Raw genomic sequence first — 55936 nt, 5'->3', positions numbered from 1 at the left:
GCGGACGGGGAAATTGACCGAATTGGCAATGAAGCATTTTTCGTGCGCGTCGCCATGCAGTTCCAGCGCCAGTTCCGGAAAAGTGCCGCGCTTGATGGTGACGCGCGGCTTCAGCAAGACATCGACAAACCGTCCCGTTCCGTTCGCATCCATTTCCATCACGCCCTCGGCCTGATCCTCATAGGCCGTAACGATGACGCCGGAGACGGCGCAGAAATGCAGGTACCAGAGCTTGTGGCAGGCGGAGAGCGAGGCAAGGAAGAGATCCTCCGGGTTCCACCGGGCCGGATCGCCACGAAAGGCCGGGTCGGCGGAAGCAAGGATGTCCGGCTTGCCTTCGGCCGAAATCAGGTGGTCGCGACCATAGTCGCGGTAGCCGGAAGTGCCTGTGCCGGCATTGCCCTGCCAGGTGATCGTCACCCGGTATTCATGCCGCTTTTCGCCCATGCTTCGTCCTCCCCAGCGATTCCTGACGCATCATAGGCGCCGGCCCCTGTCATATCCAAGCATGGAGAGCGCCGGAATTTTTGTGAGAGCTCTTGCAAAGACCACTCTACGATATATCTTAGATGCAATTACAATGGAGAAAATCATTATGAGACACTGCCATCCGGGCCGCGGCGAACGCGGCAATCCCTTCTTCGCCTTTCGCGAAGCCATGCATGCCATGCGTCACGGAGGTCCTTTCAGCGGCCCGATGGGCGGAGGCCCGCGCGGACGCGGCGGAGAGCGACGACGCATGTTCGAGGGTGGCGAGCTGCGCCTCGTCCTGTTGAAGCTGGTCGAGGACCAGCCCCGCCACGGCTATGACCTGATCCGCGAAATCGAAAGCCTGTCGGGCGGTGCCTATGCCCCCTCGCCTGGCGTCGTCTATCCGACCATGACGCTGCTCCTCGACATGGGGCTCGCGGCAGAACTGGAAAGCGATGGCCCGCGCAAGCTGATGACCATCACCGAGGCCGGCCGCCAGCATCTTTCGGAGCGGGCCGACGAGGTCGCGACCGCGATCGGACGTCTGACGGCCCTTGCAAAAGTCAGCGAAAGAACCGATGCAGCCCCGGTGCGCCGTGCCATGCACAACCTGAAGCAGGCCCTGCACGACTGTCTGTCCCGCGAGACAACCACGCGCGAGACGCAACTCGAAGTCGCCCGCATCCTCGACGAAGCGGTCGGCAAGATCGAAAGGCTCTGACCATGGCAAGATCCACCACCACAGTCGCGACAGAAAACGGCTGGAAATATCTGCAACAGCTCTGCAAGCACTGGGCGCACAAGCTCGAGGTTGAGCTCGACGAGGAAAACCACAAGGCGACCGTCAAATTTCCGGAAGCCACGGCATCGATGCAGTCCGATGCAGCGACGCTCACAGTGCTGATCGAGACCGATGATGCTGGGAAGCTCGAAACCTATCAGGGCGTGGTGGCCAGCCACCTCGACCGGTTCGCTTTCCGCGAGGCACCGCTGCCCTTCGACTGGAAGGCGGCATGAAGCGATCCGCCTGACGACGAGAGCGGCCTTGCCAAATCACATCGGGGCCGCTCTAACTTGTCCGACAACAGGAGGACAAGCCCATGACCGCACTCACCATTCCCGATCTATCTGGCAGGGCCGTGCTGATCACCGGCGCATCGAGCGGAATCGGCGAGGCCCTGGCACGCGGATTTGCCGCACAAGGCGCCCTGGTCGGCCTGCACTACAATTCCAATGCGGAAGCGGCCCATGCCATCGCCCGCGACATCGAAGCCGCCGGTGGCAGCGTCGTTCTGGTGAAAGCCGATGCGGCCTCTTCCGAGGCCATGGCAGAGGCGGTCGCGCATGTCGCCAAGACCTTCGGCCGGCTTGATGGCGTCATCAACAATGCCGGCAGCATGATCGCCCGCGTGCTCTATGAAGAGATGACGGACGCCCATTACGACAAGGTGATGGATGTGAATGCCCGCTCGGTGATCGCCACGACACAGGCTGCCGTGACGCATCTGAAGCGTGAGGGCGGCTTCGTCATCAATACGACCTCGGTCGCGGCCCGCACGGGCGGCACCGCAGGCTCCGGCGTCTACGGCTCATCGAAGGCCTTTGTCGGCGCCGTCACCAAGGGCATGGCGCTGGAATTCGGCAAATACAATATCCGCGTCAACGCGGTCGCACCCGGCGTCATCACCACAGCCTTCCAGGACAAGTACGCCCTGCCCGGCCAGCTCGACCAGGTTGCCGGCAGTGTGCCCTTGAAGCGAACCGGCACACCGGATGATTGCGTCGGCGCCTATCTCTTCCTGGCGTCCCCCATGCTCTCGGGCTACATCACCGGCCAGACAATCGACATCAATGGCGGGCAGTTCATGCCGTGAGAGCGATGAACTGGCGGCACATCAGACTTCGTAAGGCACGATGATCTCGGGATGCTGACGCGGAAAGCCTTTGGTGTCGCGCGTCAGCAGGCTCAGACCATGTACCTTTGCGGTGGCCCAGATCACGGCATCCGGCAATTTGAGCCTGTGTAGCTGCCTTAAGATTACGGCTTGCTCGGCAACGTTTTCGTCGAGGCCAATCAGTTGGAAGCCTCGCAGAAAATCTCGGGTGGCGTCGGTGAGCGCGCCTGGCGTGCCGACCATCACTTCCATCCAGGTGATGATACTGACTGCCCGCTGCGGATAACTGCTCAACACGTCACTTGCAGGCGGAACGCCCTTCAGCACGTCGATCACGATGTTCGTGTCGAAGAGGACCTTCACCATTCGGCGCGAAGTTTACGCTGGTGAGCGAGGCCGTCTTCCGTGTCCGACCCTGCCCAAAGCCCAAAGCCGCTGAGGACCACATCGTCCTTGTGTCGATCCAGAAGACCCTCCACGGCTTCCCTGATCAATGAAGCACGAGAGACCTGCCTCTCCGCAGCGATCCTGTCCAGAGCTTCTATGTCAGCGTCAGGAATGTCCACCAATGTGCGCATGCCATCCTCCGAGTGATATCGCATATACATATCATCGGATCATGAGGGCCGCCAGAGATGGACTACACGTTCACCCCTCGCCTCTGTTGTCCTTCAGCCAGTCCAGACCATTGCGCAGCGTGTCGACCGCCTGGTCGATCTGAGACCGCTCGATGATCAGCGGCGGGGAGAAGAGCATGCGGTCGCCGGTGGCACGCAGCACGACGCCGGCATTCACACACTGGTTGCGGACTGCAGTCCCCGTATCGTCAGGCTTCTTGAAGCGGCGGCGGGTGGCCTTGTCGGCGGCGATCTGGACGGCACCCATCAGGCCGACGCAGACGGCTTCGCCGACGAGTTCGTGGTCGGTGAGCGAGGCGAGTGCTGCGGCGAGATAGGGGCCGGTATCGTCGCGGACACGCTCGACCAAGCCTTCTTCCTCGATGATGCGGATGTTTTCAAGCGCTGCGGCAGCAGCCACCGGGTGACCGGAATAGGTGTAGCCGTGGTAGAAATCGCCGAGTTCGTTGACCATGACCTCGGCCACGCGGTCAGACACCAGCACGCCGCCGATCGGCAGGTAGCCGGAGGAGAGGCCCTTGGCGATCGGGGCGAGGTCCGGCTCGAAGTCATAATGCTGATGGCCGAACCAAGAGCCCAGGCGGCCGAAGCCGGAGATCACTTCGTCGGCGACGAGCAGGATCTGGTATTTGGCGCAGATCCGCTTGATTTCCGGCCAGTAGGTCGACGGCGGCACGATGACGCCGCCGGCACCCTGGATCGGCTCCGCGACGAAGGCCGCGACATTCTCCTCGCCGAGTTCGATGATCTTCTCTTCAAGCTCGCGGGCGACCTTCAGCCCGAAATCCTCAGGCGTCAGATCCCCGCCCTCGGCATACCAGTAGGGCTGACTGATGTGGTGGATGCCCTCGATTGGCAGGTTGCCCTGCTCGTGCATCCACTTCATGCCGCCGAGCGAAGCGCCCGCAACGGTAGAGCCATGATATGCGTTCTTGCGGGCGATGACCTGGGTCTTCGTCTCGTGGCCGAGCGCCTTCCAGTAGACGCGCGCCATGCGGAACCAGGTGTCGGAGGCTTCAGAGCCGGAATTGGAGAAGAAGACGCGGTTGATCTTCGGGCCGGTCTTTTCTGCGATCTTCTGCGCGAGCAGCGTGGTCGGCGGCGTCGTCGTGCCGAAGAAGGTGTTGTAATAGGGTAGTTCCAGCATCTGGGCATGGACGACATCGGCAATCGACTTGCGTCCATAACCGACATTGACGCACCAGAGCCCGGCAAAGGCGTCGAGATACTGCTTGCCGGTCGAATCCCAGATATGCACACCTTCCGCCCGGGTGATGATCTTTGTGCCTGATGCATTCAGCTTCTTCATGTCCGAGAAGGGATGAAGATGATGCGCGGCATCAATGGCACCGAGATTGGAGACGGCGGTTACTGGCTTGTTCATGGGTCGGATCCTCGGCCGGGGCGGAAGCTCTTGCTTTCACGGCCAAACATGGTCCGTGCGGCTGCCTTGCCTCGCATTGAAAGGCGGAACATTATCGGCTACGAACATGACCGTCCAAAACGCGTTTGGCAAGGCACCGATTGCCGCGTCCCTCCGGCCAAATCCGCTCAGAAAGCCAGCGAGAGTTTCCCCATGACAGCACCGACCGAGGCCGCCGATCAGACCGCAGCCGACCCTTCCGCGCGCATCGAGGTGCTGCTCGTTGGCATGAATGGCGACCTGCGCGGCAAGATGATCCCGTTGAAGGCAGAGGACAAGGTCTGGAAGAACACGGTACGGCTGCCGGCCTCGACCCAATCGCTCGACATCTGGGGCGACGACAATGACGACATCACCAAGATCTCGCTGACGCTGGGCGACCCTGATGGCATCTGTACGCCGGACAAGAACTCACTGACGACGCTACCCTGGGGGCCCGCAGGCTCCAAGCAGGTGCTTGCCACCATGCATACGCTCTCCGGTGAGCCGCATTACGTCTGCCCACGCGCCATCCTTGCCAATGTGCTGAAGCGCTTCGAGGAAAAGGGCCTGACGCCGGTGGTGGCAACCGAACTCGAATTCTACGTGATGGAGCCTGACTTCCGCGACACCGGCGTGCCGATGCCGCCGAAGGCGCTCGTCATGAACGGCGAGGTCGAGGGCTACCAGCTCTATGACATGCGGGCGACCGCCGCGATGGAAGACTTCCTCGATACGGTGCGCGCATATTGCGACGACATGGGCCTGCCGGCCGACGCGACGACCGCCGAATTCGGCCCCGGCCAGTTCGAGGTCAACCTGTTGCACAAGCCGGATGCCATGGCCGCAGCAGACGACTGCATTTACCTCAAGCGGGTCGTCGATTTCGCCGCCCGCCGCCATGGTTTCAAGGCCACCTGCATGGCCAAGCCTTACGGCGACCATGCCGGCTCAGGCCTGCACGTGCATGCCTCGATCATCGACAGGCAAGGCAAGAACATCCTCGACGCCAAGGGCGGCGATCCGGTGAAGCTGAAGTCGATCACGGCGGGCATGCTGAAGTCGATGCAGGATGCGCAGCTGATCTTCGCGCCCTTTGCCAATTCCTATCGCCGCTTTCAGCCTGGCTCCTTTGCGCCCGACAAGATCGACTGGGGTTTCGGCAATCGCGGCACCGCGATCCGCATTCCGGACAAGGACGGCCCCGCCGCCCGCATCGAGCACCGTGTTGCGGGAGCGGACGCCAATCCGCATCTTCTGCTCGCCGCCATCCTCGGCGGCATCCTACTTGGCCTCGACGAGGATCTCGACCCCGGTCCGGTCACGACGCCGGACAGCGCGCCCGAGACCCCAGACATGCTGACCTATGATTTCCTGACCGCCGTCGAACGCTTCCGCGCGTCTGCCTTCATCGCCGACATCTTCGGCACCGAATATCAGCGCATCTACGGCGACACCAAACGCAAGGAAGCCATGGCATTTCTGCGCACCGTCTCGAGCTTCGACTACCAGACCTATCTGCCGCGGATCTGACCCCTTCCCCAGCCACCGGAAACCTCGCAGACGCGGCCTCTCGGCCGCGTTGTCGCATTTCGGGCAGGATTTGGCGCCATAATTTTATTTCGTCATAAAACGGTCACACGAAATCTTCGTGCCAAGTCACAGGCTACCCCTCCAATTTCCTCCCTAAAATTAGGGTGGCCACAAAAAATGCGGCTTGCCACCTCCGCACGAATATTCTTCTGTCCGTTTCCGTTAACGTGAACTGGGAGTTCAAAAACGATGTCTATCCAGACGCGCCGGTTGCTCGGCACCTCACTTCTCCTCACCTCCTTGATGTTTGGCGCAAGCCAGGCGCTGGCCGAAGTCGTGCTTCATCGCGGCAATTCCGGCGAGCCGCAAACGCTCGACCAAGCCAATACGTCGATCGACATCGAAGCCTTCATCCTGAAGGATCTCTATGAGGGCCTGACGATCTACGACGCCAAGGGCGAAATCGTGCCCGGCGCTGCCGAAAGCTGGACCATCTCCGACGATGGCACCGTCTACACCTTCAAGATCCGCGAAAACGCCAAGTGGTCGGATGGCTCGCCGGTAACGGCTGAAGACTTCGTCTACTCGATCCAGCGCGTCCAGAACCCGGAAACCGCCGCGAAATACGCCAACATCCTCTACCCGATCAAGAATGCCGAAAAGGCCAACAAGGGTGAAGCGAAGCTGGAAGAAATCGGCGTCAAGGCCGTCGACGAGAAGACCCTCGAAGTCACTCTCGAGCGCGCAACCCCGTTCTTCCTCGAACTTCTGGCCCACCAGACCGCCCTGCCCGTCTCCAAGGCCAGCGTCGAAAAGAACGGCAAGGATTTCGTCAAGCCGGGCGTCATGGTGTCCAACGGTGCCTACAAGCTCGAAAGCCACGTGCCGAACGACAACCTCGTCGTCGTGAAGAACGAAAGCCACTGGGATGCCGCCAATACCCAGATCGACAAGGTCGTCTTCTACCCGATCGATGACCAGGCCGCTTCGGTCCGCCGTTTCGAAGCCAAGGAAATGGACCTCGTCTACAACTTCTCGGCCGACCAGATTAACCGTCTGAAGGATAGCTATGGCGAGCAGGTCCGCGTCTCGCCGTCGGCCTCGACCTACTACTATGTCTTCGACACCCGCCAGGAGCCCTTTAGCGACGTTCGCGTCCGTCAGGCGCTTTCCATGGCCGTCGACCGCGACTTCCTTGCTAACGAAATCTATTCGGGCGCCCAGCTGCCGACCTACTCGCTGGTTCCGGACGGTCTCGGCGGTTACGAGGCAGCTAAGGCCGATTTCGCCGAAATGTCGCAGCTCGACCGCGAAGACAAGGCGATCGAACTGATGAAGGAAGCCGGTTACGGTGAAGGCGGCAAGCCGCTCGCCATCGAGATCCGCTACAACACCAACCCGAACCACGAGCGCGTCGCAACCGCTGTCGCCGACATGTGGAAGAACACGTTTGGTGCAACGGTGACGATGACCAACCTCGACGTGGCCTCGCACTACGCCTATCTGCAGGAAGGCGGCGCCTTCAACGTCGCCCGTGCAGGCTGGGTCGCCGACTATGCGGATGCAGAAAACTTCCTCGGCCTCAACGTCTCGACCAACACCTCGTTCAACTACGGCAAGTACAACAATCCGGAGTTCGACGCGCTGATGGCAAAGTCCTACACCGAAGGTGATGCCGACGCCCGCAAGAAGATCCTGCATGATGCCGAAGTCATGCTCATGCGTGATCAGCCGATCGCTCCGCTGATGAGCACTGCGAACCTGTGGCTGGTCTCCGACCGCGTCACCGGCTGGCAGGACAATGCTGCCAACGAGCATCTCAGCCGCTTCCTTCGCGTCGCTGAATAATCTCGTCACGTGACCGGACGACGCACGGTTCAAGCCGCGCGTCGTCCATTCAGGAGCAGGACATGACATCCTTCGTGCTGCGGCGGCTGATGAGTGCCGTCCCGACGATCTTCATCGTCGTCACCATCTCATTCTTTCTGATGCGCTTTGCGCCGGGCGGCCCATTCAACCTTGAGCGCCCGCTTCCGCCTCAGACGATGGCCAATATAATGGCCACCTACAAACTCGACCAGCCGCTGATCAACCAGTATCTGAGCTATATCGGCAATGCCGTCACCGGCGATCTCGGCCCGAGCTTCATCTACAAGGACAACACCGTCTCTGAACTGATCGGCAAGGCGCTGCCCTATTCGATCCAGCTCGGCGGCATCGCAATCCTGGTCGCCTTGATCGGCGGTGTGCTGCTCGGCACGCTTGCCGCGCTCCGGCAAAACAGCACGCTTGATTTCGCCGTCATGTCGTTTGCGACGGTGGGCGTCACCATCCCCAATTTCGTGGTGGGTCCGGTGCTGACGCTGTTGTTTGCCGTCATCCTCAACTGGCTGCCGGCCGGTAGCTGGGGCGATGGCTCGCTGCGTTACCTGATCCTGCCGGTGACCGCACTTGCCTTGCCGCAGCTTGCCGTTTTCGCCCGCCTCACCCGTGGTGCGATGATCGAGGCGCTTCATACTGACCATATCCGCACGGCCAAGGCTTACGGCCTGCCCTCGCGCGTGGTCGTGGTGACCCATGCGATGCGTGGCGCGATGCTGCCGATCGTTTCCTATCTCGCGCCTTGTGCCGCCGCACTTCTGACCGGCTCCGCCGTGGTGGAGACGATCTTCACCATTCCCGGTGTCGGCCGCTACTTCGTGCTCGGCGCGCTCAACCGCGACTATCCCCTCGTCATGGGCACCGTCATCCTCGTCGCCGTGTTCGTGATCGTCTTCAACCTGTTGGTCGACATCGCTTATGGCCTGCTCGATCCGAGGGTTCGCAATGACTGATATCACCGTTACCCCTCAGGCGGAGATCACCGGGCGCAGCCTCGCCCAGCTCGCCATGATGCGTTTTCGGCGCAACAAGGCGGCAATTACGGGCTGCGTGCTTCTGGTGTTCGTCACCCTGTTCTCTTTCGCCGGCCCCCTGTTCGTGCCGCATAGCTACGACCAGGTCTTTTCCTCCTACGTCAACGTGCCGCCGAGCCTGACCCCGCGGCCCGATCCTGAAACGCTGCAGCAAGTGGCCGAAAGCGTGGCCCAGCGGGCAAGAGTGACACTCGACAGCTTTACGGTCGAGGATGGTCGTTTCACTGCCGTGGTCAGCTCGAGCTCGGAAATCGATTCCCGCACGATCCGCTACTTCGACCGCAACAACGAATTCAAGAATTCCGAAGTCGTGGACCAGGCAGCAGACGGTCGAAGCCTCACCGTGTCAGGCAATGTGGACCAGATCACCTTCCCCTTCGGCACGGATTCCAACGGCCGAGACCTGCTCGTCCGCGTCATGCTGGGCGGTCAGATCTCGCTCGCCGTGGGCCTTGCGGCCAGCCTCGTCTCGCTCGGCATCGGCGTCGTCTATGGCGCGACCTCCGGCTATCTCGGTGGCCGCGTCGACAATGTGATGATGCGCCTCGTCGAAATCCTCTATTCGCTGCCCTTCGTCTTCCTGGTCGTGGTGCTCGTCGTCTTCTTCGGGAGATCGGTCGTGCTGATCTTCCTTGTCATCGGGGCGGTGGAGTGGCTGGAAATGGCCCGCATCGTGCGCGGCCAGACGCTGTCGCTCAAACGCCGCGAATTCGTCGGGGCGGCGGAGGCGCTGGGGCTGACCGATTGGCAGATCATCCGCCGGCACATCATCCCGAACACGATCGGCCCGGTCATCGTTTTCGTCACGGTCATCGTGCCGAAGGTCATCCTGCTCGAGAGCTTCCTGTCCTTCCTCGGACTCGGCGTCCAGGCGCCGCTTGCCAGCTGGGGCACGCTGATCTCGGAAGGGGCTGCCAGCATGCAGAATGCGCCCTGGCTTTTGATCTTCCCGGCGATCTTCTTCGTGGTGACACTGTTTTCGCTGAATTTCGTGGGCGACGGCCTGCGGGATGCGCTGGATCCGAAGGACCGATGAGCATGGACGACAAGACCAACAACGAAACCGTGCTCGCCGTTTCCGACCTGAAGGTGACATTCGCGACACCCGACGGCACCGTGGAAGCGGTGAAGGGCATCAGCTTCTCGGTGAAGAAGGGCGAAACGCTCGCCATCGTCGGCGAAAGCGGCTCGGGTAAGAGCCAGACCATGATGGGCATCATGGGTCTGCTCGCCAAGAACGGCGATGTCACCGGCGAGGCCGTCTATGGCGGACGCAACATCGTCGGCCTGCCGTTCGGCGAGCTGAACAAGGTGCGCGGTGCGAAGATCACCATGATCTTCCAGGAGCCGATGACCTCGCTCGATCCCCTCTACCGGATCGGCAAGCAGATATCAGAACCGCTGATCCATCACCGCGGCATGAACAAGGCCCAGGCCCGCGCCCGCGTGCTGGAACTCCTGAAACTGGTCGGGATCCCCGATCCCGAACGGCGCATCGACAGCTATCCGCACGAAATGTCCGGTGGCCAGCGCCAGCGCGTGATGATCGCGATGGCGCTCGCCAACGAGCCGGACGTGCTGATCGCCGACGAACCGACGACCGCGCTCGATGTCACCATCCAGGCGCAGATCCTCACCCTGCTTGCGGATCTGCAGAAGCGCTTCGGCATGGCGATCGTCCTGATCACCCACGATCTCGGCGTGGTCAAACACGTCGCCGACCGCGTGGCCGTCATGCGCAAGGGCGAGATCGTCGAGCAGGGCAGCCGAGACGACATCTTCGGCAATGCCCAGCACGACTACACGAAGATGTTGCTGGCTGCAGAACCGAGCGGCACCAAGCCGCCACCGGCTGACGATGCCCCGGTCGTTCTGGAAGGGCGCAATGTCACCGTCGATTTCGACATCGGCAGCGGTGGCTTCCTGCGTCCGAACCGTACATTCCGCGCGGTCGACCAGGTCAGCGTCCGGCTCCGCCAGGGCCAGACCATCGGCATCGTCGGGGAATCGGGATCTGGCAAGTCGACGCTCGGCCGCGCTTTGCTGAAGCTGCTCGCAGCCGATGGCGCTTTCCGCTTCGAGACGGCCGATATCTCCAACCTCGACCGTGCCGGCATGCGCCCTTTCCGCCGACAGCTGCAGCTGGTCTTCCAGGACCCCTACGGCTCGCTCTCGCCGCGCCAGACGGTTGGCGAGATCATCACCGAAGGTCTTTACGTGCATGAGCCGCAGCTCAGCCGGGCCGAGCGTGATGCCCGGGCGATCGCGGCACTCAAGGAGGTCGGTCTCGATCCGGCGGCCCGCAACCGCTATCCGCACGAGTTCTCGGGCGGCCAGCGTCAGCGTATCGCGATCGCCCGCTCGATGATCCTGAAGCCCAAGGTCGTCATCTTGGATGAGCCGACGTCTGCGCTCGATCGCTCGGTGCAGCGTCAGGTGATCGAACTCTTGCGTGACCTGCAGGACAAGCACGGCCTGTCTTACGTCTTCATCAGCCACGACCTCTCGGTCATCCGCGCGATGTCGGACCATGTGATCGTGATGAAGAACGGCAAGATCGTCGAGCAGGGTGAAACCGAGGCGATCTTCGATCATCCGCAGGAAGACTATACCCGCGATCTGATTGCAGCGGCCTTCAGCCACTGACTGGATAGCCATCGTGAACCATCAAACGGCGCCCCAATCGGGCGCCGTTTTCGTTCAGCTTTTCGTCTGGATCTGTGGCTGTGCGACAAGAACCTTCAGCTGTCCGGCATGGATCTTGATCTCGACATCGGCCGGCATGCGCAGGAGCTCGCCATCGAGCACGCAGGCTGCACCCTTGCGATGTTTGGGGAAATGCAGGCGCACCCTTTCCGCGGTCGAGGCGGTGACTGCCTCGTTGTCCTTGAACTTTCCCCTGATGATATCGAAAGCGAGCTTTCCAACGCCTGTCGGTTCCAATGGCTCTGCCAGGTAGACGCCGAGCTTGCCGGTATCGACGCGGTCAGCGAAGAACAGCGAATTGTTGCCGAGCGGATTGTTGGAGACGGAGATCGCCGAGACCGGACGTTCGTCGCTGCTGCCGTCACCGTCGATATCGAAGATAACCTCGAAACGCGGCGGATCAAGCATGACGCCGAAGGCAGCGCTGGTGCTCGCCCGGATCTTGCCGAGGCGCGACGCAAAATTCATCTGATTACGCATCCGGACCATGCGGGCGTGCAGGCCGGCCGAAAACTGGTGCACGAAGGGTCGACCGTTTGCCGTTGCGATATCGACGTCGACAACGGTCGCGTCTGCCAGGAGGTCCAGTACCTTCCAGATGTCGAGCGGCAGTTGCAGCGAGCGTGCAAAAAGGTTCATCGTGCCGGCGGGTATGATGCCGAGCGGCACGCCGGCTTCCCAGGCGATGCCTGCAGCGGTCGATATCGTGCCATCCCCCCCGCCGGCCAGAAGCGCGTCGAGATCGCTCTCCTTGCTCGCCTTTTCCAGTGCCTGGACAACCTCGTCACCGGCCACGACATCGCAGTCCAGATCATGCCCCTTCGCCGCAAAGGCGCGGGTTGCCGTCTCGCAATAGGTCTGCATGTCGGTGGTCTTGAAGGTGCCACCGTCGCGATTGAGTACCGCCTTGATTTTCATGGAAATCCTTTGAGGATATAGTGCGTCCTAGCGGGCAACGCCGGACCTGCGCGATTTGTTGCATCGCCAAAGATCGAAAGCGAAGGCGCGGATTTCAAGGCACAGCTGCGATATGATCACCCGGACGGGCCTGACGGTTCCTCCACGATGCGGGCTCCGGCCCAGCTGCGTCAGGGCATGATCGACCGCGGCGGCACGACAGGCTAGAAAAGTTGATCGTCATCTCGGCGCGTGGCCGGGACATTGGACAGCATCCTGTCTGATACCAAGGCTCACAATCGCGCCTACAAACAGAAAATGTGCATTCTTGCAGAACACTAATCCATGTTCTTAATGGGCAGCGTTCAAACGCCAGACAGGAGTTTTACATGCGTGCCATCGGTTTTTACACGCCTCAGCCCATCACCTCGGAGACGGCACTGGTTGACCTCGACCTGCCGATGCCGCAAGCGTCCGGCCACGACCTTCTGGTCCAGATCAAGGCCATCTCGGTCAATCCCGTCGACACGAAGGTCCGCAAAAACCAGACGCCGCCAGCGGGCGAAGCCCGTGTTCTCGGTTATGATGCGGCGGGTGTGGTCACGGCCGTCGGCCCGGAGGTGACGCTTTTCAAACCGGGTGACGAGGTCTACTACGCCGGCGCGATCAATCGTCCGGGTACCAATGCCGAATACCACCTCGTGGACGAACGCATCGTCGGCCTTAAGCCGAAGACGCTCTCCTTTGCACAAGCCGCGGCCCTGCCGCTGACCGCCATCACCGCCTATGAAGCGCTGTTCGACAGGCTGAAAGTGAGTGATCCGGTCCTCGGTGCCGGACGGTCGATCATGATCACAGGCGGTGCCGGTGGCGTCGGCTCGATTGCCATCCAGCTTGCCAAGGAGCTGACAGACCTTGCCGTCATCGCCACGGCCTCCCGGCCCGAAACCGCGGACTGGGCGAAGTCGCTCGGCGCCGATCACGTTATCGACCACAGCAAGCCACTTGCCCAGGAATATGCCGCACTTGGCATCGACCCGCCGGGTTTCATCTTCTCGGTGACCCATAGCGGCCAGCATCGACTGGCGATGGCTGAGATCATCGCACCGATGGGCCGCATCTGCCTGATCGACGACTTCCCCGAAGGCTTCGACATCCTGGCCTTCAAGCAGAAGGTCGTGTCGCTGCACTGGGAGTTCATGTTCTCCCGGCCGGTCTTCCAGACGCCTGACATGATCGAGCAGCATAAGCTCTTGACGCAAGTTGCCGAACTCATCGACGCGGGCAAGATCCGCACGACGCTCGATACCGTGCTCGGGCCGATCACGGCAGAAAACCTGCGCGAGGCGCACAGGCTGATCGAGAGCAACCGCACGCGCGGCAAGATCGTGCTGGAGGGTTTTCCGGCCTGAGCGAGTCCTTAGCGGCCGCCGTATCTGCGGCGGCCGGATCCTACGCGATCAGGTGCGAACCGGGAGCTTCAGCGGCCCGCCGGTCTTGACGCTCCTGATGGCAAAATTCGACCGGATGTCGGTCACGTTGGGCAAGACGAGCAACTTCTCCGTCAGCAAGGTCTCGTAAGCCGAGAGATTTTCGACGACGACTTCCGCCAGGAAATCGGACTCGCCCGAAATCATGTAACAGGCAACGACTTCGGGAATGTCGAGCAAGGCCTCGTGCAGCGCATCGGCATTCTCGCGCGTGTGGCGCGCCACCTTGAAGGCGACGAAGACCGTGAGTTCGAGCCCGAGCATCCGACGGTCAAGATCGGCACGGTAGCCGCGAATGATGCCGCTTTCCTCCATCAGCCTGATCCGTCTCAAGCAAGGCGATTGCGAAAGGCCCACCCTCTCGGCAATCTCGACATTGGCGGTGCGCGCATCGGCCTGAAGCAGATCGAGGATTGCATGGTCGAACTTGTCGAGCTTTGGCATGAATTTCACTCATGAGCGCGCTTTGGAGCAGAATCTGCCAATTAGCTAGCCCGTCGAGATGCATTACGCAAGGACACACCGTATCGGCATCGCTAGAATGGATGCAATCCAAGCAATCCGGAGCAAAGAGATGTCTGCCGTCGGCACCACTCCCCTTCCCGGCTCCGGCCGCTCAGCGCTGGGTGCATTGTCGGCGCTGTCCGTCGTGCTCATCTGGGCCTCATGGCTCGTCTCCACGCGCCATAGCGTCGGCGCCGGGCTTGGCCCCCTCGACCTCAGTCTTCTGCGTTATGGCATTCCGGCGCTCGTGCTGGCGCCGGTCTGGTGGCGTACCGGGTTGTTTCCCAAGGGGGCCATGGGGCCACTCTGCCTGATGATTCTCGGCTCCGGCGCGCCCTTCTTTCAGATCGTTGCCTTTGGCATGCGCCATACACCCGCCTCCGCGGCCGGCGTGCTGCTGCCGGGGCTGATGCCGCTTGCGGTCGCCGTCATCGGGATGGCTTTCCTCGGCGAACGACCCGACAGATGGCGCAAGGCAGGCATGGTTGCGATCCTTGCGGGCGGCGGCATCCTGCTTGCGGGCAATCTGGGCGCCGACGGGCTCGGCTGGATCAGCTTTACCATCCTGCCCATCGGCGCGACGCTTTGGGCCGTTTATACCCATGCCTTCCGTCGCAGCGGTCTCGACGCCTTCGAGGGCGCCGCGCTGATCTGCGTCTGGTCGACCATCCTCAATCTTGCCGCACTGCCCTTTGTCGGCACGCAGTTCCTGACGGCACCTTTGGGGGAAATCGCGCTGCAATCCGTCACGCAGGGCCTGCTGTCCGGACTCGTCGCGACATTACTTTACGGGACGGCGGTTCGTTCGCTTGGCGGAACCCAGGCTGCCGCCTATACGGCGATCACACCCGTTGCGGCGGCGATTGGCGGTGCCGTGCTGCTTGCGGAGCCGCTCGGCATTTCGATCCTGGTTGCGGCCGTCGTCACCGGGCTCGGCGTGCTGCTATCGACCGGCCTCTTGTCCCGACGCCTGCCCGCAGGCTGACGGCCGGGATCAGGCAGCGGAGCGCATGATGGCGGCACTGCCGGTCGGGCTCTCACTCGGCTTCAGCGCCGCATCCTCGACCGCCACGAGGTTCTCCTGGCCCCAGCGGCCGATCGCCTGAAGCACCGGCTCAAGGCTGCGCCCGAGCGGGGTCAGGGAATAATCCACACGCGGCGGCACGACCGGATAGACGGTGCGGGCGACGAGACCGGCGACCTCCATGTCGCGCAACTGCTTGGACAACATGCGATGGGTAATCGATGGCAGGCGCTTCACCAGTTCGTTGAAGCGCAACACTTCGTCTTTGAGGAGATGGTGGAGGATCACGCCCTTCCATTTGCCGTCGAGCAGCTGCAGGGTCGCCTCGATCTGGCAACCACCGAGGTCCGACGAGCCGGCGTTCGTATCGCGAGCCATTCAAAATCCCTTCTCAAATCGTCGACGCAGCGGTACCCGGCGCGTCTGTTCCCACTTAGTCCTGATCGGTCGGCGAAAAAAGCCTCCGGCCGACCGGAAGTGGTCGACACAGCGTCAACAGGACATTCGACGCATAGGCGCGCCGAAAAGTTTCACTGCGGGGAGATTGGGGCGAAGGCTTGGAGCCTCAAGTGCGATGGCAGACTCGTGACTGCGTGTGACAAGACAGGGCCAATCGATCACAGCAAAGTGGCGCCGGTCCAGGAACCAGCGCCACAATAAAGACAGGAAAGTCGAAGCGCCGGTCAGGCCTGAATCACCACGACCTTGCTGCCGACATCGACGCGCGCATAGAGATCGATCACGTCGTGGTTCATCATGCGCACACACCCCGAGGACATGGCTTGGCCGATCGACCATGGCTGGTTGGTGCCATGAATGCGGAACATGGTGTCGTTGCCGCCCCGATAGAGATACATGGCGCGCGCGCCGAGGGGATTGTTCGGGCCGCCGGGCACGCCGCCTGCATATTTCAGGTTCCGCTCGGGATCACGGCGGATCATATTGGGGGTCGGCGTCCAGCTCGGCCATTCAGCCTTGCGGCCGATATAGGCGTTGCCGGAAAGGGCAAGGCCCGCACGCCCGACGCCGATGCCGTAGCGCATGGCCCGACCGTTGCCCATCACATGGTAGAGCCTGCGCTCGGGCGTATTGACGACGATTGTTCCTGGAGCGTGCGGCGTCTCGTATGCCACTTCCTGACGTCGGAGCTCGGGCTTGATCTTCTCGATCGGCACCTTTTTCAGCGGAAACGGCTCGTCCGGCACGTCGCCATACAGGGCCTGCTGATTGGGAACGGACTGGCAGCCGGCGATGAAGAGCGGCAGGCCAAACAGGAGACCGCGGCGGGAAATGGTCATGTTTCAGGCGTCCTCGGGATTACGATTCGTTGCCGAGGAGCCTAGGAATTTATGGTTAATGACGGGTTAAATGTGAAGGTGCCTGTTAAGATCGATGGCGAAGATGGGGCGGAGGCTGGTGGCGACACAGCCCCGCAAAGCAAAAAAGGGCGGCCTCTCGACCGCCCTTTCAATCCTCACATGTTCGGATAGACCGGCCCTTCGCCGCCAATTTGCCAGCGGCGGTCCGTGCGGGCCTGCCTCCCGAACATTTACATGTTCGGATAGACCGGCCCTTCGCCGCCTTGTGGCGGCACCCAGTTGATATTCTGGTTCGGGTCCTTGATGTCGCAGGTCTTGCAGTGGACGCAGTTCTGGGCGTTGATGACGAAGGTTTCCTCGCCGTCCTTTTCCACCCATTCATAGACGCCCGCCGGACAGTAACGGGTCGACGGACCGGCATAGACGCCGAGTTCGGAGCGCTTCTGCAGGTCCATATCCCTAACCTTGAGATGGACCGGCTGGTCTTCCTCGTGATTGGTGTTGGAGAGGAACACGGAAGAGAGGCGGTCGAAGGTCAACACACCATCCGGCTTCGGATAGGTGATCGGCTTGTGGTCTGCCGCCGGCTCCAGGGACTCCGCATCGGTCTTGCCGTGCTTCAGCGTGCCGAAGAAGGAGAAGCCGAGGAGCTGGTTCATCCACATGTCGATGCCGCCAAGGCCAACGCCGAGTGCCGTGCCGAGCTTCGACCAGAGCGGCTTGACGTTGCGTACGCGCTTCAGGTCCTTGCCGATATCGGTCGAGCGCCATTCGTTCTCGATCTCGATCGGCTCGTCATTGGCGCGACCCGCGGCAATTGCGTCCGCGATCTTCTCGGCCGCCAGCATGCCGGAGAGCACGGCGTTATGGCTGCCCTTGATGCGGGGAACGTTGACGAGACCGGCGGAACAGCCGATCAGCGCGCCGCCGGGGAAGGAGAGCTTCGGCACCGACTGGTAACCGCCTTCGGTAATGGCGCGGGCGCCATAGGACAGACGCTTGCCGCCTTCGAAGGTCTTGGCGATCGCCGGATGCGTCTTGAAGCGCTGGAACTCCTCGAAGGGGTAGAGATAGGGGTTCTTGTAGTTCAGGTGCACGACGAAGCCGACGGCGACCATGTTGTCTTCGAGGTGATAGAGGAACGAGCCGCCACCGGTCTTCATGCCGAGCGGCCAACCGAAGGAGTGCTGCACGAGACCCGGCTTGTGGTGCTCGGGCTTGACCTGCCAGAGCTCTTTCAGACCAATGCCGAACTTCTGCACGTCGCTTTCGCGCGAGAGATCATACTTGGCGATCAGCTGCTTGGCGAGCGAACCGCGCACGCCTTCGGAGATCAGCACATATTTGCCGAGCAGTTCCATGCCGCGGGTATAGGCCGGGCCTGGCTCGCCGTTCTTCTCGATACCCATGTCGCCGGTCGCAACGCCGATGACGGCGCCCTCGTCGTTGTAAAGCACTTCGGCTGCGGCAAAGCCCGGATAGATCTCGACGCCGAGCGCTTCTGCATGAGCGCCCAGCCAACGACAGACATTGCCGAGCGAGACGATGTAATTACCGTGATTGTTCATCAGCGGCGGCATCAGCATATTGGGAAGGCGTATTGAGCCGGCCGGTCCGAGGAAGAGGAACTGGTCGTCGGTGACTTCCGTCTTGAATGGGTGATCGGCTTCCTCACGCCAGCCGGGGATCAGCCGGTCAATGCCTACAGGATCGACCACGGCACCGGAGAGAATGTGCGCGCCGACTTCCGCACCCTTTTCGAGCACGACAACGGTCAGATCCGGATTGACCTGTTTCAGACGGATCGCTGCCGATAAACCTGCAGGGCCTGCGCCCACGATCACGACGTCGAATTCCATGCTTTCGCGTTCAGGCAGTTCCATCTCGGTGCTCATCTGTCATTCCTCGCCAGGCGGTGCGTTCCGCCCTCCTCCTTGACAAAACCCAACCAGATTGTCGAGCCGAAGCGCGACGCGCCGAGGCGCAAATTCCGGCAGGGCGGTGTGAAGCAGAAGAATATCTTACGTGAACGTAAGGGTCAATGCGACGGTATCGCCGCGGTCACGCTGCTCATCGTTGGCGGCACCTCGCTTGTCACCAACGAAAAGTGCCGCAGTGTGTTCCGCCTGCGTCAAATCTCGTCGCAGGCCAAAATCTGCCTTTGAACGCTTCCGCGCTTTGTCGCAGTCTCACGACACACGTCAGCGGGGGACAAGACGACATGGCACTCACATATGGTTTCATCGGGCTCGGGCATCTTGGCCGTCATCTCGCCGGTAGCCTGGTTCGGGCAGGCTTTGCCGTCGTGGTCAACGATCTCGATCCCGACAATGCCAAGGAGTTGGTGGCCGCCGGCGCCCGGTTTGCAGCCGATCCTCAAAGTGTGGCCGAAATCGCGGATGCCGTCATCACCTGCCTGCCCTCGCCCAAGGTCAGCGAACGGGTGCTGACCGGCGAGCGCGGCATTCTGAAAGGTCTGAAGCCCGGCGCCACCTGGATCGAAATGAGCACGCTCGACGAACAGGAGGTCCTGCGTCTCGGCAAGATCGCAGCCGATGCCGGCGTGCGCATGCTCGAAGCGCCCGTCACCGGCGGCGTGCATCTGGCAGCCTCCGGAGAGATCACCGTCATCATTGGCGGCGACGAAGACCTTTACGATCAGCACCTGCCGGCCTTCCAGGCGATGGGCAAGCGGATCTTCCGCGCCGGTCCGCTCGGCAAGGCGGCCGTGATCAAGGTGATCACCAACATGCTCGCCTTCATCCACCTGATCGCGACCGGCGAGGCGCTGATGCTGGCGAAGAAGGGGGGCATCGACCTGACGGATGCCTTCAACATCATCAAGGCCTCCTCCGGCAACAGCTTCGTGCACGAGACGGAAGGCCAGGTCATCCTGAACGGCAGCTACAATATCAATTTCACCATGGACCTCGCGGTGAAGGATCTCGGCTTCGCGCTCGGCTTCGGTCGCGAATTCGGCGTGCCGCTCGATCTTGCCTCCCATGCGATGCAGACCTTTATTCGCGCCCGCTCGGCCTATGGCGGCGACGCCTGGTCGTCGCAGGTCGTGAAACTTCTCGAAGACGCCACCGGCACCGATCTGCGGGCACCCGGCTTCCCGGCCGAGCTCTGAGAGGGACCCCACAGATCAGGAATGTCGACAGGGTGACTTGCGACGACCGGCGTTTCCGGCGAAGAAGCCGCGAACAGTTCAGGTTTGCTTCATGTCTTCGCATCCGACCCTCTCGCCGCTCGATCTCACCTCGGCACTTGACGGCCTGCATCCGGACCTCCGGATCCTCGGTCCCGAGGCACTGATCGGTCGCCATCCCGGAGAAGATCCGGCGAACCTCGATGCCGGCGTGATGGTGCAGCCCGCATCGACGGAGGCGGTCGCGGCACTCGTATCCTGGTGCAGGGCAAACCGCGTTGCCATCGTGCCGCAGGGTGGGGTCAGCGGGCTTGTCGGCGGCAGCGTTTCCCATGCGGGTGAAATCATCCTGTCCAGCGCCCGGCTCAACCGGGTGCTCGCCATTCATCCGGACGAGGAAACGGTCGAAGTGGAGGCAGGCGTCACGCTTGAAGCCCTGCAAGCGGCACTGGAACCGCATGGGCTGACCACGGGCATCGATCTCGGCTCGCGTGGTTCGGCAACGATCGGGGGAATGGCTGCGACCAATGCCGGCGGCATCCTCGCCTTCCGCAATGGCGTGATGCGCCATCAGATTCTCGGCCTCGAAGCCGTCCTGCCCTCGGGCGAGATCTTCTCGGACCTGACCAGGGTGGTGAAGGTCTCGGCGGGGCCGGATCTGAAGCAGCTGCTGATCGGCAGCGAAGGCGCCTTCGGTTTCGTCACGCGGCTCGTGCTGAAGGTCGAGCCGATCCGCCCGCATCGTGCCGTGGCGCTCCTCGGCGTACCCGATGCGAGCCGCGGGTTGCGGGTTGCCGCGCGGCTGCGGCGCCATGGGGCACTCCAGTTGGAAGCCGCCGAGATGATGTGGCCACGGTATGTGCGCGATCACGCAGCGCTGAAGCGCTTCGACCTGTCCTGGCTGGAAAACGATGCGCCGGTGCTGCTGCTGGAAGTCTCAGGCGAGACGGCAGAGGCTGCAACAACGCTTCTCGAGGCAGAACTCGCCGAGATCTGGGAGGAGGCCGAACTTCAGGGCGGGATCGTCGCCCAGTCCTCCGATCAGGCGCGCCGCTTCTGGGATATGCGCGAGGATTCGGGCTTCTACTTCGCCGCATTTCCGAATGCGCCATCCTTCGACGTTTCGATGCCACCCTCTGCCCTGGACGACTATGTTGCCGGACTGACTGATCGTCTCAACGCGATCGGCGATGGCCTCGAAGCCTATGTCTACGGGCATATTGCCGACGGCAACCTGCATATCGCGATCGCCGCTGCCGGACCCCTGCCCTTCGACCGGAAGACGGCCGTCGAGGCAGCGGTCTATGATGGCATCCGCACCTCGGGCGGCAGCTTCTCCGCCGAACACGGTGTTGGCCTCGAAAAGCATGCCGCCTATCTCACCCATGTCGATCCGGTGAAACAGGCGCTTGCGCGTCAGATCAAGGCCATGCTCGACCCCGACACCCTGTTCAATCCGGGCAAGGTGCCGTTCTGAATCCGGTTGATCCGCAGATCGTCGGGGTTTCGATCGCGATCAGGCACCGATAGACTGTCAACAAACACATCGCATCCATGGGAGGATACACAATGGATCTCGGTATTTCCGGCAAACGCGCCCTCGTGCTCGCCGCCTCGCGCGGTCTTGGCCTCGGCATCGCCAAGGCGCTCGCAGCGGAAGGATGCCATGTCCTCATCTGCGGTCGCACAGAAGAAAAACTGAAAGCCAATGTCGAGGCGATCAGGGCTGCTGGCGGCAAGGCGGATTATGTGGTCGCCGACCTCGCCGATGCGCATTTCGTCGACCAGATGCTGCATGCGGTTCACCACACGCTCGGCGGCATCGACATCCTCGTCAACAATACCGGTGGGCCGACGCCCGGCACCGTCGAGGACATGGATGCCGAGAAGCTCTACAACTTCTTCCAGTCCATGGTGGTTCGCGTCATCACGCTCACCAATGCACTGGCCCCCCTCATGAAGACGCAAGGCTTCGGACGCATCCTCACCGTCGCCTCGTCGGGCGTCTTCGAGCCGATCCCGAACCTCGCCCTTTCCAACACGCTGCGCGGCGCGCTTGTCGGTTGGAACAAAACGCTGTCGGCAGAGCTTGCCTCCTATGGCGTCACCGCCAACATGATCCTGCCAGGCCGCATCCATACCGACCGCATCGACGAACTCGATGGCGCCAATGCCAAGAAGCAGGGCAAGTCGCTGGACGAAGTGCGCGCGGCATCGGTCAAGTCGATCCCGGCCCAAAGGCTCGGCCGCGTCGAAGAGTTCGCCGCCGCCGCTGCCTTCCTCTGCTCTAGCCCTGCGAGCTACATCACCGGCACCATGCTGCGCGTCGATGGCGGGGCGGCGAAATCGATCTGAGCACACCGATGACCGGCATCAAATTCGCATTCGCTAAAATGAGAGCGATCGACTGAACGGGTTGGAAATCTCTTGGGTTTACTCAAACGAGAGAAACCTGGGAGATGAGAGTTCCCGTGATGACAGATGCCGGACATGAAGACCGGATGCTGCTGGCGCTTGATCCCGCAGCTTTCGTGACCGAACCCGAACCGATCGTCGAAGAGCGCGCGCGCGTGCCGCGCTCTCGCAATGCCAGTTACGGCCGGATCATCGACCACTTCCTGACAAAGCTCGAAGGCTTCAACGATGAGCTCGATCTGGAGGCCGCGCCGATGGCAGCGCGCCTCTATCAGGACGTCTGACATCCCCCTGAATATCCGGGGTATTTGACACAAACTGCATAAACGAAAGCGACGGTCGGTCAAGAGACTGCTTGTATTAGGGGTGCCGACGATACACTCCAACCCCATGGACCATCATGCTCGCCCCCATACTTTTCGGTTCCGGCTCGTCCGGAACCACGACCCGTCCGTCGTCTGGCACGACATCGGGCTCGACCTCTTCACCGCCACCCTCCGAAACCACTCAGCCATCCTATCAGGAGCCGGAAGCGGCAGCGCCCGGTGATATCGACGACGGCACCTATCAACCGGCTCCGTCCGAAGAAACGGGCGAACCATCACCTGCGGTCGATGAGGGCAGCGGCGCTCCTGAAGAGGTGACCGCCGAGACGCCACCAGCCCAGACGGAAGCCGACGCGGAACCTACACCGGTTGGCGAGGAGCCGGCCTCTTCCGAGACCGAACTGCAGGCTGCGCCTGAAGACACTTCCGTTTCCAACGACACGGCCGTCGCCGATGAGGCAGTCGCAGAAGAAGCAGCGACTGGCCCCGAAGAAACGGACGCGGACGCTTTTGATCCGGCACCGCCGGCCAACGAGGCCGATACAGGCGCCGAAGTAAGCCCCACCGCGACCACGCCTTCACCCATTGCGAGCGACCGCCCGGTCACGTCGGCCCCGGCGAGCGAGCGTATGTCGGCAGAAGACGCGATCGAGGCCGCAGCACTGGCGGAGTATCGCGGGAAGCGGGTCAGCCCTGAAGGCGCGGTAAGCGACTTCGCTCAACAGGTGACCACCCTGATCGACCAGAGCCTGAACAGGGCGCGCGAGCGGGCATTGGAAGTCTCGCAGGCCCGCATCATCGCCGGGCTGCTTTCGGGTGCAGAGACCTCGGAACCACCTGCGACCTCTGCTCTTGCTGCAGGTGCCGAGCGCCAGCCTGTCGACGTCGCCGAAGCGATCCGGGCCTATCGACAGGCCTGAATGCGGCCATCGGACGATCTAAAGGGCCCACCCGCCGGTGGGCCCTCACCGTTTCTGGATGGTTTCAGCGACGGCGCAACATCACCAGACCGGCGACGCCCGCAAGAGCGAGAATGGCGCCGTACATGATCCAGGGGCTCTGATCGATCATGAAACTCGACGCCGGATAGGGAAAGTGACCCGAGCCCTGCCCGATCCACACGAAGCCCATCAGGATGGCGAGAGCGGCGAAGCAATGCAGGGCGATGCGCATGGGTGACATCTGTCGATCTCCAGGGTGAGGCCGACCATAGACCCAGGCGCCAACAACCGCTAGAGGGGCCCACTTCGCACGGACCATCGATGCGATAGATCGTGTTAGCGCACCCACTTGGGCGGCCACTTGCGCTCCGATCACGGACGTCACAAAAAGGTCGCTTGCCCTTACCCGCCCCATGTGGCATCAGGCGCCCTCTTTCATGCCTCGACATAGCCGACCACAGTCGGCCCGCCGGCTCTCACAGACATCCGACACACGAAACAAGGGAGCGATCGCCATGGCTGAAGCGCTTGGGCTCGATTTCGGCACGACCAATACCGTGATCGCCGTTGCGGAAAGCAGCGAGGCGACGCATTCGGTCGCCTACACCTCGCTGGCGGGAACCTCCGACAGCATGCGCACCGCACTCTCCTTCCTCAAGGATCGACAGCTCGGAGCGGGCGCGCTGAAGGTCGAGGCCGGCCAGGCTGCGATCCGTGCCTTCATCGACAATCCTGGCGACTGTCGCTTCCTGCAGTCGATCAAGACCTTTGCGGCTTCCGCCCTCTTCCAGGGCACGCTGGTGCATGCGAGGCGCTTCCAGTTCGAAGACCTGATGGAGGTTTTCCTGAAGCGCCTGCAGGCCTATGCGGGCGATGGCTGGCCGGGCGAGGCCAAGCGTCTCGTCGCCGGACGTCCAGTCCATTTCGCCGGCGCCAGCCCCGATCCGGCGCTCGCCGTCACCCGCTACAACGAGGCGCTGACAAGGCTCGGCTTTCCCGAGATCCACTATGTCTATGAACCAGTTGCGGCCGCCTTCTACTTTGCCCGCATGCTCAAGCGTGACGCGACGGTTCTCGTCGCCGACTTCGGCGGCGGTACGACCGACTTCTCACTGATCCGCTTCTCGACCGAAGCCGGCAAGCTCAGCGCCACGCCGATCGGCCAGTCCGGTGTCGGCATTGCCGGCGACCAGTTCGATGCCCGCATCATCGACCAGCTCGTGGCGCCCGAAATCGGCAAAGGCAGCCAGTTCAAAAGCTTCGGCAAGCTGCTCGACGTGCCCAGCAACTACTATCTCGCCTTTTCGCGCTGGAACCAGCTCTCGGTCTTCAAGACCCTGAAGGAATTCACCGACCTCAAGTCGCTGGTGCGCCAGGCGGAAGAGCCGGAAAAGCTCGAACTCTTCATCGACCTGATCGATCACGACGAAGGCTACCCGCTCTATCAGGCGGTCTCGGCCACCAAGATGGCCCTGTCTTCGGCGGAGGAAGCCGATTTCCGCTTCGCACCGCTCGGCAAGGCCGGCGAGAAACGCGTGACCCGCCGCGAGTTCGAAAGCTGGATCGCCGACGACCTCACCCGTATGGAAGAGGCTCTCGACGAGGTGCTGGTCAAGAGCAACACCGAGGCCGGCACGATCGACAAGGTCTTCCTCACCGGTGGCACATCCTTCGTGCCGGCCGTCCGCGACATCTTCCACCGCCGCTTCGACGCCTCCCGCATCGAAACCGGTGGCGAGCTGGTGTCGATCGCCCATGGTCTGGCCTTGATCGGCGAGCGGGACGATATCGAACAGTGGGTGGCTTGAACCGGTCTAGCTAGCCCCCTGCGGTCGCAAGCTGGATCCCCCCTCATCCTGAGGCGCCTGCAGAGCAGGCCTCGAAGGATCGAGGCCTCCCAGAAAATCAACCGCCCTCGTCCTTCGAGGGTCGCATACGTTCCCGCCTCAGGATGAGGGCTGGTCGCTAAGTTTTGTCGCACGCTTTCCATTTGCCTTCCGCCGGCCAAACGCACTAGAACAGCCTCATGATCCAGGCCCGCGACATGTCCTCCGCAGAGCTCGCCGCGCTTCTCGCATTTCATGCAGAGGCGGGTGTCGAGTGGCTGGGGGAAGACGATCCGATCGACCGCATCGCGGCTTTTGCAGCCGAAAAGGCGGCGCGGCAGGTGGCACGCCCGGCAGCGGACACACCAGCCACCAATGCCCCGGCGCGCAGCCTGCCGGGACGCGGCGCACCCCCGCCCTCGGAACGCCAGCCGGCGCGGGCGCAACCCGCCCAAGGGTCGGCGCTGCCGGCGATCCCGGACGAGAATGCGATTGCCGAGGCGCGCTTTGCGGCCGAAAGCGCACGCTCGCTCGCCGAATTGAAGACCGCCATCGAAGCCTTCACCAGCTGCAACCTGAAAACCTCGGCGCGCTCGACCATCACGGCCGAGGGCGCTGGCACAGCCGGCATCATGGTGATCGGTCCCATGCCGAATGCCGATGACGATCGCGAGGGCCAGGCCTTTTCGGGACGCGCGGGCCTGCTGCTCGACCGCATGCTTTCGGCGATCGGCCAGAGCCGCGAAAGCGCCACCATCACCACCGTCATCCCCTGGAGACCGCCGGGCGACCGTATGCCCTCCGGCCCGGAAACCGCCATCTGCCGTCCCTTCATCGAACGGCAGATCGCCCTTGCCGAACCCCGCCTGGTCCTTGTGCTCGGCAATTTTGCCGCCCGCTTCTTCTTCGGCGAAACCGGAACGATCCACGCCCTGCGCGGCAAGTGGCGCGAAATTGGCGCTGGCGGCCATACCGTCCAGGCCATGGCCACGCTGCATCCGCAGGAGCTGCTTGCCGCGCCCGCCAGCAAGGCGCTTGCCTGGATGGACCTGCTCGCCTTCTCCGAGCGCGTGAATCCTGGCCAAAACGGCTAAATTATCATCAGCATGAACAAATTATGAAGACAGCCATGCGTTTTACGCAAGGCAGGATCGCGGCCATGTCCGTTGCCGAATCTATGCTGCACTGCGATATATGAGTCTGAAAGTGGGAGGGACGCTTTTAAAGGAAGACCATCGTGAGCCTTCGCACCCGCCCCATTCACTGCAAGTTCGAGACGCTCCGCCTCGCCGGCGAACACGGCCGTAGCGCAAGCCCCTACAACCGCAGCAGCAACGCGGTTTCTGCTGAACAGCTGAGCGCGCGCTTTACCGGTCATGCCGGTCGCATCGCGCGCCCCGCCAGCGTCTTTTCCGAGTTCCGCACCTGAAACCTTGACAATCGCGCCGGTCAAAAACCGGCGGCTTGCAGGGAAAGCATATCAGGGCTTCCGCATTGTGCATTGCGGCATCGGTTCATCCATGAACAGATATACCCGCAAACATCGATATGCATGTAGAGCAGAGGATAAGACCATGAACATCTCGTTCCACCCCGTCCGCAGCCTGCGCCAGGCCATGCACAGTATCGGCCACGCGGTCAGCGCTTCGGAAGAATTCTCGACTGCGGCCCGCAAGCGCCAGCAGGCGCAGGATCGTGGCGTCGAGCGCGCCTTGCAGCCGCTCGGCTTCTGATTCCTTCCTGACGACAAGCCGTTCTTTGGGCCCGCTTTTCGCGGGCCTTTTTGCGTTTAGAGGCTAGAAGAGTATCTAGAAGCCACCGACAGCCCCGAGGCGGGGATCAGACTTTCCCAGGCGAACAGGTCCGCAGATCCGCTCGTAGGCAAAGTCGACGATCGCAAACTTGATCGCCTGCCAGCCGCAATACTCCTCGAGAAAATCGCGCTTGAGGATGCAGTGGCTGCGATCGCCATTGGGCCAATAAAGGCAGCCCGTTTCCACCGCGCGGCGGAAAAGCCGTTGGAGGTGGGTGCGGGAGATCATGAAGTGCTCGGCCATGACCCGAGCATCGATGCGACCGATATTGTATCCGTCGCCATCGGGGGCATGCTCCATCGCCCGGCGCACCAGCTCATCCATGACGAGACCACCCGCCTCGGTCCACAGGAACAGCGCCACGCGCGACGGCGGCTCTAGCCAACTCGGATTGAGACAGGCATGGCGGGCAATCTGGGGTTGGATCAGGCGGAAGAGATCCGGCTGGGCCGCAAGTGTTTCGGCCCGGTTTCCACCATCGAGGTGGTCGAGGAGCTCGAGATTGGTCACCAGCCATTGATACATCGCGCGGGTCGGCAGTTCCGTCGCCTCATAGCGCTTCGGCCGGCGGTTCGGATCGCCGACGATGCGAACGAACTTGTAGCTCAACAGTTGGTCGAGGAAATTCAAAACCGTGTTGCGGCTCGCCGCATTGTTCGAGGTGATGATTTCGCGGAGATTTGTCGTCGTCAGCCCGCTTCCCGGCTGGGTCGGATCATATTCGAGTTGCAGCGCAAAGGCCGCCTGGCTGAGCAGCCAGCGCTGATGCGAGGCCAGCATGCGCGAAAGCCGAGGGCTCTGATCGAACTGGCCGCGCAACTTTCCGGCATAGGCCCCCAATGCAGCGGCGAATTGAGGATGACTGGCGATATCGCTGGGGGAGAGCGTCATGACCGTCTCCCCAATCCGCGCTGTCCGGCAACGGAGGAAATCGACGCAGTCAGACACCGCATTGCGTGCCGGTCCATCCCTCTGTTCGCCGCCGTCGTCTCCATTCGATCCCTTTGGCGGACGTGGACACTGGGCCCGACGTCTCTCTGTCTCTGATAATATGAAGGTAAACGAATTCCTGACGACGTTTCAATCCCTTATTGCCAAAGCGTGAGGGAAGAATGATATGGCGTCCGCGAATGCGCCGCCTTGCGTCGTATTCGACATTTCACATGCCCGGCGATGCTGGCACTATTCCCGTTCCGAATGCGCCCCACGGAGGCCCAATGCTGTCCAGTCTCGCGTCCATCGCCACTCTGATGCTGTCGACGCTGCTGATGATGGCGGGCTTCGGATTGATGGGCTACATGCTGCCGATCCGCTCGCTGAACGAGGGATGGTCGACCTTCATCATCTCCGTCATCGCCACCGGCTACACCTTCGGCTTCACCGTATCCTGCATTGTCACGCCGATCTTCGTGCGCCGCGTCGGGCATGTGCGGGTCTTCGGCGCGCTGATCACGCTTCTGACCGTCTCCATCCTGCTTTGCGCGCTCGTCGTCGAATGGTGGGCCTGGATGATTTTCCGGGGCCTTTCCGGCTTTGCGATTGCCGGTGCCTATCTCCTGATCGAAAGTTGGCTCAACGAGCGGGTGACCAACGACAATCGCGGCGCGCTCTTCTCCGTCTACATGGTGACCTGCCTCGTCGGCTCGATCGGCGGCCAGTACATCGTGCCGCTCGGCGACGTGAATGGGCCGAACCTCTTCATCATCTGCGCGCTGATCTTCTCGCTGGCACTCTTTCCCGTCGCCCTGTCGACGGCCAAATCGCCAAGCCCGATTGCCGAGGCGCGCTTCGATCTGAAGCGGCTCTATCGCCGGTCACCGATTGCCTTCTTCGGCTCGCTGCTCTCGGGCGCGCTGTCCGGCACCTGGGGTAGTCTCGGCGGCGTCTATTCCCAGACGATCGGCATGACCACGGCGCAAGGGGCGACGCTTCTGGCCGCCTTCCTGGCCGGTGGCGCCATTTCGCAGGTGCCGATCGGCCGCATATCGGACCGCATGGATCGCCGCTTCGTGATGATTGCCTCCGGATTGTTCGGCGTCGGCGCCTGCGGGATGATGATCGCTTTCGGCGCGGATGATCCAGCCGCAATCTATGTCGCCGGCTTCTTCGTCGGCACAGTGCTCTATCCGGTCTATTCGCTCAACGTCGCCCATGCCAATGACCTCGCCGAGCCGCATGAATATGTGACGCTCTCGAGCGCCATCATGATCCTCTACGGCATGGGTACGGTCACCGGTCCGATCATGGCAGGCACGCTTATGCAATGGTTGGGGCCGACCGCGCTCATCGTCTTCCTCGGGATGGCCTTTGCGCTTTATGCCGGCTATGCGGCCTACCGCATCACCCGGCGCCCTGATGACGTGACGCCGGAAGAGAAGACCGATTTCCAGGCGACGATCCTGCAGATGCAGGGCGCAGACAACGCCTCTCCGCTGCCTGAGCCTGAATTGGAGGAGCAGCTGGAGCTCGGGATCGAGCCCGGGCGCTAAGCTCAACCCTGTGGAGTCGATGCCTTGCGGGCCGCCCGCCGTTCAAGACCAAGCTGGTGTTCGCGGTAGATGATGAAGATGCCGGCGGCCACCACGATCGCCGCGCCGGTCAGGGTCGTCATCGTGGGCACTTCGGAAAACAGCAGATAGGCGGCGATCGAGCCGAGGATGATCGAACAATATTCGAAGGGCGCGATCGTCGAGACATCGGCAAAACGATAGCTTTCTGTCAGGAAGATCTGACCCAGCCCGCCGAAGAAGCCGGCAAGGGCAAGGAGCCCGAGCCCCTGCCAGGAGAGATCGGCCCAGCCGAAGAACCAGGTGAGCGCTGAAAGAAGCGCTGCGGTCAGCGAAAAGAAGAGCACGATGGTCGAGGTCTTTTCCTCGCGCACCAGCTGGCGAACCTGCAGCATGGCCCCTGCCCCGAGGATGGCCGAAACCAGCACGGCCATCGCGCCGACGGCGGCTTCGCTTCCAAAGCCTTCTTCACCGAACAGCGAAAGCTTCGGAAGCGAAATGATCAGGACGCCGACAAGCCCGATCACGACCGCCGTCCAGCGATAGAGCCTAACCGTCTCCTTGAGGAAGACCGCCGCAAACACGACGGCAATCAGCGGCATCGCATAGCCGATCGCGATGGCATCCGGCAGCGGCAGATGGACAAGCCCATAGAAGCCTGCCCCCATGGCACAAACGCCGAGCAAACCACGCTTCACATGGCCGACAGGGTTGTCGGTCTGGAACGCCTGCCGCAATTCGCCGCGCCAGGCGAGATAGACGAGGATCGGCACGATAGCGAAAGCCGAGCGGTGAAAGCTGATCTGGCCCGGCGGAATGCCACTGCCTGCAAGCTTGATGCAGGTCTGCATGGCGACGAAGACAGTCACCGAGCAGACTTTCAGCACGATGCCGCGGAGAGGATTGGGATCGGCAAAGGCCATGGTGATCAGATTCTTGCGGGCAGGCTATGCGCAATCGCAAAGGGATTTTGAGCCGGCAGCGATGCCGCCGTGGACTCGGGCTGCGGCCTAGCATGCATGCCCGCCGGTCCCGCGCAAGTGCCGAACCGGTGTCGATGCCGCGAGAATTCCCCTAGAAATGGCCGAGAACACCGGATTTCTGGCCATCTTCCGTTAACCACCCGTTCAAACGAGGAAATTATCTTTCCTGTCAATAAGTCATATTAATGCGGCCTTGCGCCGTCTTTGTTGCTCGCTCTTTTCAAACCGGGGTTTGGTGCCATGCCGCAGACCGAATACCAGACCAATTCCATTTCAGAGATCCGCGCCACACCCCGGTCCATGCGGCTCGTCACCGAGAGTATCGGCACCGATCTCGAGCAGTTCAGCGCCGACAATGCCCATATCGTGCGCCAGATCCGGCTTCTTGCAATCAATGCCCTGATCGAGGCGGCGCGTGCCGGTGAGGCCGGAAAGGGTTTCGCCGTCGTTGCCAACGAGGTCCAGCGTCTGGCTCAGGGTGCGGGAGAAACCGCAGAGCGGTTTCAGGAGAACGTACTTGGACGCATCCGGCAGAGCCGGACCATGGCGGATGATCTCGTCGATCAGATGGAAGGCGTGAGACTGATCGACCTTGCCCAGACGCTCGTGCAGTTCATCGTCCGCAATCTCTTCGAGCGCACGGCAGACGTGCGTTGGTGGGCAACCGACAGCGCGCTTTGGGAGGCGCTCGAACAGCCCTCGCCCGAACGAGCCCAGCACGCATCCGCACGGCTCGGCGTCATCAACCGCTTCTACACGGTCTATCTCGATCTCGTCATGACCGACGCCGCCGGCAAGGTCGTCGCCTCGGCCAATCCCCGATATCATCGGAGCCTCAAGGACCGAGATCTGTCCAGCGAAGCCTGGTTCCGAGCCGCCCGTACCTGCCAGAGCGGTGACGACTATATCGTCGACACCGTCAAGCGCAGCCTCGTGCACGACAATCGGGATGTGCTGGTTTACGCCACCGGCATCCGGGAGGGCGGCCGCAGTGACGGCGCACTTCTCGGCACGCTCGGCGTCTATTTCGACTGGAAGGCCCAGGGGCAGGCCATCGTCGAGAAGGAGGCGAACCTGCCGCCGCAGGTCGCCGAGAAGACGGAAGTCCTGTTGCTCGACGGCAGCAATATGGTGATCGCCTCCTCCCGTCCGGAGCGGATCTACACCCACTTCGCACTCAACAATCCCGCTCAGCTCGCCAAGGGCAGCTATTATGACCAGAGCGGCGCAATCGTCGCCTTTGCGAAGACCCTCGGCTACGAGGACTATGATGGCCTCGGCTGGTCCGGGGTGATCATCCAGACGATGGACAGCGACGAAACGCTGCGCCAGCAACTCCGGTTGCGATGATACCGCCCGCATTTTGACCGGTATTCTCAAAGATATTCTGGTGACTATTCTTGGATTTGAAGCGCGATCTCGGCCGTGAAACCCAAGAAAATCGGCTCCAGGATCAAGAGCATCGTAAAAATAACTCGTGTTTTAACAATCGTTCAGAAATTGCTGCAATCATCGCGACAACTTGACCCCAGGCGGTCGCGAGTCCCAGCGCTCGTGCCGTGCCGTGGTGGCCAACCCCGCAGCGACCAGGACACACAATGCGCACAGACACGGGCCGGATCGTTCATCTGGCAGACTACCGCCCCACCGACTTCGTTCTGGAACGGGTTGATCTGACCTTCGAACTGGACCCGACGGAAACCAAGGTGGAAGCCCGGTTGATCTTCCATCGGCGCGAAGGCGTCGATGCGGCAGCCCCCCTGGTGCTCGACGGTGACGACCTCACCATGACGAGCCTGCTCTTCGATCAGATCGAGCTGGATCCCGCGCGCTACACCGCGACGCCGGAGAGCCTCACGATCCGCGACCTGCCGGAATCCACTCCCTTCGAGATCACCGTGGTCACGATGATCAATCCGGAGGCGAACACCCAGCTGATGGGCCTCTATCGCTCGAACGGCATCTATTGCACGCAGTGCGAGGCCGAGGGCTTCCGCCGCATCACCTATTTCCCCGATCGGCCGGATGTGCTCGCCGTCTATACGATCAACATCATCGCCGACAAGGCCGCCAATCCGCTCTTGCTTTCGAACGGCAATTTCCTCGGTGGTGCTGGCTTCGGCCCGGACAAGCATTTCGCCGCCTGGTTCGACCCGCATCCGAAGCCTTCCTACCTGTTCGCGCTGGTTGCCGGTGACCTCGGCATTGTCGAAGACACGTTCACCACCATGTCCGGCCGCGAAGTGGCCCTGAAGATCTATGTCGAACACGGCAAGGAGCCGCGCGCCGCCTATGCCATGGATGCGCTGAAGCGCTCGATGAAGTGGGACGAAGAGGTCTTCGGCCGCGAATACGATCTGGATATCTTCATGATCGTTGCCGTCTCCGACTTCAACATGGGTGCCATGGAGAACAAGGGCCTCAACATCTTCAACGACAAATATGTGCTCGCCGACCCCGAGACCGCGACCGACCAGGATTACGCGAATATCGAGGCGATCATCGCGCATGAATACTTCCACAACTGGACCGGCAACCGCATCACCTGCCGCGACTGGTTCCAGCTGTGCCTGAAGGAAGGCCTGACCGTCTACCGCGACCACGAATTCTCCGCCGACATGCGCTCGCGTTCGGTCAAGCGTATCGCGGAAGTCCGCCACCTGCGGTCCGAGCAGTTCCCGGAGGATGCGGGCCCGCTCGCCCATCCTGTGCGCCCGACCAAGTATCGCGAAATCAACAACTTCTACACGACGACCGTCTACGAGAAGGGCTCGGAAGTCACCCGCATGATCGCGACCATCCTCGGCCGCGACGATTTCAAGAAGGGCATGGACCTCTACTTCGAACGTCATGACGGCGATGCCGCGACGGTCGAGGATTTCGTCAAGTGCTTCGAGGATGCGAGCGGCCGCGATCTCACGCAGTTCTCGCTCTGGTATCACCAGGCTGGCACGCCGCAGATCACCGTCTCCTCTGCCTATGACGCGTCTGCCAAGACCCTGACGCTGTCGCTCGAGCAGATGATCCCGGCAACGCCCGGCCAGAGCAACAAGGAGCCGATGCACATCCCGCTTCGCTTCGCGCTGATCTCGGAAAACGGCTCGGAAGCCACAGCCTCGTCCATCGCCGGCGGCGATGTCACGGGCGATGTGCTGCACCTCACCCAGCGCGCCCAGAGCTTCACCTTCTCGGGCATCGGTAGCCGCCCGGTCGTCTCGCTCAACCGTGGCTTCTCCGCCCCGGTCACCCTGCATTTCTCGCAGAGTGCCGAGGATCTCGGCCATATCGCCCGCCACGACAGCGACCTTTTCGCCCGCTGGCAGGCAATCACCGACCTCGCGCTGCCGGCTCTGACGGACGCCGCAAAGACGGTTCGTGACGGTGGTTCGGTCACGATCAGCGACGCTTTCGTCGGCGTACTGCTTGCCATTGCTGCGGACGAAACGCTGGAGCCAGCCTTCCGCGCCCAGGCCCTCACGCTGCCGAGCGAAGCCGACATTGCGCGCGAAATCGGCGGCAACAATGATCCCGATGCCATCCATGCCGGCCGCCAGGCTGTGCTGATGGCGATCGCGACCGCTGGTACGGACGTCTTCCGCACGCTCTACGCCGCCCACTCCGCATCCGGCCCCTTCTCGCCCGACGCCGCAGGTGCAGGCAAACGGGCGCTGAAGAACATCGCCCTCTCCTTCCTGTCGCTCGCAGAGAATTCCCCGGCGCTTGCGGCGGAGGCTTTCGGCCGCGCCGACAACATGACGGACATGTCCCAGGCCCTCACCATCCTCGCGCACCGCTTCCCGGATGCGGAAGAGACGAAACAGGCGCTCATTGCTTTCGAAACCCGCTTTGCCGCGAATGCGCTCGTGCTCGACAAGTGGTTCACCATCCAGGCGACGATCCCGGGTGCAGCCAGCCTCGACCGGGTCAAGGCGTTGATGACAAGCCCGCATTTCCAGCCGACCAATCCGAACCGCGTGCGCTCGCTCGTCGGCACCTTCGCCTTCGGCAATGCGACCGGCTTCAACCGTGCCGACGGTGCGGCCTATGCCTTCTTTGCCGAGCAGATCCTCGCGATCGACCCGCGCAATCCGCAGCTTGCGGCTCGCCTTCTGACCGCCATGCGTTCCTGGCGTCTGCTCGAACCCGGCCGTGCCGACAAGGCGCGCGCGGCGCTGACGACCATCGAGGCCTCGACCACGCTCTCGACCGACGTGCGTGACATCGTCGACCGCATCCTCAAGGGCTGATCGACAGATCCGATCCGATGAAAAAGGCGCCGCGAAAACCGGCGCCTTTTCTCGTCGTTGGGCGTTTTCCGGCCTCTGAGTACCAGCTATTTTTCCATCAGATTCAGCCTCTTGCACTTACGCCGATAAAAAAGCGGAGTCGGAGCAATGGGTTAATATTTTCTTTACGCACCGGCTCTGGACAAGCCGAATCGGCCATGATTCCTTGGCGTCAGATTCGGGCAAGCGGCGCTCGAATCACACGAGGGACAGAGGCAGGGACGATGTTGGACGCGCGGCGGGTCACCGCAGCCGATGAGCGGCTGCGCATCAAATTTTCGGACATGATTGAATTCTTTGCGCGGCTCGGACGGCCGTCATTCGGCTCGTCCTCGCCGGTTGCGGGTCAGGCCGAGGTCTCCGTCCGCTCGAGGCGGATCGAGACGATCCTGCGCCGGGCAATCCCGATCCTCATTCTTGCCTTTCTGGCCGTGGTCGCGCTCGCCCGCACCATCGGCATCGTCAACGAACACCAGCGCATGAGCGCGGCCGCCCGGCAATCGACGGCGCTGATCGCAGCCACGGTCAATGCCGCGCTCGGAGAGCAGTCGGCACTCTTCGAAACCCGCAATCGTACCGAGGCCGAGAAGCGCCTCGCCACCTACCTCGACCGCGAGCATTTTGCCATCGGCGCCTTCGTGCTGCTCGTCGATCCCGCCGGCCGCATCTTCGGCTCGTCGCCGGAAGCTGCCGGCCAGGTCGGCTCGACGCTGGTCAGCCTGCTGCCGGAGGTGATGACCATCCGCAAGTCCGGAGGCCGCGCCGGCGCGATCGAAACGGATATCAACGGCGTGCCGCATCACGCCATCTTCACGCCTGTCGGCACCGATGGCGCCATGATCGTTGCTGCCCATTCGCTGCAGGCCGTCGAAGACTTCTGGCGTCGTGAGCTGTCGCTGAACGTCACGCTGTTCACCTGCATCTCCGTCATCCTCTTCGTCATCCTCTATGCCTATTTCTACCAGGTGAAGCGGGCCCGGGAGGCGGACGATACCTTCCTCGAATCCAACCTTCGGGTGGAAACGGCGCTTGCCCGCGGTCGCTGCGGCCTCTGGGACTTCGATCTGGAAAGCCGCAAGCTGGTCTGGTCGCGCTCGATGTACGACATGCTTGGCCTGACGCCCTCGACCCAGCCGCTGGCATTTGCCGATGCCGCCCGCCTGATGCATCCCGATGACGGCAATCTCTATGCCCTCGCCCGCTCGGTCGGTCGCGGCAGCTCGCGCCACATCGACCAGATCTTCCGCATGCGCCACGCCCAGGGCCACTATGTCTGGATGCGTGCCCGCGCCCAGATCATCTCGTCCAACACCGGCGACCTGCATGTCATCGGCATTGCGATGGACGTAACCGAGCAGCATCGCCTCGCCCAGCGTTATGCCGAAGCCGACCAGCGCCTCGCCGACGCCATCGAATGCACCTCGGAAGCCTTCGTGCTCTGGGACAAGAATGACAAGCTGGTCGCCTGGAACGGCCATTTCCAGAAGGTCTATGGCCTGCCTGACGACGTGCTGGTGCCCGGCAAGGAGCGCTCGCTGGTGCTCGCTGCCGCCGGCAAGCCGATCATCCAGCGCCGCATCGCCGATGCCGACGACGGCACCAATTCGCGCACCTCGGAGGTGCAACTCGCCGACGAACGCTGGCTGCAGATCAACGAACGCCGCACCCGCGACGGCGGCCTTGTCTCCGTCGGCACCGACATCACGCTGCTCAAGCGCCACCAGGAGCGCCTGCGCGACCAGGAACGCCGCTTGATGGCGACGATCGGCGACCTCTCTGCCTCGCAGAAGATCCTGGAGCGACAGAAGACCGAACTCTCCGACGCCAATGAGAAGTATCTCGCCGAAAAGCAGCGTGCCGAGGCCGCCAACAAGGCGAAGTCGGAATTCCTCGCCAATATGAGCCACGAGCTGCGCACGCCGCTCAACGCCATCCTCGGCTTCTCGGAAATCCTGCTCGCCCGCATGTTCGGCCCGGTCGGTTCGCCGAAATACGAGGAATATGCCAAGGACATCCACGAAAGCGGCAAACATCTGCTCAACGTCATCAACGACATTCTCGATATGTCGAAGATCGAAGCCGGCCAGATGAAGATCCGGTGCGAGACGATCGACCTCTGCCCGCTGATCGAAGAGAGCATGCGCCTCACCGCGATCCCGGCGGAAGAGAAAAACATCACCGTCGAACAGCGCGTCGAAACCAGCCTCTCGCTCATCGCCGACCGCCGCGCCATCAAGCAGATCCTGCTCAACATCCTCTCCAACGCCGTGAAATTCACCGACGACGGCGGCAAGATCTCGCTTCGTGCCCGCAAGGTCGAAGGTGCCGTGCTCGTCTCGATCGCCGATACCGGCATCGGCATCCCGAAGAGCGCACTCGACAAGATCGGCAATCCCTTCGAACAGGTGCAGAGCCAATATGCCAAATCAAAGGGCGGCTCGGGCCTCGGCCTTGCCATCTCCCGCTCACTGGTGGCGCTGCATGGCGGCTCGCTGAAGATCCGCTCCCGCGAGGGCCAGGGCACGGTCGTGTCGATGCGCATTCCGGATGTGAGGGCGACGGCTTCCAGCCTCGGGCGCAAAGCCTCTTAGGAGTAAAAGATCGTCGACGTTCGCGGATGCTCAGGGCCCGCTATTGCCGAAACCTTGATGGCCGCCATGCCCTGGGCCAAGTTGAAGTCCCTCAAGCAAGTCCGTCAATTCTTCTGCGGCGAATTCGGGCAGATCTGGATTCTGCAGAAGCTGCTCGATCAATTCCTGTGCCTCGACCGGCTCGTGTGCCTTGATGAGCAGTGCGGCCGCACTCACCGAAATGATCCCCAGAAGCCTCGGGCTATCGCCGGCCAGGCTTTGAAGAGCTTCCGTTTCTGCTCTCGCGGCCTGAAGAAAATGATGCACGGCTTGCTCGTCTTGCCCACGGACTAGGGCCTGCTGAGCTTGCCCGGCGAAGACCTCGCTGCGCCGATGGGCTGACAACCAGGCTGAGTCATCAAACATGGACATGCCTCACCTCCAGTTGCCGAAATCCTACCACACAGGCGATTGTCGGTAAATTGCATCGGCCCGCTCGCGCCTGTCGGCATTTCTCCACCAGTCTGTAGGCAAGGATTTTTCCGTCACCCTCGTCCGTTCCAGAGATCTCCAGCCGCAACCAGTCCTCCGGCTCACCGAGCTCACCGCCCATCTGTGCAAGGTAATAGTCAGCGCCTGAGCCGGTTTCAGCTCTCAGCACCACGACCAAACCAAGGGCGAGCTCAATGGCTGCTATTGCAATGGCCAGCGCGCCGTTCTCGGTACGGGACACACTGTTGTTCCAGGCGCGCCGCATCCGGTCGTCGATCGCCCCCCAGGTAACCTCTGCCTGAACGCGACCGGCTGGCCCTGCGATCAACAGGGATTGTGGGCTCGCGTGGTGCCGGTCCAATGCAACACCGGCCGCTTCTGCGGTCATCGACGCAATCGGTGGCGTGAGCCCGGGATGGCGGCTGGCAAGGTCATGAAACGGCGAGGATGGCACATGAAAACTCCCGGCTCGATTGCGCGACGTTAGCAGCAGGCCCAACTGCAATCAACGCTTGCACCGGACATGTATCGTGCCGTGGTTACGACACCACCCGCGAAAACACCTTCCTCACCGCCTTCGACAGCCGCTTCACCTCTGCCTCGGCCGTTTTCATGTCCGGGCTTTCGGCAGCGCGTGCGACGCGGTCGGTGAGGCCGGCCGGGACATTGGCAGGATCGAAGGGGCCGTCGATGCAGAGGCGTATGACCTGCGACAGGTCCGTGTAGAGCTTGAGCGCGGAAAGGCAGATATCCAGATCGTTGGGGTCGATGAGCGCGCCGAGCGCCTTCAGTGCGTCCGCCGTGGACAATTCGTTGGTGCGCACGCGGTGGCCCTTCGCGGGAGCCACCAGCGCCAGATATTGCGCAATGAACTCGATATCGACAAGGCCGCCGGGTATGAGCTTCAGGTCCCAGATGTCCTTGGCCGGCTTCTCCTGTTCGATCAGGGCGCGCATCTCCAACACGTCCTTGACCGTTTTTGCGCGGTCGCGCGGGGCGGCCAGCACCTCCTCGATGATGCGTTCGGCCTCGGCGACGAGGCCGGCGTCACCGGACATCATGCGGGCGCGCGAAAGCGCCATGTGTTCCCAGGTCCAGGCCTCCTCGCGCTGGTAGCGGGCAAAGGCGCGGAGCCTGGTTGCCACCGGTCCCTTGTTGCCGGAGGGGCGAAGCCGCATGTCGACCTCGTAGAGTACGCCTTCGGCCGTGGGGGCCGACAGTGCTGCGATCAGCCGCTGGGTGAGCCGGGTGTAGTAGCGCATCGGATCGAGCGGCTTTGCACCATCGGACTCCGAGGCATCGTCGTCATGCTCGTAAAGCAGGATCAGATCGACGTCGGATCCTGCCGTCAGTTCGAAGGAGCCGAGCTTGCCCATGCCGGCAAGCGCCACGCGGCCCCCGGGGATCTTGCCATGCGCCGCCTCCATCTCTGCAATGACCGCCTTCAACGCCTCGTCGATGACGAGATCGGCGAGGTCGGTAAAGGCGTGGCCGGCCTGAGCTCCGCCGATCGAGCCGGTCAACAAGCGAATGCCGATCAGGAAGCGCTGCTCGGCGGCAAAGATGCGCAGCCGGTCGAGGATTTCCTCGTAGTGGCGGGCGCTGGAGAGGAAACTCTTCAGCCGCTTTCCGAGATAGTCGCGGGTGGGAAGCTCCACCAGAAGCCCCGGATCCAGCATGCCGTCGAAGACATGCGGCCGCTCTGCGATGATCTCGGCAAGCCGCGGGGCGGCCGCCATGATGTTGACCAGCAGGTCGAGAAGGGCGGGATTGTTGCCGAGCAGCGAGAAGAGCTGGATGCCGGCAGGAAGCCCTGAGAGGAAGTTGTCGAAGCGCAAGAGCGCCTCGTCGGCCCGCCGGCTCTCGCCGAAGGCCTTCAAGAGATCAGGCGTCATCTCGGTCAGTCGCTCGCGCGCTTCGACCGATTGCGTCGCCCTGTAACGTCCGTAATGCCAGGTGCGGATCACACCGGAGATGGCTTCCGGCCTTTCGAAGCCGAGCCCCTTCAGCGTCTTCAGCGTGTCCGGGTCATCCTGCTGGCCGGTGAAGACGAGATTGCCCGTCGCGCTAGACAGGCCCTCCTCCTTTTCGAAAAGACGGGCATAGCGCTTTTCGACGGTCTTCAGCGTCGTTTCCAGCGCCCGCGAAAAGGCCGTGGTGTCGATGAAGCCCAGCATGAAGGCAATGCGCTTCAGCTCGGCCTCGGTTTCGGGCAAGACATGCGTCTGCTCGTCATGCACCATCTGGATGCGGTGCTCGACATCGCGCATGAACCAGTAGCAGTCGGTCAGTTCTTCGGCCGTCTGCTCGTCGATCCAGCGCGCCGCGGCCAGCGCCTTCAGCGCCTCCTCCGTGGGGCGGCAGCGGAGGTCCGGCATGCGACCACCGGCGATCAACTGCTGCGTCTGGGCAAAGAATTCGATCTCGCGGATGCCGCCGCGACCGAGCTTGACATTGTGCCCCTTCACCGCGATTGCGCCGTGCCCCTTGTGCACATGGATCTGACGCTTGATCGAGTGAATGTCGGCGATTGCCGCATAGTCGAGATATTTGCGGAAAACGAAGGGCACGAGTTCCCTCAGGAAGCCCTCGCCGGCCTCCAGGTCACCGGCCACCGGCCGCGCCTTGATGAAGGCTGCGCGCTCCCAGTTCTGCCCCCGGCCCTCGTAGTAGATCAGCGCTGCCTCGACGGGCACGGCCAGCGGCGTCGAGCCCGGATCGGGTCTGAGGCGAAGATCGGTGCGGAAAACATAACCGTCAGCCGTACGTTCCTGCAGGATGCGAACCAGACGGCGCATCATCCGGCCGTAGGTTTCCATGGCGTCGTCGGGATCCCCAAGGATCCCGGAGTCCGGATCGTAGAAGATGACGAGGTCGATATCGGAGGAATAGTTGAGTTCCCGGGCGCCGTGCTTGCCCATGCCAAGCACGATCAGCCCGCTGCCTTCGGCGGGATTGTCGCGGTTCTTCAACGTCAGCTTACCGCCCTCATGGCCCAGCAGCAGCAGATGATTGATTGCAGCGGCAACAGCCGCATCCGCCACCGCGCTCAGCCAGGCCGTGGTATCGCGGGCGGTGAAGACCCGGGCGAGATCGGCAAGCGCCGTGAGAAATGCCACCCTGCGCTTGGCGCGCCGCAGCCTTGCCATGACCTCCGGCTCGCCGGGCACGGCACCGGATGCATCTGGCCTCCAGGCCGAGCGCGCCTCTTCGATCGCGTCGAGGATTTGCGGCTCGATCGGCGCCGAGACAGCAGCGAGCAGCAGCGACGGCTTGAGGTTGGCGAGATCGCGCAGATAGGGGGAAAGCGTGAAGGCGGAGAGCACGAAGCTCCGCAAGGGGCCATCGGCCGCAAGATGCTCGGCAAGCGCCGGCTCCTGTTTCGTCAGGTCTTTCAGCAGCGCATTGGCCGCCTTGAGCTCCGTCTGGTTCAGCGGACGGATCACGCCCTCTGCCACATCGGACAATCTGCTCGTCCTGCCGTTCCCCATCAGCGTCTCCTCTCCCGGCCGAGATTTCTAGCGAATCTCAAACCGGGTCAGGTTACGGCTTCAGTCCGGGAAAAACCATGGTCGCCGTCAGGCCGGGATGATCGGGATCACTGCGCGTGTCGGACAGCACAAGTCGCCCGCCATGCAGCGCCATGATCGCCTCCACAAGCGACAGACCCAGGCCGGTGCCTGGCTTCGACCGGCTCTTGTCGAGGCGCACGAAGCGCTTCACCACTTCGGCGCGCTTGTCTTCGGGCACGCCCGGTCCCTGATCGGAGACGGCAATCTCCACGCCATTGCCCCCGCGCGATACGCGCACGCGGATCTCCGAGCCCTCGGCACCCTGGCTGCCATATTTGATGGCATTGTCGATCAGGTTGGAGATCGCCTGCCCCACCAGTTCCCGGTTGCCGCGCACGGACAGGCCCGGCGAAATCTCGCAGATCATGGCCTGGCCCGCCTCCTCCGCCACCGGCTCGTAGAGTTCGGCACTGTCGGCGGCAATTGCGGAGATGTCGATGTCGGACAGTTCTGCCGCAATCGAGCCTGCTTCCACGCGCGAAATCATCAAAAGCGCATTGAAGGTACGGATGAGCTGATCGGATTCGCCGATGATTGTCTCGAGCGCTGCCTTGCGGGCATTCGCGTCATCCTCGTTCAGCGCATCGGCCGCCTTGTTGCGCAGGCGCGTCAAGGGCGTCTTCAGGTCGTGGGCGATGTTGTCGGAGACCTGGCGCAATCCCTCGTTCAGCTGTTCGATCCGCCCGAGCATGCCGTTCAGCGAGGACGACAGGCGATCGAACTCGTCGCCAGAGCCCGATACGGGCAGGCGCTGCGAAAGATCGCCGGCCATGATCTTCTGGCTCGCTGCCGAAACCCGATCGATGCGTTTCAGCGCATTGCGGCCGATCGCAAACCAGATGACGACCGCACCGACGCCCATGATCAGAAGCGCCACCATCAGCGCCTGGCGGACGAGCAGCCTGAGCTGTCCGGGTTCGCCGAGATCGCGACCGACAAGCACGCGGATCCCGTTTTCGAGCACGAAGACATGGCCCGTCGCCAGGTGACGCTTCACTGCGCCGCTGTCGGTATAACGCTGGTAGCGGAAGGGAAAGTTGGTCCAGCCCTCCTCGTCGAAGACGCCGGGCTGAAGCGAGGCGACGTTGCCGGCGAGGATCTCTCCGTTGGGGCTCGCGATCACATAGAGATTGGCTCCCGGCTGTCGGGCGCGGCGCTCCATGGTCCGAAGCAACTGGTTGATGCCGCCGCGCTCGAAGGCGCCCTGGATCTCGGTCACCTCCTGGCGCAGCGCATCACGCGTCTGGTTGTTGAGGATGCGCTCGGCAAGCCCAGTCACGTAAAAGACGAGGAAGGCGGCGCAGAGCGCGAAGAGAATGATGTAGAGCGCAGACAGCCGGACTGCCGTGGACTTGGCCAGCACCCCGAGACGGGACTTCAGCTGCATGTCAGCCTTCGTCCTTGATCATGTAACCCGCGCCGCGCACGGTTTTCAGAAGCGGCCGGTCGAAATCCTTCTCGATCTTCGAGCGCAACCGCGAGACATGCACGTCGATGACATTGGTCTGCGGGTCGAAGTGATAGTCCCAGACGTTTTCGAGCAGCATGGTGCGAGTCACCACCTGGCCGGCATTCTTCATCAGATATTCGAGCAGGCGGAATTCGCGCGGTTGCAGCAGGATCTCCTTGCCGGCGCGCTTCACCTCGTGGGAGAGACGGTCGAGCTCGAGATCGCCGACCCGATAGACCATGTCCTGCTCCGGCTTGCCCTTGCGGCGGCCAAGCACCTCGATACGCGCCAGCAGTTCGGAGAAGGCATAGGGCTTCGGCAGATAGTCGTCGCCGCCGGCGCGCAGACCGGTGACGCGGTCATCGACCTGGCCGAGTGCGGAAAGAATGAGGACGGGCGTATCGATGCCGCGCTTGCGCAGCTCGCTGATGACCGAGAGGCCATCCCGGCGCGGCAGCATGCGGTCAACGACCATCACGTCATAGGCGTTTTCGGTGCCCATGAAGAGCCCGCTTTCGCCGTCGCTCGCATGATCGGCGACGATGCCGGCCTCGCGAAAGGCCTTGGTCATATAGGCTGCAGCTTCCAGGTCGTCTTCGATGACAAGTATCTTCATGTGCGCGACATTAGCCTCGGCATCCGCCACCGTATAGACGGTTTCGCCGGACTTCGGCTGTCCGTGTTCCGCGATCCCCATGCTTTGTCCTTTCCTGACACGCGGCGGTCGCAACCACCGGAAACGACAAAGGGCGCCGCCGGTCCTCGACCGCCGGCGCCCTTCGTCACATCACAATCAGCCCTGGTTGATCGGAAGCGCCACGAAGCGGCTGCCGCTATCCGATTCGACCTGGAAGAGCGCCCGGGTACGGCCGTCCTTCTTCGCCTGCTCCAGAACCTTCTGGACGTCGGCTGCCGACGAAACCTCCTGGTTGTTGACCGAGGTGATCGTCTCGCCGGCCTTCAGGCCCTTGTCGGCGGCATCGCTCGACGGATCCACGTCGAGGATGGCAAGACCCTTGCCGCCGTCGGCAGGGCGAACCGAGAGGCCGAGGCCAGACAGCTCCTGCTCGGCTTCCGGCGCAGGTGCGGCGTCATTTTCCGTGCCGGCGCTCGCAGCCTGGTCGGCCGGCAGTTCGCCGAGCTTGACCTTGACTTCGGTCGCCTTGCCATCGCGCCACAGCGTCACGTCAACCGTGGTATCCGGAGCGAAGGCGGCAATGCGGCGGGCCAGATCACGGGGATCCTTGACCGGGTCGCCATTGACGGCCGTCACGACGTCGCCCTGCTTGATGCCGGCTGCTTCGCCCGGGGAACCCGCCTGGGGTGCCACGACGAGCGCGCCGGAGTCTTCGGCCAGACCGAGGCTGTCAGCGATATCCTGCGTCACCGGCTGGATCTGCACGCCGAGCCAGCCGCGCGACACCGTACCGGTCTCCTTCAGCTTGGCGATGACATCGGTCGCGACCGAGGCCGGAATGGCAAAGGCGATACCGACATTGCCACCCGAGGGCGAGAAGATCGCGGTGTTGATACCGACGACTTCGCCGTTCAGGTTGAAGCCGGGACCACCCGAGTTGCCGCGGTTCACCGCTGCGTCGATCTGCAGGTAATCGTCATAAGGGCCGGAGCCAATGTTGCGGCCACGGGCGGAGATGATGCCGGCGGTAACCGTGCCACCGAGACCGAAGGGATTGCCGACGGCGACGACCCAGTCACCGACGCGGACCTTCTCGTCGTCTGCGAACTTCACATAGGTGAACTTGGTGTTAGGGGAGTCGACCTTCAGCAGCGCGAGGTCGGTGCGGCTGTCCTTGCCGACGAGCTTGGCGTCATATTCCTTGCCGTCGTTCATCACGATGGTGAAGGCCGCGCCGTCGTCGATGACATGGTTGTTGGTAACGATATAGCCGTCTTCGGAGATGAAGAAGCCGGAGCCCTGGGAGGTCGGACGCAGGCGTTGCGGACCACGCTCGGCGCGCGGACCACGGTCACGCGGGCCTTCCATGCCCGGACCGCCGAATTCGCGGAAGAAGCGCTTCAGCGGGTGATCGTCCGGCAGGTCTTCGAAGCTGCGGCCACCGAAATTGAAGGAGAAGTTGCTTTCGTCGGATGATGCCGGCTGAACATTCGACTGGACGCGAACGGATACGACGGCGGGCAGAACGGCCTCGACAACGTCACCGAAGCTCGGGACCTGCGGCGCATTCACTTCGACCGGGGCGGCGAGCGCCGGAACCGCGGTGAAGGGGGCAGCCGTCACCAGCATCATGGCGGCAAGGCTCGCGGCGGTGGAGGTCTTCAGGATCGTCTTGAGGGAGCGACCTTTGTTCTCGGACATGGGATCTACCTTCATCTGTTCTTCTGACTGGAGCCGCCGGACAACCCGGCGGTGGGAAGCGGTGGATGGAGAGAGATATAGGAGCCGTCACGTTACGGCGAACTGTACGGCAGATGAATTCTTGGTAATCTTTGGTGCGGTACAGGCCGGGCGCAGCAAAAATGCGACAAAGCGGTCTTCCTTAGCCTTCAAGACCCCGGCAAACCTTCATTATTTGAATGACTTACGAACGAATGTGGAAAAGCGCCCGGATCAAGGTTATGCTACTGACGAGGTGAACTCATGGACAAGACCAGCGTCGACAAAAAGGCTACCGAACCTGTCACGCCCGCGCCGACAAAACGTCAGACGCGCCAGCCTTCGCATGGGCAGAATGTGAGGCCAGATGCCGACGATGTGGCTCGGGTCGAGCACGAGCGACACAAGCATCTCATGGATCTACTCGCCAAGTGAGCGCTGAACCCGGATGGATCGAACTGTCCGAGGTCATTGCTCTCAATCGAGCCGCAGTCGCCATCACTGGTGAGAAGCATCTTCTGACCAATGCAGTGACGCTCGAAAGCGCGGTCATGAGTCCGCGAAACCTCTTCCTCTACGAAAACGAGGATGACATCGGGGTACTCGGTTGCCGACTCATCGTGGCGCTCAGTCGTGCTCATGCCTTCATCCAGGGCAACAAGCGAACAGCCTGGCTATCCGGCATCATGTTTCTGAACATCAATGGATATGACGTCATCCTGCCGTCGGCGGAGGCGAACACGTTTATCGCGGAGCAGATCACAAAAGTCATTCAGCGAGATGTGACTGAATCCGAATTCTTCAGCAGCCTGGATATCTTCATCGTGCCTCTGTAGTTCGGAAGCCGTTGCACTCCGCACCAATGAGACCGTGCGATCACTCCCGCTCAAGCAACTTGCCCAGCCGCGCTTCCTCTTCCGCCGAAAGCTTCGCCACCGGCTGCACGGACCGCCTGCGCGTATAGACCACAGCCACGATCAGACCAATGATCGCGAGTGCCGCCGGCGCCCCCCAGAGCCCGATCGTGCGGATGCTGAGCCTCGGCTTCAGAAGCACGAACTCCCCGTATCGCGAGACGACATAGTCGAGCACCTGCTCGTCCGTATCCCCGCCGACCAGCCGCTCACGCACCACGACACGCAGGTCGCGGGCGAGTTCGGCGTTGCTGTCGTCGATCGACTGGTTCTGACAGACCATGCAGCGCAGTTCCGCCGACAGCGCCCGAGCCCGCTGCTCCAGTGCAGGATCGGCAAGCACTTCGTCGGGATTGACGGCAAAGGCGTGGATGGGAGTGAGGAGAAGGACCAACATCAGGAATGCGGCCCCAAGTCCCCCTCTGGCCTGCCGGCCATCTCCCCCACAAGGGGGGAGAATAGGTGCGGAATCCGCTCGCTTCGTCGTGAGAGACAGCGCGCGGCGCAAAAGCCCCTCCCCCTTGTGGGGAGGGGTTGGGGAGGGGTTCTTCAACGCCATCACTCCGCAGCCTCCAGCGTCGGCTTCGCCGCAACCTTGGCCCGCTTCGGCGCGCCGACGCGCAGTCTGCGATCGGAGAGCGAGACAATACCGCCCGCCATCATCACGATCGTGCCGTACCAGATGCAGAGGATCCACGGCTTCCACCAGATGCGCACGACGATCCCGCCATCCGCCATCGGGTCACCTAGCGACACATAGAGCTGGCTGAAGCCGAAGGTGACGATGCCGGCTTCCGTCGTCGGCATCTGCCGCGCCGTATAGAGCCGCTTCGACGACCAGACATCGGCCACTTCGACGCCACCCTCGCGGATGGTGAAATGGCCTTGGTCTTCGGTGTAGTTCGGGCCCGTCGCCGCCCGAATGCCATCGAAGGTCACGACATAGCCTCCGGCTTCCGCCGTCATGCCAGGCTTCATCTCGACCACGGTCTCCGTCTCGAACGTGGTCACGGCCACCACGCCGAGCACGGTCACACCCATGCCGAAATGCGCCAGCGCCGTGCCGAAGGCCGAGCGCGGCAGCCCCTTCAAGCGACTCCAGGCGGTCGACAGCGGATGTTTGCCAAAGCCAGCACGATACCAGAGATCGGCAATCGCGCCGCCCATGACGAAGAAGGCGAGCGCCAGACCTGCCACCGCCATGACAGGTCCGCCGTTCTGGGCGTACCAGAGGCCAAGCCCGAGAACGAGCGAAAGGGCCGCTGCCACGTAAAGCCGCTGCAAGGCGGCAAGAAGATCGCCGCGCTTCCAGGCGAGGAACGGCCCAAAAGGCACCGCGAGCAGAAGCGGGATCATCAGCAGACCGAAGGTGATGTTGAAGAAGGGCGGACCGACCGAGATCTTCTCGCCTGTCAACGTCTCAAGCAGCAGCGGATAGAGTGTGCCGATCAGCACCGACGCGGTCGATACCGTCAGGATCAGGTTGTTGAGAACCAGCGCACCTTCGCGCGAGATCGGCTGGAATAGGCCGCCGGCCTTCAGCATCGGTGCCCGCAGCGCAAAGAGCGTGAAGGCGCCACCAATGAAAATGACGAGAATGCCAAGGATGAAGACCCCGCGTGTCGGGTCGGTGGCGAATGCATGCACCGAGGTCAGCACGCCCGAACGCACAAGGAAGGTGCCGAGCAGCGACAGCGAAAAGGCGATGATGGCGAGCAGCACCGTCCAGATCTTCAGCGCATCACGCTTCTCCATGACGAGCGCCGAATGCAGAAGGGCTGTGCCTGCAAGCCAGGGCATGAAGGAGGCGTTTTCGACGGGATCCCAAAACCACCAGCCGCCCCAGCCTAGTTCGTAATAGGCCCAGTAGGAGCCCATCGAGATGCCGGCGGTCAGGAAGACCCAGGCCGCCAGTGTCCACGGCCTGACCCAGCGCGCCCAGGCAGCATCGATGCGGCCATCCATCAAGGCGGCAATCGCGAAGGAGAAGCAGACCGAGAAGCCGACATAACCGAGATAGAGCAGCGGCGGATGGATCGCGAGGCCGATGTCCTGCAGGACCGGGTTGAGGTCCTGACCCTCCGCCGGGATCGGCGACAGACGGATGAAGGGGTTCGACGTCAGGAGAATGAAGAGCGTGAAGGCCGTCGTGATCCAGGCCTGAACGGCCAGCACATTGGCCTTTAGCCGGTCCGGCAGGTTGGTCCCGAAGAAGGCGACCATGGCGCTGAAGAAGGCGAGGATCAGCACCCAGAGCAGCATCGAACCTTCATGGTTCCCCCAGACGCCGGAGACCTTGTAGATCATCGGTTTCAGGGAGTGGGAGTTCTCATAGACGTTCTGCACCGAGAAGTCGGAAACGACGTAACCATAGGTGAGGACGGCAAAGGAGAAGCCGATCAGCAGGAACATCGCATAGGTGCCTGTTGTCGCCACCGCCATCATCGCCGCATCGCCGCGTCGTGCGCCGATCACCGGCAGGATCGATACGACCAGACAGGTGGCGAGCGCCAGGACGAGAGCATAATGGCCGAGCTCGATGATCATTGGATCTTTTCCTTGCCGCTCAGTTCAACCCCTTGCGCCTCCAGGCGATCCGCAACGTCCTTCGGCATGTAGGTCTCGTCATGCTTGGCGAGAACCGTATCGGCGACGAAGACCTTGTCCATGCCTTCGAAACGACCCTCGGCGACCACGCCCTGCCCCTCACGGAAGAGATCGGGCAGGATGCCGGTATAGGTCACGGGCAGCTGGCTCAGTGTGTCTGTCACAGTAAAGGTGATCGTCGAGCCTTCACCACGTACCACGGAGCCCGCTTCCACCAGCCCGCCCAGGCGGATACGAGTGCCCGGCTGCACGTCGGATTGGGCGAGATCAGCCGGAACGTAGAAGTAAGCGATCGACTGGCCAAAGGCGAACATCACCAAGAGCACGGCGGTCAGAATGAAACCCATGCCACCGCCGATCACGGCCAGACGTTTCTGTTTGCGGGTCATTGGCTCACCTCCTCAACATCAAGGCCGAGTTCCCGCGCCATGGCGAGCAGTTGCTGGCCCTCAGTGCCTGCGGCCGGGAAGGTCTTCAGCCCTTCCTGCAGCGCGGCTTGCGCCCGTTCCTTGTCCTTCAGCATCGCATAGGAGCGGACAAGCCGCATCCAGCCTTCAAAATTGTTCGGATCTTCCTTCAGCCGCGCATCGAGGCTCGCCACCATGCCGCGGATCATGTCGCCGCGATCGGCCTCCGACATGGTTCCGGCATTGGCAACGTCCTCGGCCGTCGGGTTGCCCGGGGCTGCGGGGCTCTGAGCCTGCGCCTCGCCTTCCGGCGCCGTCTGCGCCGGCGGATCGGCAAGCGGCACGCCGGCGCTGTTGGCCGCAATATGCTGGTTGACCAATGGCATCCAGGGGGCCGTGGGCGGCGAGGCCTTGGCGATGTTCTGGAACGCGGTCAGCGCCTCTGCGCGACGGCCGGACTGCTCGAGCGCGAGCGCCAGGTAGAAGTCGGCACGCGGATTGTTGGGTTCAAGCTTCAGCGCCGCCTGGAAGGCCATCTGGGCGTCATCGGTGACGATCCCGTCATTGCGCAGCACCAGCGTTTCGCCCAGCCCGTTCATCCGGTCGGCAGCGGGACCAAGAATGCGGATTGCGTTGCGATAGGCGAGTTCGGCATCCGGCAGGCGACCGATGCGGAAATAGACGGGCGCCAGAACGTTCCAGCCATTGCCGTCGGCAGGATTGCTCGCCAGATGCTGCTCGACCTTGGCGACGAGCAGATCGACATCGTCGCCGGGATTTTCCATGCGTGCGGCAAGCGGCGCATCGGGTGTGCCTGGGCTTCCTATTTCCAGATAGCCGGCAAGCCCGATGACGGGAAGACAGAGAAGGATGAAGGCTTGCGACCAGGTGTAGCGACGGCGGGCGGACGGGTTTCCCGCACCACCGGACGGCTCGCTCCCCTCGCCCGCTTCGCCCACCTTTTCGCGGGCGGCGATCGCGAGCAGCCGACGGCCGATTTCGGCGCGCGCATAATCGGCATCTTCCGCCGAGATCAGGCCTTGCGCCTTGTCCCGTTCCAGCTCGCGCAACTGGTCGCGATAGACCGCCGCCTCGCCTTCGTCATAACGCGTCGCCCGGGCCGAGGCCCGCAGCAAGGGGGACAACAGGACGACGGCAACAAAGACCGTCAGCAGCGCGGAGATGATCCAGAACAACATGAAACTCAATTACGGCAAGGACAGGTGCTTTCCAACAGCCAAACCTCCCCTGACGCAAAGTTGAGGCGTTTGGCCGCAAGAATTCTCTAAGCCTGCATAACCCGCCCAGCCTTGACCCAAGTCAAGTGGAAAGACCTCAAGACTGGTGCTGTGTGGGCGTGATCGTGAACTGCAGCCCCATCGTGGCCAGTATCTTGGCCAAGGTTTCAAACTGTGGCTTGCCGTTCTTCGACAGGGATTTGTAAAGGCTGCCCCTGTTCAGCTGCGCCTGTTCCGCCACACCTGCCAGCCCGCCAGCCTGCGCCTTGGCAACGTGACGCAGGGCCTCCTGGAAGAGCTCCATGTCACCACTTTCAAGGAACTCCGCAAGATAAATGGCTGCATTCTCCGGGTCCCTCAGCAGCTCTTCATAGCGGTCGAAATCGAACGGTCTGCTTGGCTTGTTCACGGCTTCATCCTCTTGCGATAGTCCTCCAGATAGACCTTGGCCCTTTCGAGCGTCCGCCTCTGATCTTTCTTCGTCGCGCCTGCCAACAACAGCACCACCGTATTTCCGACGACCGTGTAGAACACGCGGCAACCGGCTCCGGCATGGATCCGCATTTCAAAAATGCCGTGCGCGCCACCAACGGTTTCCAATCGCCGAAATTACCCAATGATGCGCGGCGGATGCGGGCCAAGATTTGGGTTCTGATTTCAGAACTGGCAATCGCATCGAGCCATGCCTGGAAAGGCGCCTCGCCATCCTCTGTCAGATACACCTCGATCTCAAAGCGCGTCATTTGCGCAGTGTACGCCAGAGCATACACTTTAGGAAGACGATTCGGATGACTGCGCTAGAAGGCAAGCTGCAAGGGCTGCGGGTCCGCCTGCGCCTCAGCTCAGCGGCGTCCAGGTGCCGTTCGAGTTGCGGCAGGCCGCGCCGCGGGCCTGCAGTTCGCGGCCGCTGCGATATACCTTGTGGGTGAACTGCCTGCAGTTCTGCTGGCCGACCTGATAGGGGGCAGCTGCGACGACTTCGCCGCGCACCTCACCGCCTGCCCAGGTCACGGGCTGGCCACCGGGGGCCGCCTCGAGCGCGCGGTATTCCGCTTCGAGTGCGCGCTGCGTTTCGCTGCGCGAGAGCTCGACGCCCGTCCGGGACACGATGCCACCCTGAAGGGCTGCGATATAAACCGCGGAATTGGCGGTCGCGCTGCGTCCGCCACTCGATGTGGTGCAGCCCGCAAGCGCGAGCGACACGAGGCCAGTGGCTGCAAGTATCCCGAAGTGCTTCACACCCATCAGACCGTTCCAAGTCCCGTCGATTTCTGTCGTCGAGGCCGACGGGTTCGCGCAAAGCGGATGACGGCCTTCGACCGGCTCAAGGCCGTCTTATACACCTATGTAATTTCACAGGAAAATCAATCACGCAGTGTCCTTGGTCACAGCTGGTAGGATCAACTGTGCGCGAAGCCCGCCGATGCCGGCGCGCGAGAGGCCGAAAGAGCCCTGATATTCCCCTGAAATCTCCTTGACGATCGATAGTCCGAGCCCCGTGCCGGGCTTGCTCTCGTCGAGCCTTCGGCCGCGTTTCAGGGCCTCGCCGATCTGGTCGGGGGCGAGCCCCGGCCCGTCATCCTCGACCACCACCTCGATCCAGCCGCGTCGGCCATCGGTCGGCTCATCATCGCGGGCCGTCATCACGGCCTTGGTGACGACCTTGGTGCGGGCAAAGCGGGAGGCGTTTTCGAGCAGATTGCCGACAACCTCCTCGACATCCTGCTGCTCCATCGCGAAGGTCAGGTCCGGTGCGACATCGAGTTCGAAGAGGATATCGGCGTTCAGCTTGCGCATCACCCGCGCAAGCCGCTCCATGACCGGCTGCGCCTCGGTGCGGGCCAGCACACTGTCGCGCTGGGCGGCAATCCGCGCCCTGTTCAGATAGGAGCTTACCTGCGCCTGCATCGCCTCGGCCTGGGTCGCGATGACTTCGGCCTGGTTCTTCTCCAGGGTGCGTGCCTCGTTCAAAAGCACGGCGATCGGCGTTTTCAGGGAATGGGCGAGATTGCCGACCTGCATGCGGGCCCGCTCGACAATGCGGCGGTTGCTGTCGATCAGCGCGTTGATCTCGTTGGCAAGCGGCTGAACCTCGCTCGGGAAATCGCCTTCGATGCGCTCGGCCTCACCACGCCGAATGCGCTCCAGCGCCCGGCGCGCGCGGTCGAGCGGCTTCAGGCCATAGAGGATGGCAAGACCGTTGACGATCAGCCCGCCAATGCCGACCACGGCGAGCGCGGCGTAGAGACGGCTCGTGAAAAAGGCGATCTCGTCCTCGACCACCTGCAAATTGCCCGACACCCGGAAGCGTGCCGCCCGTCCCTGGTCGTCGAGCACCACTTCGGTTTCGGCAACGCGGATGTGGTTGGCGACATCATCGGTCATTTCGTAATAGCGTTCGTAGTTCTGGTCGAAAGGCGTCGCTTCCACGTCGGGGACGGCAAGGTTCGCGACCCCGAGCGAGGCGGAGGCGAGCGGTGCCGTGGCATAGTTGCCGAGCGGCTCGACCAGCCAGTACCAGCCCGTCGCGGGCTGGGAGAACCTGAGGTCACCCAGCGCCGGTGAACCGGTCAGGCTGTCGCTGTCGCCGATCGAAACGGAGTTGACGACGTTATAGAGCTGGGCCCGCAGGAGATTGTTGAAGCCGCGTTCGACGCCCTGGCGATACAGGGCTGAAATCGCTACCGCAATCGTCACCAAGGCCAGCGCCGACCAGAGCGTGGCAAGGATGAGGACGCGCGCAGTGAGCGAGCGGATCCTCATTTCGCCGGGGCTTGGATGCGGTAGCCGAGGCCGCGCACGGTTTCGATCATGTCGACACCGAGCTTCTTGCGCAGACGACCGACAAAGACCTCGATCGTGTTGGAATCGCGGTCGAAATCCTGGTCATACAGATGCTCGACCAGTTCGGTCCGGGACACGACTTCGCCCATGTGATGCATCAGATAGGAAAGAAGACGGTATTCGTGCGAGGTGAGCTTCAGCGTCACGCCTTCGACGGTCGCCTTCGAGCTCTTGGTATCGAGCCGGACCGGTCCACAGACGATCTCTGAGGATGCATGGCCTGCGGCACGGCGGATCAGGGCGCGAATGCGGGCGAGCACTTCCTCGACATGAAAAGGCTTGGTGACATAGTCGTCGGCGCCGGCATCGATGCCGGCAACCTTGTCGGACCAGCGGTCGCGCGCCGTCAGGATCAGCACAGGCATGACACGGCTTGCCGCACGCCATTTCTCCAGCACCGTGATGCCGTCCATCTCGGGAAGGCCGATGTCGAGGATAACGGCGTCATAGGGTTCGGTTTCGCCGAGGAAATGACCTTCCTCGCCATCGAAAGCCTTGTCGACGACATAGCCCGCTTCCTGCAGCGCCTCGACGAGCTGGCGGTTCAGATTGACATCGTCTTCGACGACGAGAATGCGCATGCGTTCACCCCTCGGTGCGGAAAGCTCTTCAATCCCGGAGGCAGGTCACTCGGCGACCCGCATCGTGACCTTGCGCGGCCGTTCGTTGCCATTGCCCGGTACGAGCACGACGATCACGCATTCACCGCCCGATTCGTGCACGGAAAGCAACTGCCCGCCGACCTCGGCGACCACGCGCTCCGCAGCCTGCCTGCAATCCGCCGCCACGGCATCGCCTCCCGTCGCCGGCAAAGCCGCCACGGTCACGGCCAATGCCAGGCCCGCGTATTTCATGAAAGATGCCATTGCTGCTTCTTCGTTGGATGACGTCCACTTTGGCAAATTATGTACCGCAAGGCGTCTGAATGGCAAATGAATGCGTGGGCTCCGAGTGTGGATCGCGGTTGATGGTCAATCACGACGGCTGCAAAAGCAACCCAATGGGAAGGTCGCACGCCCGTCCTCACCCACCCACACCCTTCGTCGCCGTCAGCCGACCATAAAGCGCAAGCAATCCTCCGACCGTGCCGGCAAGCGTCGTCAATGCCTCGGCAATTTCGGCCTGCTCGGCGCCGCCGAGTTCCAGTCCGGCCCGGCCGAGAAGCGGGGCGGCAATGGCGATCAGGGCGCCCCAGACGGTCTTCGACTGGTACCAGGGTTTCATCTCCAGCATGTCATCCTCCTGTTGAATGGTTTTCAATCGATGGGAACCACCGCCTGGAGCGGCATGCCAGCGGCCAGCCGTCCGAGTTGGCGGATCCGAAGGCCAAGCGCCGTCTGCGGCACGCCGAAATCTGTCAGTTCATCGGCACCGGCATAGGTCCAGGCGGGCTCGGTCACCTCGACCACCCGAAGCACGGTGCCGCCATCAAGGATCTCCAACCGGTAGCGCTCCTCCGCCTCGTCGAGCGGCACCTCGCCCTCTGTCCAGGCCTCGGCTTCGATGCGGCTGCGCCTAATCCAGGTGATCGCGAGATCGCCTGTCGCTTGCCGCCGCACCTTCGCATGCACGGGCGATAGCGGCGTCTCCGCCCGCAATCCGCCGGCAAAGACATGCGGGCCGGAAAGCTCGCTCACGAGCCCCATCGGCTCGAGGATCCAGTTCTGCGCCGCCCCGCGTTCGGCATTTGCGAGCCCCAGCGACCGGACCGCTTCGTCGAGAGCCACGATCTCGGCCCCGGCTGCGGCACCGGCTGCCATCGCATCCTCGGTGCCGCCCAGCCCGCGCAAGAGGCCTGTCAGCCGGAAGTGTCCGACCGCGATCTCCTCGGCCTCGACAAAGCCGATGACCTCCCAGCCACCGGTGCCGGTCCGGACCGCGATCCGGTTCGCGCCGGAGAGAACAGCCATGCGGTTGGCCGAGGCAAAGGCTCCTGCAAGCACCTCGACCACCAGGGCATTCGCCCCATCGAAGCGCCCGACAGGTCCCGGGAGAAGCGGCTCCACAAGCCGTCCCAGCGTCGCCGGCCGATCCAGCGTCAGCCGCAGCCGATAGCCCTCCGCTTCCGGAGAGCTCGACACCGCAAGCCGCCGCCAAGGACGGCCATATGCCGCAACGCTCGCGTCACCGGCATGGCTTGCACCCTCCAGCCTCGGCAGATCGAGAAACTGCACGACCGGCGCAAAGCCGGCCGCACCTCCACCGTCGACCACCCGTCCAGGTTCGACCACCGGCACGGGTGCGGAGACCTTGCCCGCGAAGGCCCTGAGGGTCAGGCGACGCTCGAAGCCCTCGTCGATGCCCTGCACCAGGAACCGCCCCTCTGGCCCTTCGGGAAAGCGCAGCACGTCACCCGGCTCGACCACGATCTCCTGCGGCCCGAGCGCCAGCTGAACCGTGCGCCGCGCCAGCCGGTTGTCGCGCAGCCAGCCTTCGGCGGCAG

General features: G+C 62.6%; 56 protein-coding genes (2 of these 56 only partly in view). 26 read left to right on the top strand and 30 right to left on the bottom strand.

Going from position 1 to position 55936, the window contains the following annotated elements; translation table 11 throughout:
• Positions 1-447: the 5' portion of an OsmC family protein gene (locus QWE_RS16730; RefSeq protein WP_006727345.1), read on the bottom strand. It extends 27 nt beyond the left edge of the window; only the first 447 of its 474 coding nucleotides appear in the window; the start codon lies at positions 445-447; the stop codon falls past the left edge of the window.
• Positions 448-595: 148 nt separating this feature from the next.
• Here QWE_RS16730 and QWE_RS16725 point away from each other — a divergent pair, with 148 nt between their 5' ends.
• From QWE_RS16725 to QWE_RS16715, 3 genes are all read left to right on the top strand, one after another.
• Positions 596-1192 carry a PadR family transcriptional regulator gene (locus tag QWE_RS16725; protein ID WP_006727344.1) on the top strand — a complete coding sequence of 199 codons (597 nt, stop codon included), beginning with the start codon at positions 596-598 and terminating at the stop codon, positions 1190-1192.
• A 2-nt stretch (positions 1193-1194) separates the two neighbouring features.
• Positions 1195-1488, top strand: coding sequence for a DUF2218 domain-containing protein (locus QWE_RS16720; protein ID WP_006727343.1), 294 nt, complete (start codon positions 1195-1197; stop codon positions 1486-1488).
• 83 nt (positions 1489-1571) lie between these two features.
• The gene (locus QWE_RS16715) at positions 1572-2345 is read left to right on the top strand and encodes an SDR family NAD(P)-dependent oxidoreductase (protein WP_006727342.1); all 774 of its coding nucleotides are present in this window, start codon (positions 1572-1574) and stop codon (positions 2343-2345) included.
• Between the two features lie 21 nt (positions 2346-2366).
• Here QWE_RS16715 and QWE_RS16710 read toward each other — a convergent pair whose 3' ends face one another.
• The 3 genes from QWE_RS16710 to QWE_RS16700 all read right to left on the bottom strand — a co-directional run bounded on the left by QWE_RS16710 (position 2367) and on the right by QWE_RS16700 (position 4388).
• Positions 2367-2732 carry a type II toxin-antitoxin system VapC family toxin gene (locus tag QWE_RS16710; RefSeq protein ID WP_006727341.1) on the bottom strand — a complete coding sequence of 122 codons (366 nt, stop codon included), beginning with the start codon at positions 2730-2732 and terminating at the stop codon, positions 2367-2369.
• Positions 2726-2944, bottom strand: a complete 219-nt coding sequence (locus QWE_RS16705) for a ribbon-helix-helix protein, CopG family (protein WP_006727340.1) — start codon at positions 2942-2944, stop codon at positions 2726-2728. The genes QWE_RS16710 and QWE_RS16705 overlap by 7 nt, the downstream gene beginning before the upstream one ends.
• A 70-nt stretch (positions 2945-3014) precedes the next feature.
• Positions 3015-4388, bottom strand: coding sequence for an aspartate aminotransferase family protein (locus tag QWE_RS16700; protein ID WP_006727339.1), 1374 nt, complete (start codon positions 4386-4388; stop codon positions 3015-3017).
• A gap of 192 nt (positions 4389-4580) precedes the next feature.
• Here QWE_RS16700 and QWE_RS16695 point away from each other — a divergent pair, with 192 nt between their 5' ends.
• The 5 genes from QWE_RS16695 to QWE_RS16675 all read left to right on the top strand — a co-directional run bounded on the left by QWE_RS16695 (position 4581) and on the right by QWE_RS16675 (position 11500).
• A complete protein-coding gene (locus QWE_RS16695; protein ID WP_006727338.1) occupies positions 4581-5939 on the top strand; it encodes a glutamine synthetase family protein in 1359 nt (452 codons plus the stop codon).
• A 249-nt stretch (positions 5940-6188) separates the two neighbouring features.
• Entirely contained in the window at positions 6189-7787 is a 1599-nt protein-coding gene (locus QWE_RS16690) for a peptide ABC transporter substrate-binding protein (protein ID WP_006727337.1), read from the top strand.
• Positions 7788-7849: 62 nt separating this feature from the next.
• On the top strand, positions 7850-8773 hold the full coding sequence (gene oppB, locus QWE_RS16685; RefSeq protein WP_006727336.1) for an oligopeptide ABC transporter permease OppB: 924 nt from the start codon (positions 7850-7852) through the stop codon (positions 8771-8773).
• Positions 8766-9890 carry an ABC transporter permease gene (locus QWE_RS16680; RefSeq protein WP_006727335.1) on the top strand — a complete coding sequence of 375 codons (1125 nt, stop codon included), beginning with the start codon at positions 8766-8768 and terminating at the stop codon, positions 9888-9890. The genes oppB and QWE_RS16680 overlap by 8 nt, the downstream gene beginning before the upstream one ends.
• A gap of 2 nt (positions 9891-9892) precedes the next feature.
• Entirely contained in the window at positions 9893-11500 is a 1608-nt protein-coding gene (locus QWE_RS16675) for an ABC transporter ATP-binding protein (RefSeq protein ID WP_006727334.1), read from the top strand.
• Positions 11501-11554: 54 nt separating this feature from the next.
• Here the strand turns inward: QWE_RS16675 and QWE_RS16670 are convergent, their stop codons facing one another.
• Entirely contained in the window at positions 11555-12478 is a 924-nt protein-coding gene (locus tag QWE_RS16670) for a diacylglycerol/lipid kinase family protein (protein ID WP_006727333.1), read from the bottom strand.
• A gap of 368 nt (positions 12479-12846) precedes the next feature.
• On the opposite strand from QWE_RS16670, the gene QWE_RS16665 reads away from it, so the two are divergent.
• The gene (locus QWE_RS16665; RefSeq protein WP_006727332.1) at positions 12847-13869 is read left to right on the top strand and encodes a zinc-binding alcohol dehydrogenase family protein; all 1023 of its coding nucleotides are present in this window, start codon (positions 12847-12849) and stop codon (positions 13867-13869) included.
• A gap of 48 nt (positions 13870-13917) precedes the next feature.
• Here QWE_RS16665 and QWE_RS16660 read toward each other — a convergent pair whose 3' ends face one another.
• The gene (locus QWE_RS16660) at positions 13918-14391 is read right to left on the bottom strand and encodes an Lrp/AsnC family transcriptional regulator (protein ID WP_006727331.1); all 474 of its coding nucleotides are present in this window, start codon (positions 14389-14391) and stop codon (positions 13918-13920) included.
• 130 nt (positions 14392-14521) lie between these two features.
• Here QWE_RS16660 and QWE_RS16655 point away from each other — a divergent pair, with 130 nt between their 5' ends.
• Positions 14522-15436, top strand: a complete 915-nt coding sequence (locus tag QWE_RS16655) for a DMT family transporter (RefSeq protein WP_040300554.1) — start codon at positions 14522-14524, stop codon at positions 15434-15436.
• 9 nt (positions 15437-15445) lie between these two features.
• Here QWE_RS16655 and QWE_RS16650 read toward each other — a convergent pair whose 3' ends face one another.
• The 3 genes from QWE_RS16650 to QWE_RS16640 form a co-directional block, all read right to left on the bottom strand.
• Positions 15446-15853: a winged helix-turn-helix transcriptional regulator gene (locus QWE_RS16650; RefSeq protein ID WP_006727329.1), complete on the bottom strand. Its 408-nt coding sequence runs from the start codon at positions 15851-15853 to the stop codon at positions 15446-15448.
• Between the two features lie 305 nt (positions 15854-16158).
• Positions 16159-16773: a L,D-transpeptidase gene (locus QWE_RS16645; RefSeq protein ID WP_006727328.1), complete on the bottom strand. Its 615-nt coding sequence runs from the start codon at positions 16771-16773 to the stop codon at positions 16159-16161.
• A gap of 251 nt (positions 16774-17024) precedes the next feature.
• A complete protein-coding gene (locus QWE_RS16640) occupies positions 17025-18689 on the bottom strand; it encodes an electron transfer flavoprotein-ubiquinone oxidoreductase (protein WP_006727327.1) in 1665 nt (554 codons plus the stop codon).
• Between the two features lie 39 nt (positions 18690-18728).
• On the opposite strand from QWE_RS16640, the gene QWE_RS16635 reads away from it, so the two are divergent.
• The 6 genes from QWE_RS16635 to QWE_RS16610 all read left to right on the top strand — a co-directional run bounded on the left by QWE_RS16635 (position 18729) and on the right by QWE_RS16610 (position 23606).
• Positions 18729-18959 (top strand): hypothetical protein, encoded by a 231-nt coding sequence (locus QWE_RS16635; RefSeq protein ID WP_006727326.1) that lies wholly within the window; start codon positions 18729-18731, stop codon positions 18957-18959.
• Between the two features lie 56 nt (positions 18960-19015).
• Positions 19016-19927 carry an NAD(P)-dependent oxidoreductase gene (locus QWE_RS16630; RefSeq protein ID WP_006727325.1) on the top strand — a complete coding sequence of 304 codons (912 nt, stop codon included), beginning with the start codon at positions 19016-19018 and terminating at the stop codon, positions 19925-19927.
• Between the two features lie 91 nt (positions 19928-20018).
• The gene (locus QWE_RS16625) at positions 20019-21422 is read left to right on the top strand and encodes an FAD-binding oxidoreductase (protein WP_006727324.1); all 1404 of its coding nucleotides are present in this window, start codon (positions 20019-20021) and stop codon (positions 21420-21422) included.
• 92 nt (positions 21423-21514) lie between these two features.
• The gene (locus tag QWE_RS16620) at positions 21515-22300 is read left to right on the top strand and encodes an SDR family oxidoreductase (protein ID WP_006727323.1); all 786 of its coding nucleotides are present in this window, start codon (positions 21515-21517) and stop codon (positions 22298-22300) included.
• A gap of 119 nt (positions 22301-22419) precedes the next feature.
• The gene (locus QWE_RS16615) at positions 22420-22644 is read left to right on the top strand and encodes a hypothetical protein (protein WP_006727322.1); all 225 of its coding nucleotides are present in this window, start codon (positions 22420-22422) and stop codon (positions 22642-22644) included.
• 116 nt (positions 22645-22760) lie between these two features.
• Complete coding sequence (locus QWE_RS16610; protein ID WP_006727321.1) at positions 22761-23606, top strand: hypothetical protein; 846 nt, start codon at positions 22761-22763, stop codon at positions 23604-23606.
• A 64-nt stretch (positions 23607-23670) separates the two neighbouring features.
• On the opposite strand, the gene QWE_RS16605 is transcribed toward QWE_RS16610, so the two are convergent.
• A complete protein-coding gene (locus QWE_RS16605) occupies positions 23671-23859 on the bottom strand; it encodes a hypothetical protein (protein WP_006727320.1) in 189 nt (62 codons plus the stop codon).
• Between the two features lie 283 nt (positions 23860-24142).
• On the opposite strand from QWE_RS16605, the gene QWE_RS16600 reads away from it, so the two are divergent.
• The 4 genes from QWE_RS16600 to QWE_RS25305 all read left to right on the top strand — a co-directional run bounded on the left by QWE_RS16600 (position 24143) and on the right by QWE_RS25305 (position 27186).
• Positions 24143-25435 (top strand): Hsp70 family protein, encoded by a 1293-nt coding sequence (locus tag QWE_RS16600; protein ID WP_006727319.1) that lies wholly within the window; start codon positions 24143-24145, stop codon positions 25433-25435.
• A 218-nt stretch (positions 25436-25653) separates the two neighbouring features.
• Positions 25654-26547 carry a uracil-DNA glycosylase gene (locus QWE_RS16595; RefSeq protein WP_006727318.1) on the top strand — a complete coding sequence of 298 codons (894 nt, stop codon included), beginning with the start codon at positions 25654-25656 and terminating at the stop codon, positions 26545-26547.
• Positions 26548-26690: 143 nt separating this feature from the next.
• Positions 26691-26882 carry a hypothetical protein gene (locus QWE_RS16590; protein WP_006727317.1) on the top strand — a complete coding sequence of 64 codons (192 nt, stop codon included), beginning with the start codon at positions 26691-26693 and terminating at the stop codon, positions 26880-26882.
• Between the two features lie 145 nt (positions 26883-27027).
• On the top strand, positions 27028-27186 hold the full coding sequence (locus tag QWE_RS25305) for a hypothetical protein (protein WP_157790723.1): 159 nt from the start codon (positions 27028-27030) through the stop codon (positions 27184-27186).
• A gap of 75 nt (positions 27187-27261) precedes the next feature.
• Here QWE_RS25305 and QWE_RS16585 read toward each other — a convergent pair whose 3' ends face one another.
• Positions 27262-28158 (bottom strand): hypothetical protein, encoded by an 897-nt coding sequence (locus QWE_RS16585; RefSeq protein WP_006727316.1) that lies wholly within the window; start codon positions 28156-28158, stop codon positions 27262-27264.
• Positions 28159-28484: 326 nt separating this feature from the next.
• Here QWE_RS16585 and QWE_RS16580 point away from each other — a divergent pair, with 326 nt between their 5' ends.
• The gene (locus QWE_RS16580) at positions 28485-29756 is read left to right on the top strand and encodes an MFS transporter (protein WP_006727315.1); all 1272 of its coding nucleotides are present in this window, start codon (positions 28485-28487) and stop codon (positions 29754-29756) included.
• A gap of 2 nt (positions 29757-29758) precedes the next feature.
• Here QWE_RS16580 and QWE_RS16575 read toward each other — a convergent pair whose 3' ends face one another.
• Complete coding sequence (locus QWE_RS16575; RefSeq protein ID WP_006727314.1) at positions 29759-30697, bottom strand: DMT family transporter; 939 nt, start codon at positions 30695-30697, stop codon at positions 29759-29761.
• 300 nt (positions 30698-30997) lie between these two features.
• Here QWE_RS16575 and QWE_RS16570 point away from each other — a divergent pair, with 300 nt between their 5' ends.
• The 3 genes from QWE_RS16570 (at position 30998) to QWE_RS16560 (ending at position 37634) form a co-directional block, all read left to right on the top strand.
• Positions 30998-32107, top strand: a complete 1110-nt coding sequence (locus QWE_RS16570) for a methyl-accepting chemotaxis protein (RefSeq protein WP_006727313.1) — start codon at positions 30998-31000, stop codon at positions 32105-32107.
• Between the two features lie 248 nt (positions 32108-32355).
• A complete protein-coding gene (gene pepN / locus QWE_RS16565; RefSeq protein ID WP_006727312.1) occupies positions 32356-35004 on the top strand; it encodes an aminopeptidase N in 2649 nt (882 codons plus the stop codon).
• 263 nt (positions 35005-35267) lie between these two features.
• Entirely contained in the window at positions 35268-37634 is a 2367-nt protein-coding gene (locus QWE_RS16560; protein ID WP_006727311.1) for a PAS domain-containing sensor histidine kinase, read from the top strand.
• A gap of 30 nt (positions 37635-37664) precedes the next feature.
• Here QWE_RS16560 and QWE_RS25300 read toward each other — a convergent pair whose 3' ends face one another.
• From QWE_RS25300 to QWE_RS16530, 6 genes are all read right to left on the bottom strand, one after another.
• Complete coding sequence (locus QWE_RS25300; RefSeq protein ID WP_006727310.1) at positions 37665-38045, bottom strand: hypothetical protein; 381 nt, start codon at positions 38043-38045, stop codon at positions 37665-37667.
• Complete coding sequence (locus QWE_RS16550) at positions 38032-38493, bottom strand: hypothetical protein (RefSeq protein ID WP_006727309.1); 462 nt, start codon at positions 38491-38493, stop codon at positions 38032-38034. Before QWE_RS16550 ends, QWE_RS25300 begins: the two co-directional genes overlap by 14 nt.
• 151 nt (positions 38494-38644) lie before the next feature.
• A complete protein-coding gene (locus QWE_RS16545; RefSeq protein ID WP_006727308.1) occupies positions 38645-41596 on the bottom strand; it encodes a bifunctional [glutamine synthetase] adenylyltransferase/[glutamine synthetase]-adenylyl-L-tyrosine phosphorylase in 2952 nt (983 codons plus the stop codon).
• Positions 41597-41648: 52 nt separating this feature from the next.
• Positions 41649-43064: a sensor histidine kinase gene (locus QWE_RS16540; RefSeq protein WP_006727307.1), complete on the bottom strand. Its 1416-nt coding sequence runs from the start codon at positions 43062-43064 to the stop codon at positions 41649-41651.
• A 1-nt stretch (position 43065) separates the two neighbouring features.
• Positions 43066-43824, bottom strand: coding sequence for a response regulator transcription factor (locus tag QWE_RS16535; protein ID WP_040300435.1), 759 nt, complete (start codon positions 43822-43824; stop codon positions 43066-43068).
• 96 nt (positions 43825-43920) lie between these two features.
• Positions 43921-45465: a Do family serine endopeptidase gene (locus QWE_RS16530; protein ID WP_040300550.1), complete on the bottom strand. Its 1545-nt coding sequence runs from the start codon at positions 45463-45465 to the stop codon at positions 43921-43923.
• Between the two features lie 282 nt (positions 45466-45747).
• On the opposite strand from QWE_RS16530, the gene QWE_RS25295 reads away from it, so the two are divergent.
• Both QWE_RS25295 and QWE_RS16525 read left to right on the top strand, forming a co-directional pair.
• Positions 45748-45918: a hypothetical protein gene (locus tag QWE_RS25295; protein ID WP_157790722.1), complete on the top strand. Its 171-nt coding sequence runs from the start codon at positions 45748-45750 to the stop codon at positions 45916-45918.
• Entirely contained in the window at positions 45915-46319 is a 405-nt protein-coding gene (locus tag QWE_RS16525) for a type II toxin-antitoxin system death-on-curing family toxin (RefSeq protein WP_006727304.1), read from the top strand. The genes QWE_RS25295 and QWE_RS16525 overlap by 4 nt, the downstream gene beginning before the upstream one ends.
• 40 nt (positions 46320-46359) lie before the next feature.
• Here the strand turns inward: QWE_RS16525 and QWE_RS16520 are convergent, their stop codons facing one another.
• From QWE_RS16520 to QWE_RS16465, 12 genes are all read right to left on the bottom strand, one after another.
• On the bottom strand, positions 46360-46794 hold the full coding sequence (locus tag QWE_RS16520) for a cytochrome c-type biogenesis protein (protein ID WP_006727303.1): 435 nt from the start codon (positions 46792-46794) through the stop codon (positions 46360-46362).
• 161 nt (positions 46795-46955) lie between these two features.
• Complete coding sequence (locus QWE_RS16515) at positions 46956-48944, bottom strand: heme lyase CcmF/NrfE family subunit (RefSeq protein WP_006727302.1); 1989 nt, start codon at positions 48942-48944, stop codon at positions 46956-46958.
• Positions 48941-49393 carry a cytochrome c maturation protein CcmE gene (gene ccmE, locus QWE_RS16510; protein ID WP_006727301.1) on the bottom strand — a complete coding sequence of 151 codons (453 nt, stop codon included), beginning with the start codon at positions 49391-49393 and terminating at the stop codon, positions 48941-48943. The genes QWE_RS16515 and ccmE overlap by 4 nt, the downstream gene beginning before the upstream one ends.
• Positions 49390-50610 carry a c-type cytochrome biogenesis protein CcmI gene (ccmI, locus tag QWE_RS16505; RefSeq protein ID WP_006727300.1) on the bottom strand — a complete coding sequence of 407 codons (1221 nt, stop codon included), beginning with the start codon at positions 50608-50610 and terminating at the stop codon, positions 49390-49392. The genes ccmE and ccmI overlap by 4 nt, the downstream gene beginning before the upstream one ends.
• Before the next feature lie 136 nt (positions 50611-50746).
• Entirely contained in the window at positions 50747-51058 is a 312-nt protein-coding gene (locus tag QWE_RS16500) for an addiction module antidote protein (RefSeq protein WP_006727299.1), read from the bottom strand.
• Entirely contained in the window at positions 51055-51249 is a 195-nt protein-coding gene (locus QWE_RS25290) for a type II toxin-antitoxin system RelE/ParE family toxin (RefSeq protein WP_006727298.1), read from the bottom strand. The genes QWE_RS16500 and QWE_RS25290 overlap by 4 nt, the downstream gene beginning before the upstream one ends.
• 237 nt (positions 51250-51486) lie before the next feature.
• Positions 51487-51894, bottom strand: coding sequence for a hypothetical protein (locus QWE_RS16490; protein WP_006727296.1), 408 nt, complete (start codon positions 51892-51894; stop codon positions 51487-51489).
• A gap of 123 nt (positions 51895-52017) precedes the next feature.
• A complete protein-coding gene (locus tag QWE_RS16485) occupies positions 52018-53412 on the bottom strand; it encodes an ATP-binding protein (RefSeq protein ID WP_006727295.1) in 1395 nt (464 codons plus the stop codon).
• Entirely contained in the window at positions 53409-54074 is a 666-nt protein-coding gene (locus QWE_RS16480; protein ID WP_006727294.1) for a response regulator transcription factor, read from the bottom strand. Before QWE_RS16480 ends, QWE_RS16485 begins: the two co-directional genes overlap by 4 nt.
• Before the next feature lie 45 nt (positions 54075-54119).
• Positions 54120-54359 (bottom strand): hypothetical protein, encoded by a 240-nt coding sequence (locus QWE_RS16475; protein WP_006727293.1) that lies wholly within the window; start codon positions 54357-54359, stop codon positions 54120-54122.
• A gap of 157 nt (positions 54360-54516) precedes the next feature.
• The gene (locus tag QWE_RS16470) at positions 54517-54726 is read right to left on the bottom strand and encodes a hypothetical protein (protein WP_006727292.1); all 210 of its coding nucleotides are present in this window, start codon (positions 54724-54726) and stop codon (positions 54517-54519) included.
• Positions 54727-54749: 23 nt separating this feature from the next.
• On the bottom strand, positions 54750-55936 hold the 3' end of the coding sequence (locus tag QWE_RS16465; protein ID WP_006727291.1) for a baseplate multidomain protein megatron. It continues 2593 nt past the right edge of the window; 1187 of the gene's 3780 nt are visible here — the last part of the coding sequence; its start codon lies beyond the right edge, outside the window — the gene reads right to left on this strand; the stop codon is at positions 54750-54752.

It is taken from the genome of Agrobacterium albertimagni AOL15 (assembly GCF_000300855.1).
Classification (GTDB): Bacteria; Pseudomonadota; Alphaproteobacteria; order Rhizobiales; family Rhizobiaceae; genus Allorhizobium; species Allorhizobium albertimagni.
This window is presented reverse-complemented; position numbering and strand designations above follow the sequence as displayed.

What these genes read in the sequence shown, in the direction of transcription:
- QWE_RS16645 (WP_006727328.1), bottom strand. Translation starts at nt 16,773, where the DNA reads ATGACCATTTCCCGCCGCGGTCTCCTGTTTGGCCTGCCGCTCTTCATC.
- pepN (WP_006727312.1), top strand. Translation starts at nt 32,356, where the DNA reads ATGCGCACAGACACGGGCCGGATCGTTCATCTGGCAGACTACCGCCCC.
- QWE_RS16625 (WP_006727324.1), top strand. Translation starts at nt 20,019, where the DNA reads ATGTCTTCGCATCCGACCCTCTCGCCGCTCGATCTCACCTCGGCACTT.
- QWE_RS16705 (WP_006727340.1), bottom strand. Translation starts at nt 2,944, where the DNA reads ATGCGCACATTGGTGGACATTCCTGACGCTGACATAGAAGCTCTGGAC.
- QWE_RS16610 (WP_006727321.1), top strand. Translation starts at nt 22,761, where the DNA reads ATGCTCGCCCCCATACTTTTCGGTTCCGGCTCGTCCGGAACCACGACC.
- QWE_RS16470 (WP_006727292.1), bottom strand. Translation starts at nt 54,726, where the DNA reads ATGCTGGAGATGAAACCCTGGTACCAGTCGAAGACCGTCTGGGGCGCC.
- QWE_RS16560 (WP_006727311.1), top strand. Translation starts at nt 35,268, where the DNA reads ATGTTGGACGCGCGGCGGGTCACCGCAGCCGATGAGCGGCTGCGCATC.
- QWE_RS16660 (WP_006727331.1), bottom strand. Translation starts at nt 14,391, where the DNA reads ATGCCAAAGCTCGACAAGTTCGACCATGCAATCCTCGATCTGCTTCAG.
- QWE_RS16695 (WP_006727338.1), top strand. Translation starts at nt 4,581, where the DNA reads ATGACAGCACCGACCGAGGCCGCCGATCAGACCGCAGCCGACCCTTCC.
- QWE_RS16570 (WP_006727313.1), top strand. Translation starts at nt 30,998, where the DNA reads ATGCCGCAGACCGAATACCAGACCAATTCCATTTCAGAGATCCGCGCC.
- QWE_RS16595 (WP_006727318.1), top strand. Translation starts at nt 25,654, where the DNA reads ATGATCCAGGCCCGCGACATGTCCTCCGCAGAGCTCGCCGCGCTTCTC.
- ccmI (WP_006727300.1), bottom strand. Translation starts at nt 50,610, where the DNA reads ATGTTGTTCTGGATCATCTCCGCGCTGCTGACGGTCTTTGTTGCCGTC.
- QWE_RS16535 (WP_040300435.1), bottom strand. Translation starts at nt 43,824, where the DNA reads ATGGGGATCGCGGAACACGGACAGCCGAAGTCCGGCGAAACCGTCTAT.
- QWE_RS16540 (WP_006727307.1), bottom strand. Translation starts at nt 43,064, where the DNA reads ATGCAGCTGAAGTCCCGTCTCGGGGTGCTGGCCAAGTCCACGGCAGTC.
- ccmE (WP_006727301.1), bottom strand. Translation starts at nt 49,393, where the DNA reads ATGACCCGCAAACAGAAACGTCTGGCCGTGATCGGCGGTGGCATGGGT.
- QWE_RS16720 (WP_006727343.1), top strand. Translation starts at nt 1,195, where the DNA reads ATGGCAAGATCCACCACCACAGTCGCGACAGAAAACGGCTGGAAATAT.
- QWE_RS25300 (WP_006727310.1), bottom strand. Translation starts at nt 38,045, where the DNA reads ATGTCCATGTTTGATGACTCAGCCTGGTTGTCAGCCCATCGGCGCAGC.
- QWE_RS16700 (WP_006727339.1), bottom strand. Translation starts at nt 4,388, where the DNA reads ATGAACAAGCCAGTAACCGCCGTCTCCAATCTCGGTGCCATTGATGCC.
- QWE_RS16545 (WP_006727308.1), bottom strand. Translation starts at nt 41,596, where the DNA reads ATGGGGAACGGCAGGACGAGCAGATTGTCCGATGTGGCAGAGGGCGTG.
- QWE_RS16670 (WP_006727333.1), bottom strand. Translation starts at nt 12,478, where the DNA reads ATGAAAATCAAGGCGGTACTCAATCGCGACGGTGGCACCTTCAAGACC.
- QWE_RS16475 (WP_006727293.1), bottom strand. Translation starts at nt 54,359, where the DNA reads ATGGCATCTTTCATGAAATACGCGGGCCTGGCATTGGCCGTGACCGTG.
- QWE_RS16630 (WP_006727325.1), top strand. Translation starts at nt 19,016, where the DNA reads ATGGCACTCACATATGGTTTCATCGGGCTCGGGCATCTTGGCCGTCAT.
- QWE_RS16710 (WP_006727341.1), bottom strand. Translation starts at nt 2,732, where the DNA reads ATGGTGAAGGTCCTCTTCGACACGAACATCGTGATCGACGTGCTGAAG.
- QWE_RS16655 (WP_040300554.1), top strand. Translation starts at nt 14,522, where the DNA reads ATGTCTGCCGTCGGCACCACTCCCCTTCCCGGCTCCGGCCGCTCAGCG.
- QWE_RS16485 (WP_006727295.1), bottom strand. Translation starts at nt 53,412, where the DNA reads ATGAGGATCCGCTCGCTCACTGCGCGCGTCCTCATCCTTGCCACGCTC.
- QWE_RS16600 (WP_006727319.1), top strand. Translation starts at nt 24,143, where the DNA reads ATGGCTGAAGCGCTTGGGCTCGATTTCGGCACGACCAATACCGTGATC.
- QWE_RS16530 (WP_040300550.1), bottom strand. Translation starts at nt 45,465, where the DNA reads ATGTCCGAGAACAAAGGTCGCTCCCTCAAGACGATCCTGAAGACCTCC.
- QWE_RS16675 (WP_006727334.1), top strand. Translation starts at nt 9,893, where the DNA reads ATGGACGACAAGACCAACAACGAAACCGTGCTCGCCGTTTCCGACCTG.
- QWE_RS16615 (WP_006727322.1), top strand. Translation starts at nt 22,420, where the DNA reads ATGACAGATGCCGGACATGAAGACCGGATGCTGCTGGCGCTTGATCCC.
- QWE_RS16725 (WP_006727344.1), top strand. Translation starts at nt 596, where the DNA reads ATGAGACACTGCCATCCGGGCCGCGGCGAACGCGGCAATCCCTTCTTC.
- QWE_RS16480 (WP_006727294.1), bottom strand. Translation starts at nt 54,074, where the DNA reads ATGCGCATTCTCGTCGTCGAAGACGATGTCAATCTGAACCGCCAGCTC.
- QWE_RS16605 (WP_006727320.1), bottom strand. Translation starts at nt 23,859, where the DNA reads ATGCGCATCGCCCTGCATTGCTTCGCCGCTCTCGCCATCCTGATGGGC.
- QWE_RS16550 (WP_006727309.1), bottom strand. Translation starts at nt 38,493, where the DNA reads ATGACCGCAGAAGCGGCCGGTGTTGCATTGGACCGGCACCACGCGAGC.
- QWE_RS16490 (WP_006727296.1), bottom strand. Translation starts at nt 51,894, where the DNA reads ATGGGTGTGAAGCACTTCGGGATACTTGCAGCCACTGGCCTCGTGTCG.
- QWE_RS16515 (WP_006727302.1), bottom strand. Translation starts at nt 48,944, where the DNA reads ATGATCATCGAGCTCGGCCATTATGCTCTCGTCCTGGCGCTCGCCACC.
- QWE_RS16640 (WP_006727327.1), bottom strand. Translation starts at nt 18,689, where the DNA reads ATGAGCACCGAGATGGAACTGCCTGAACGCGAAAGCATGGAATTCGAC.
- QWE_RS16575 (WP_006727314.1), bottom strand. Translation starts at nt 30,697, where the DNA reads ATGGCCTTTGCCGATCCCAATCCTCTCCGCGGCATCGTGCTGAAAGTC.
- QWE_RS16665 (WP_006727332.1), top strand. Translation starts at nt 12,847, where the DNA reads ATGCGTGCCATCGGTTTTTACACGCCTCAGCCCATCACCTCGGAGACG.
- QWE_RS16650 (WP_006727329.1), bottom strand. Translation starts at nt 15,853, where the DNA reads ATGGCTCGCGATACGAACGCCGGCTCGTCGGACCTCGGTGGTTGCCAG.
- QWE_RS16680 (WP_006727335.1), top strand. Translation starts at nt 8,766, where the DNA reads ATGACTGATATCACCGTTACCCCTCAGGCGGAGATCACCGGGCGCAGC.
- QWE_RS16585 (WP_006727316.1), bottom strand. Translation starts at nt 28,158, where the DNA reads ATGACGCTCTCCCCCAGCGATATCGCCAGTCATCCTCAATTCGCCGCT.
- QWE_RS16520 (WP_006727303.1), bottom strand. Translation starts at nt 46,794, where the DNA reads ATGTTGGTCCTTCTCCTCACTCCCATCCACGCCTTTGCCGTCAATCCC.
- QWE_RS16690 (WP_006727337.1), top strand. Translation starts at nt 6,189, where the DNA reads ATGTCTATCCAGACGCGCCGGTTGCTCGGCACCTCACTTCTCCTCACC.
- oppB (WP_006727336.1), top strand. Translation starts at nt 7,850, where the DNA reads ATGACATCCTTCGTGCTGCGGCGGCTGATGAGTGCCGTCCCGACGATC.
- QWE_RS25295 (WP_157790722.1), top strand. Translation starts at nt 45,748, where the DNA reads ATGGACAAGACCAGCGTCGACAAAAAGGCTACCGAACCTGTCACGCCC.
- QWE_RS16715 (WP_006727342.1), top strand. Translation starts at nt 1,572, where the DNA reads ATGACCGCACTCACCATTCCCGATCTATCTGGCAGGGCCGTGCTGATC.
- QWE_RS16620 (WP_006727323.1), top strand. Translation starts at nt 21,515, where the DNA reads ATGGATCTCGGTATTTCCGGCAAACGCGCCCTCGTGCTCGCCGCCTCG.
- QWE_RS16580 (WP_006727315.1), top strand. Translation starts at nt 28,485, where the DNA reads ATGCTGTCCAGTCTCGCGTCCATCGCCACTCTGATGCTGTCGACGCTG.
- QWE_RS25305 (WP_157790723.1), top strand. Translation starts at nt 27,028, where the DNA reads ATGAACATCTCGTTCCACCCCGTCCGCAGCCTGCGCCAGGCCATGCAC.